Below are 56,786 nucleotides of genomic sequence, written 5' to 3' on the forward strand. Positions count from 1 at the left end.
ATGGTGCATCCGGGAGGATTCGAACCTCCGACCGCTCGGTTCGTAGCCGAGTACTCTATCCAGCTGAGCTACGGATGCATCGGGAATGATGTTTACTACAAGACTTGATGTCGCGTTTACTGCCACACTAAGTAAGATGGTGCATCCGGGAGGATTCGAACCTCCGACCGCTCGGTTCGTAGCCGAGTACTCTATCCAGCTGAGCTACGGATGCATCGGGAAACTTACTTTACTGCAGATTTTGATACCGCTGTGAAAGCCGTATCAAGTAAGAGATGGTGCATCCGGGAGGATTCGAACCTCCGACCGCTCGGTTCGTAGCCGAGTACTCTATCCAGCTGAGCTACGGATGCAAATGGCGGTGAGGCGGGGATTCGAACCCCGGATGCAGCTTTTGACCGCATACTCCCTTAGCAGGGGAGCGCCTTCAGCCTCTCGGCCACCTCACCACACGCCTCTTACGAGTGCTTCGAAGAACTTGTTTCTGCTCATCGTCGCTGCGTGGCGCACATATTACTTTCTGGGACTTATAAGTCAAACAATTTTTCCAGAGCTTTTATCGTTTGCACACTTCACGCTCAATTAGCCTGTAAAAAAGCCAAAAAGAGTGTTTTATCAACAGATAATTTGATGACACGCTGGCCGCCAAAGCGCAACATATCAGCAGTGAGGTTGAAAAAAGTAATGAAGGAACAACATGGGCGAACAAGAAGAGAGGCCGCGTCTCACCCGAAAAGTGAGACGCGAAAACCTTAGTAACTGGACTGCTGGGATTTTTCAGCCTGGATACGCTGGTAGATCTCTTCACGATGGACAGAAACTTCTTTCGGGGCGTTCACGCCAATACGCACCTGGTTGCCCTTCACCCCTAAAACTGTCACGGTGACCTCATCGCCAATCATGAGGGTCTCACCAACTCGACGAGTCAGAATCAGCATTCTTTGCTCCTTGAAAGATTAAAAGAGTCGGGTCTCTCTGTATCCCGGCATTATCCATCATATAACGCCAAAAAGTAAGCGATGACAAACACCTTAGGTGTAAGCAGTCATGGCATTACATTCTGTTAAACCTAAGTTTAGCCGATATACAAAACTTCAACCTGACTTTATCGTTGTCGATAGCGTCGACGTAAACGCCGCAGCACGGGCTGCGGCGCCAACGAACGCTTATAATTATTGCAATTTTGCGCTGACCCAGCCTTGTACACTGGCTAACGCTGCAGGCAGAGCTGCCGCATCCGTACCACCGGCTTGCGCCATGTCCGGACGACCGCCCCCCTTACCGCCCACCTGCTGAGCGACCATACCAATCAGCTCCCCTGCTTTTACCCGGTCAGTCACATCCTTCGACACGCCCGCAATCAGAGAAACCTTACCTTCAACAACCGTTGCCAGTACGATAACGGTAGACCCCAGTTGATTTTTCAGATCATCAACCATGGTTCGCAGCATTTTCGGCTCAACGCCAGCAAGCTCGCTGACCAGGAGCTTCACGCCGTTGAGATCGACCGCTTTACTGGAAAGATTCGCGCTCTCCTGCGCTGCGGCCTGGTCCTTCAACTGCTGCAACTCTTTTTCCAACTGACGCGTACGTTCCAGCACGGCCCGCACTTTGTCACCCAGATTCTGGCTGTCGCCCTTCAGCAGATGTGCAATATCGTTTAAGCGATCGCTTTGCGCGTGAACGGTGGCCATGGCGCCTTCACCGGTTACCGCCTCAATACGACGAACGCCTGCTGCGGTGCCGGACTCAGAGATAATACGGAATAGACCGATATCACCGGTACGACTGGCGTGAGTACCGCCACATAGTTCGGTAGAGAAATCTCCCATGCTCAGAACGCGTACACGTTCGTCATATTTCTCGCCAAACAGCGCCATTGCGCCTTTCGCCTTCGCGGCTTCGAGATCCATAATATGCGTTTCGATCGGCAAATTGCGACGGATTTGCGCATTCACCAAATCTTCAACCTCACGGATCTCCGACGGCTTCATCGCTTCATTGTGCGAGAAGTCGAAGCGCAGCACTTTATCGCTAACCAGCGAACCTTTCTGCGCAACGTGTGCCCCAAGCACCTGGCGCAACGCCGCGTGCATCAGGTGTGTGGCGGAGTGGTTCAGACGGATACGTGCGCGGCGCGCTTCATCTACGTCAGCCTGTACCGCATCGCCCACTTTCAGAGCGCCCGCAGACAATTTGCCGAGGTGACCAATCGCCTGACCATATTTTTGCGTGTCGTCCACAGCGAAAGTAAAGCCAGCGCCTTTCAGCTCGCCTTTATCGCCAACCTGACCGCCTGATTCCGCATAGAATGGAGTCTGATCCAGCACGACAACAGCTTCCTGTCCCGCGTTAATCGCTTCAACCGCTTTACCATCGACAAACAGCGCAGTGACGTTGCCGTTCAGTTCCAGATGGTCATAACCTTTAAATTCAGAAGCGCTATCAACGCGGATCATTGCGTTGTAGTCCGCGCCAAAACCGCTGGCTTCGCGCGCGCGACGGCGTTGCTCTTCCATGGCGGCTTCAAAACCGGCTTCGTCAACGTTGATATTGCGCTCACGGCAGACGTCCGCCGTCAGATCGACCGGGAAACCATAAGTGTCATACAGACGGAAAGCGGTTTCGCCGTCCAGGGTGTCGCCCTGCAATTTCGCCAGTTCTTCATCCAGCAGCGCCAGACCGCGCTCCAGCGTACGGGCAAACTGCTCTTCTTCCGTTTTCAGAACCTGTTCGACCTGCGCCTGCTGACGTTTCAACTCTTCGCCTGCGGAGCCCATCACCTCAATCAGCGGCCCAACCAGCTTGTAGAAGAAGGTCTCTTTCGCGCCCAGCATGTTGCCGTGACGAACCGCGCGACGAATAATGCGACGTAGCACATAACCACGATTTTCATTCGACGGCAGCACGCCATCGGCAACCAGGAATGCGCAGGAACGGATGTGGTCGGCGATAACGCGCAGCGATTTATTGCCCAGATCGGTGGCGCCAGTGACTTTCGCTACCGCATCAATCAACGTGCGGAACAGGTCGATTTCATAGTTAGAGTTAACGTGTTGCAGTACCGCGGCAATACGCTCCAGCCCCATACCGGTATCTACAGACGGTTTCGGTAATGGTTCCATAGTCCCGTCAGCCTGACGGTTGAACTGCATAAAGACGATGTTCCAGATCTCAATATAGCGATCGCCGTCTTCTTCCGGGCTTCCCGGAGGGCCGCCCCAGATATGGTCGCCATGATCGTAGAAGATTTCGGTGCACGGACCACAGGGACCGGTGTCGCCCATCTGCCAGAAGTTATCCGATGCGTATGGCGCGCCTTTATTGTCGCCGATACGGATGATACGCTCGCGCGGGATGCCGACCTCTTTTTCCCAGATCTCATAGGCTTCGTCGTCGGTTTCATAGACGGTGACCCATAAACGCTCTTTTGGCAGAGCAAACCAGTTTTCACCGGTCAGTAATTCCCATGCGAACTGAATGGCGTCGTGTTTGAAGTAATCGCCGAAGCTGAAGTTACCCAGCATTTCGAAGAAAGTATGGTGACGTGCAGTGTATCCGACGTTTTCCAGATCGTTATGTTTACCCCCCGCGCGTACGCAACGCTGGGAAGTGGTAGCACGGGAATAATTACGCTTATCGAGCCCAAGGAAAACATCCTTGAACTGGTTCATCCCGGCGTTGGTAAACAACAGAGTGGGGTCATTGTTGGGCACCAGGGAACTGCTGGCAACTACCTGATGTCCTTTACTATGGAAAAAGTCGAGAAACGCCTGACGGATCTCAGCGGTGCTCTTGCTCATAATTATCCTGAAATCAAGCTACACTTCATCCTTCAAGCCGCCTCTGCGTTGGCTGCGAGTTCCCCGGTCACTCGTTCCCGAGGCTCACTTGCCGCTTTGATGCGGCTTGAATGATTTTGTGTATTTAAGGAATATTCGTCGCAGACGCTGTTCGCCATTAAGCAACCCGCGTCCAGACGGAAAAAGTGGGAATAAGATAAGTTTTCTTTACCGGGAAGTAAAATCCCGTATGCGCTCAATCTGCAAAATTTCGCCATATTTGCTGGATATCGTCCATCAGATACCCGCGATAGAGTAAAAAGCGCTGTACTTTAACCTTTTCTGAAAAGGTTGAAGGGAGCGGCTCGCCATATTTGCGAACGGCCTGTTCACGCGCCATTTCACTCCAGTCAATTTCACATTCGCGCATCGCTTTTTCTGTCGATTCGCGGGTGATGCCTTTCTGATTCAACTCCTGACGAATACGCGCCGGGCCGTAGCCTTTACGGCTACGACAGGCGATAAAGCGCATCACGAAGCGCTCGTCATCAAGATAGTGATGTTCGTGGCACCAGGCGATCACGCGCTCATAATCGTCTGCCGTCGCATCAATCTCTTCCGGCCCATTTTTGCCCATCACCGGCGCGGAGAGTTTACGCCGTAATTCCTGCTCGCTGTGATCGCGAACAGCAAGGATACGTACCGCACGATCAAGGAGACGAGCATAAGCGGGACGGCGCGATGTGGGTTCACTCATAAAAAACCTTAACAAGGGTAAATGCAAAAAGGGCCGCATAAATGCAGCCCTTGATGGTAATTTAACGTTTTGCTGAATGGCGGCTTCGTTTTGACCGACCAACCATCACCTGACGATTAAAAATCTTCGTTGGTTTCTGCAACGCCTTCGCTATCGTCAACGGAGAAATCGGGCGTGGCATTCTGATTACTCAACAGTAATTCACGCACTTTTTTCTCGATCTCTTTCGCTGTCGCCGGGTTCTCTTTCAGCCAGGTAGTCGCGTTCGCTTTACCCTGGCCAATCTTCTCGCCGTTGTAGCTGTACCATGCGCCCGCTTTCTCGATCAGCTTCTCTTTCACGCCCAGGTCAACCAGTTCGCCATAGAAGTTGATGCCTTCGCCGTAGAGGATCTGGAACTCGGCCTGCTTAAACGGCGCGGCGATTTTGTTTTTCACCACTTTCACACGCGTTTCGCTACCCACGACGTTATCGCCCTCTTTCACCGCGCCAATACGACGGATATCAAGACGAACAGAGGCGTAGAATTTCAGCGCGTTACCGCCAGTCGTCGTTTCCGGGTTGCCGAACATCACGCCAATCTTCATACGGATCTGGTTGATGAAAATCAACAGCGTGTTGGACTGTTTCAGGTTTCCCGCCAGCTTACGCATCGCCTGGCTCATCATACGCGCCGCGAGGCCCATGTGAGAGTCGCCGATTTCGCCTTCGATTTCCGCTTTCGGCGTTAGCGCCGCTACGGAGTCGACCACAATGACGTCCACCGCGCCTGAGCGCGCCAGCGCGTCACAGATTTCCAGCGCCTGCTCGCCGGTATCCGGCTGGGAACAGAGCAGATTATCGATATCAACGCCCAGCTTGCGGGCGTAAACGGGGTCAAGCGCGTGTTCCGCATCGATAAACGCACAGGTTTTACCTTCACGCTGCGCTGCGGCAATCACCTGCAGCGTCAGGGTCGTTTTACCGGAAGATTCCGGCCCGTAAATTTCGACGATACGGCCCATCGGCAGACCGCCCGCGCCGAGTGCGATGTCCAGTGAAAGCGAACCGGTGGAGATAGTTTCCACATCCATAGAGCGGTCTTCACCCAGACGCATGATGGAGCCTTTACCAAATTGCTTTTCAATTTGGCCCAGTGCTGCCGCCAACGCTTTCTGTTTGTTTTCGTCGATAGCCATTATTACTCCTGTCATGCAACTTGGTATTGAACCGGATAGTGAATTTGTACTGTTGAAGTAATTATACTGTATGCTCATACAGTATCAAGTATTTTGTAGAAATTGTTGCCGCAGGGTTTGTAGCGCGTATGTCGTCGCCTGTCGACGCACCGATTCACGGTCGCCGCTGAAGCATTCCCGACGCGTAATCCCTTCTCCGCTGACGCTGGCGAAAGCAAACCACACCGTCCCAACCGGCTTTTCTTCACTGCCGCCATCCGGCCCGGCAATCCCGCTAATAGCGACAGCAAAATCGGCGCGAGCGGCCTTCAGCGCCCCAATCGCCATTTCTACCACTACGGGTTCGCTGACCGCGCCATGCTGCGCCAGGGTCTCTTCACGCACGCCAATCATCTGCGCTTTGGCTTCATTACTATAGGTGACAAAGCCGCGTTCAAACCAGGCGGAGCTTCCGGCGATGTCGGTAATGGTTTTCGCCAGCCAACCGCCGGTACAGGACTCCGCTGTCGTTACGGTCGCCCTGCGCGCTTTTAACGCCAGCCCGACCTGTTCGCTAAGCCGCATCAGTTCACTGTCCGTCATTATGACCTCTGTCAGTTAGAAATCCTGCCGGACAAGATAGCACTTTCCAACCAGAGATGGGGACGGGCGGTCGATTTTACGAGGAGGGTTCCGAAAAATTCGTTGGTCGGCGGAAAACATTGCCGGATGACGATGCCCAGGCATCTTATCCGGCCTGTGGGGAGGGCCGGATAAGCGCAGAGCAAATTAGCGCACCCGCGCTAGCGCTACCGCCTGCCCCAGTTGCCAAACCGCCATCGCATAATGCGTGCTGTGGTTATAACGGGTAATAGTGTAGAAGTTCGGCAGGCCGTACCAGTACTGATAGCCCGTACCGATATCCAGACGAAGCAGGCTGGCTTCCTGATAATTGCCCAACGATTGCTGCGGCGTTAAGCCTGCGTCGGCAAGCTGAGAGATGCTGTATTTTGTTTTGAAACCATTCGCCAGTCCCGGCGCCTGACCATTAGCGGGTATCGCGACCGCATCGCCTTTCACCCAGCCATGCGCCTTGAAATAATTCGCCACGCTGCCGATGGCATCAACCGGGTCCCATAGATTGATGTGATTGTCGCCATTAAAATCAACCGCGAATTCTTTATAGGAAGACGGCATAAACTGTCCATAGCCCATCGCGCCCGCAAAAGAACCTTTCAGATTGAGCGGATCGTCTTGTTCATCGCGCGCCATGAGCAGAAAGGTTTCCAGCTCGCCGGAGAAATATTCCGCCCGGCGCGGATAGTTAAATGACAGCGTCGCTAACGCGTCCAGAATCCGTGTTTTCCCCATGATACGTCCCCAGCGGGTTTCCACGCCGATGATGCCCACGATGATTTCCGGCGGTACGCCGTATACCTGCCAGGCGCGGTTCAGGGCGTCTTCATACTGATTCCAGAACACGACACCGTTTTGCACGTTATCCGGCGTAATAAATTGTTTGCGGTAGCGCAGCCAGGCACCATTTGGTCCGGCGGGCGGCTGAGTGGTCGGCGCTTGTCTGTCCATCAGACGCAGAACGTAATCCAGTCTTTTAGACTGCGAGAGGATCTCCTGCAGTTGCTGACGGTCGAAACCGTGTTTACTGACCATTTTATCAATGAACTGCTGCGCATTAGGGTTGTTGGCGAAGTCGCCGCCCATTTGCATGACGTTATGCTGCGGCTCAAGCAGGAAGCCACCGGAAGGCGTGCCCGTCGTCGTTTGAGTGTCGGAAGATTTTGGTGTGCTGCTACAGGCAGCAAGCAATACGCAAAGTGGAAGTAACGCTACATAACGACGCTTGAACATGAGACATCCATTAAACAAATTCAGCCAGGGAGAAGTATGGTAAAACATCCCCCGTCGCACAAGGAAGCGGCGTAAGAGAATAAATCCCCCTTCATCCCTTTTCTGGTTGTACCTGTTCCCACCCCACAAATCTTTCAACTTAAAATATTTTACTTTTATTTTGCGATCAAAATAACACTTTTAAATCTTTCAATATGATTAAAATGAACGAGAGCTTAGCAAAAAAACTAAAAACCCTACAGGAGAGAACAATGATCGAAACCATTACACATGGTGCGGAGTGGTTCATCGGGTTATTCCAGAAAGGCGGAGAGGTGTTTACCGGTATGGTGACAGGCATTCTTCCGCTACTGATAAGCCTGCTGGTTATCATGAATGCGCTCATCAATTTTATCGGCCAGCAGCGTATTGAGCGTTTTGCCCAACGCTGCGCCGGAAATCCGCTATCCCGCTACCTGCTTTTACCGTGCATCGGGACGTTTGTTTTTTGTAATCCGATGACTCTGAGTCTGGGACGCTTTATGCCGGAGAGGTACAAGCCGAGCTATTACGCGGCGGCCTCCTATAGCTGTCACTCCATGAACGGTCTGTTTCCGCATATCAATCCCGGCGAACTGTTTGTTTATCTGGGGATCGCCAGCGGACTCACCACGTTAGGGCTTCCTCTCGGTCCGCTCGCGGTGAGCTATCTGCTGGTAGGTCTGGTGACGAACTTCTTCCGCGGTTGGGTCACCGATCTCACCACCGCTATTTTTGAGAAAAAAATGGGGATTCAACTTGATCAGAAAGTTCATCTGACAGGAGCGGCATCATGACTCGGGTTCGTATTGAGAAAGGCGCCGGCGGCTGGGGCGGCCCGCTTGAACTGGACGTTACGCCAGGCAAAAAGATCGTCTATATCACAGCCGGTACGCGCCCGGCGATCGTCGACAAACTGGCGCAACTGACAGGCTGGCAAGCGGTGGACGGCTTTAAAGAAGGCGAACCGCCGGAAGCGGAGATCGGCGCGGCCATTATCGATTGCGGCGGTACGCTGCGCTGCGGTATCTACCCGAAACGCCGGATTCCAACCATTAATATTCACTCGACGGGTAAGTCCGGCCCGCTGGCGCAGTATATTGTTGAGGATATTTATGTCTCCGGCGTAAAAGAAGAAAACATTACTCTTGTCGGCGAAACGTCTGCCAGCCCGCAGCCTGTCGCAGCGACAGCAGGACGTGACTACGACACCAGCAAAAAAATCACCGAGCAGAGCGACGGGCTGCTGGCAAAAGTCGGCATGGGAATGGGCTCCGCCGTGGCGGTACTGTTCCAGTCAGGTCGCGACACCATTGATACGGTCCTGAAAACAATCCTGCCGTTTATGGCGTTCGTTGCGGCGCTGATCGGCATCATTATGGCCTCAGGTCTTGGCGACTGGATCGCCCACGGCCTGGCGCCATTAGCCAGTCATCCACTGGGGTTGGTGACGCTGGCATTGATCTGCTCGTTCCCGCTACTATCGCCGTTTCTCGGCCCTGGCGCGGTTATCGCTCAGGTCATTGGCGTCCTGATCGGCGTTCAGATAGGGCTGGGCAATATCCCCCCGCATCTGGCGCTTCCCGCCCTGTTCGCGATTAACGCGCAGGCGGCCTGCGACTTTATCCCGGTCGGTCTATCGCTGGCGGAAGCGAAACAAGACACCGTTCGCGTCGGCGTACCTTCCGTGCTGGTCGGACGCTTCCTGACTGGCGCGCCCACGGTGCTTATCGCCTGGTTTGTTTCCGGCTTTATCTATCAATAAGAGGTTCAGATATGAGCGTGATTTATCAAACCACCATCACCCGTATCGGCCAGAGCGCGACGGAGGCGCTCAGCGAACAGATGCTGATTACGTTTCGGGAAGGCGCGCCGGCGGATATCGAAGAATTTTGCTTCATCCATTGTCATGGCGAACTGACCGGCGCGCTACAGCCTGGCGCGCGGTGTGAACTGGGCCAGCATTGCTATCCGGTCACGGCGGTCGGCAGCGTAGCCGAGCAAAACCTGCGTGAACTGGGGCATATCACTCTGCGTTTCGACGGTCTGCGCAAAGCGGAATTTCCCGGCACCGTACACGTTGCGGGGCCAGTACCGGACGATATCGCACCGGGCTGTATTTTGACGTTTGTCGCTTAAGGAGAAAAACATGAATCAAGTTGCCGTTGTCATTGGCGGAGGCCAGACCCTGGGGGCATTCCTTTGCCGTGGGCTTGCAGAAGAAGGATACCGCGTGGCGGTCGTTGATATTCAAAGCGATAAAGCCGCGAATGTCGCCCAGGAAATTAACGCCGATTTTGGCGAAAGGATGGCGTACAGTTTTGGCGCCGACGCCACCAGCGAGCAGAGCGTGCTGGCGCTTTCCCGCGGCGTAGATGAGATTTTCGGGCGCGTCGATCTACTGGTCTACAGCGCGGGTATCGCCAAAGCGGCGTTTATCAGCGATTTCCAGCTCGGCGATTTTGACCGCTCGTTACAGGTGAATCTGGTGGGCTATTTCCTCTGCGCCCGTGAGTTTTCCCGCCTGATGATCCGCGACGGCATTCAGGGGCGTATCATTCAGATTAACTCTAAATCAGGCAAAGTGGGCAGTAAACACAACTCCGGCTACAGCGCGGCGAAATTCGGCGGCGTGGGGTTAACCCAGTCTCTGGCGCTGGACCTGGCGGAATACGGCATTACCGTACATTCGCTGATGCTCGGCAACCTGTTGAAATCGCCGATGTTTCAGTCGTTACTGCCGCAATACGCCACTAAACTGGGCATTAAGCCCGACGAGGTGGAACAGTATTACATTGATAAGGTGCCGCTCAAACGAGGGTGTGATTATCAGGATGTGCTGAACATGCTGCTATTTTATGCCAGCCCGAAAGCGTCTTATTGCACCGGGCAGTCGATCAACGTAACCGGCGGTCAGGTGATGTTTTGACCGTGAATTGCCGGATAGCGGCGTAAACGCCTTATCCGGCCTACGGCGCCATCAGGTAAAACAACAGGAGCACACTATGGTTTCCACTCTGATTACCGTCGCCGTTATCGCCTGGTGCGCACAACTGGCGCTGGGCGGCTGGCAGATCTCCCGCTTTAATCGGGCTTTCGATAAACTTAGCCAGCAGGGGCGGGTCGGCGTCGGGCGCTCCGGCGGGCGTTTTAAGCCTCGGGTGGTGGTTGCCGTGGCGCTGGACGAACAGCAACGGGTAACGGACACTTTATTGATGAAAGGCCTCACGGTATTCGCCAGACCGGTTAAAATTGCCGCAATGCAAGGAAAACATTTGCATGAATTACAGCCTGATGTGATCTTTCCCCATGATTCGCTCGCGCAGAATGCACTATCATTGGCGCTTAAACTGAAACATGGGTAATTTCGTTGTGAATGCGAATAGCTTGCGAAATTATCATTTTGCAACCAATACCCTAAATAATTCGAGTTGCAGGAAGGCGGCGACGCAGCGAATCCCCAGGTGCGTACATCAGTACGTGACCGGGGTGAGCGAGGACAAATTGGCAAGGCCGATTTGAACGCCGCTTGCGGTGGCCCTTTAGGGCGAGGCCCGGAGGACCGAGTCATGCCAACGCACATGCAACTTGAAGTATGACGGGTAAATAGATAAGTCAGGGTAATCACGCCTATGAAACCTCGTCAGCGTCAGGCCGCGATTCTGGAGCACCTGCAAAAACAGGGAAAATGCTCGGTTGAAGAACTGGCCCAGTACTTTGACACAACAGGCACCACTATCCGCAAAGATCTGGTCATTCTGGAAAATGCCGGAACCGTCATCCGTACCTATGGCGGCGTGGTGTTGAATAAAGAAGAGTCCGATCCGCCTATTGATCACAAAACGCTTATCAATACCCACAAAAAAGCGCTGATAGCCGCAACCGCCGTGAAATATATCCATGACGGCGACTCCATTATTCTGGATGCAGGAAGCACAGTGTTACAGATGGTGCCGTTGCTTTCGCGTTTTAGCAACATCACGGTTATGACCAACAGCCTGCATATTGTCAACGCGCTATCGGAACTGGACAACGAACAAACTATCCTGATGCCCGGCGGCACCTTCCGTAAAAAGTCGGCGTCGTTTCACGGTCAGCTAGCGGAAAACGCCTTTGAACAGTTCACCTTTGATAAACTTTTCATGGGGACTGACGGTATTGACCTGAACGCCGGCGTGACCACGTTTAACGAGGTTTACACCGTCAGTAAGGCAATGTGCAATGCCGCACGCGAGGTGATTCTGATGGCGGACTCCTCAAAATTTGGTCGTAAAAGCCCCAATGTGGTGTGCAGTCTGGAAAGCGTCGACAAACTGATCACGGACGCCGGTATCGATCCGGTATTTCGTCAGGCGCTGGAAGAGAAAGGGATTACCGTTATCATAACCGGAGAAACCAATGAGTGATGCACTACTAAATGCGGGCCGTCAGACCTTAATGCTGGAGTTACAGGAAGCCAGCCGTCTGCCGGAGCGCCTGGGCGATGATTTTGTCCGCGCCGCCAATATCATTATTCACTGTGAAGGCAAAGTGATCGTTTCCGGTATTGGCAAGTCAGGCCATATTGGTAAAAAAATCGCCGCGACGCTTGCCAGTACCGGTACTCCCGCTTTTTTTGTTCATCCTGCGGAAGCGCTACATGGCGATCTGGGGATGATTGAAAGCCGTGACGTGATGTTATTTATTTCCTATTCCGGCGGCGCAAAAGAACTCGACCTCATCATCCCTCGTCTGGAAGATAAATCCGTCGCGCTGCTGGCGATGACCGGTAAACCTCACTCTCCGCTGGGGCGAGCGGCAAAAGCCGTTCTGGATATTTCCGTCGAGCGTGAAGCCTGCCCGATGCATCTGGCGCCGACGTCCAGTACCGTCAACACGCTGATGATGGGCGATGCGCTGGCGATGGCAGTAATGCAGGCGCGCGGTTTTAACGAAGAAGATTTCGCCCGTTCGCATCCGGCTGGCGCACTGGGCGCGCGTTTACTTAATAATGTGCATCACCTGATGCGCCAGGGCAATGCAATACCGCAGGTAATGCTCACCACCAGCGTGATGGATGCAATGCTGGAACTTAGTCGTACCGGGCTGGGGCTGGTGGCGGTTTGCGATGAGCAACATATTGTGAAAGGCGTCTTTACCGACGGCGACCTGCGTCGCTGGCTGGTGAGCGGCGGTGCGCTCAGCACGCCGGTAAGCGAAGCCATGACGCCCAACGGAATTACGCTCCAGGCGCAAAGCCGCGCCATTGACGCCAAAGAGATCCTGATGAAGCGCAAAATCACCGCCGCGCCGGTGGTCGATGAAAACGGTAAACTCACCGGCGCCATTAACCTGCAGGATTTTTACCAGGCAGGCATTCTCTAATCCTTCAGTCCCAGACGCTTCGCCAGCCGGTGCAGGTTGGCGACGTCGGTTTCCAGCGCCCGCGCGCTGGCCGCCCAATTGTGATTATTTTGCGCCAGCGCCTGGCGAATCATCTCTCGCTGGAAGTTCTCCGTCGATTCACGCAAATTGCGGCAGGTCGGCAGCGCCAGATCGCTTTCCGCAGGCGGCGTGGGTAAAACGTCATCTGACAAGGCAAAATGCTGCGCCTCCAGTACCACCTCCCCCCCTGCCAGGGTCGCTCTCGCCAGCACGACCGCACGGTGAATGGCATGTTCCAGCTCCCGAACGTTGCCTGGCCAGCCATAGTTGAGCAAATGACGGCGCGCGCCGGGACTCAGCACCACACGGGACAGCCCCAGCCGCAGTCGGCACTGCTCGCAAAAATAGCCCGCCAGTAACACCACATCATCGCCGCGCTCGCGCAGCGGCGGCACAAAGAGCGGGAAAACGCTCAGGCGATGGAACAGGTCAGCGCGAAAACGCCCCGCCAGCACCTCCTCTCGCAGGTCTCGGTTGGTCGCCGCCAACACCCGCACATCCACGCGCAGGCTGCGATCGTCGCCGACGCGTTGAATATCGCCATACTGCAATACGCGCAGTAGCTTGGCCTGTAGCGCCAGCGACAGTTCGCCAATCTCATCCAGAAACAGCGTACCCCTGTTGGCCATTTCGAACTTTCCGCTACGGTGGCTGATGGCGCCGGTAAATGCGCCTTTTACATGGCCAAACAGCTCGCTTTCCGCCACACTTTCCGGCAGCGCGGCGCAGTTGAGATAGATCAGCGGATTGACCGCTCTGGGGGAGCCCTGATGAATAGCTTTCGCCACCAGCTCTTTACCGGTCCCCGTTTCCCCCCCGATCAACACGTTAAGATCGGAGCTCGCCACAATCTCGATCTCTTTTTTCAACTGCATCATCGCAGGCGACAGGCCGATCATGTGCGTCTCTTTTCTCGGTTCGAACGCGTCAGACGCCCCCGGCAGTATGTTCTGGCTTTCCAGTTGTTCAATCAATAGCGCATTACTCAATGCCCCGGCGGTCAGCGCGGCGATAAGCCGCAGCTCTTCATCGCTGAATACCTCGAACTGCTCCGGCGTCATGGCATCAAGGGTCAGCGCGCCGATGAGGTTCTGTCCGGCAAACAACGGCAGACCAACACAGGCGTGGACTTTCAGGCTTTCCTGTCCGGGAATCAACCCGTCATACGGATCGGGCAAATCGCTATCGGCCGGAAAACGCACCACGTCCCCCGCACGGGCGATGGCCTCCAGGCGTGGATGCCCTTCCAGGGTAAAACGTCTGCCGAGAACGTCCTGCGCCAGGCCGTCAATCGCCAGTGGAATAAATTGTCGTGATTCATAACGCAACAGCGCCGAGGCGTCGCACGCCAGCACCTGACGCAGCGTAGTAATCAGCCGCTGAAAACGATCCTGATGCCCAATGCCGCGTTGTAACTCAATGGCGATGCCCGCCAATACCTCCACGGAAAAACTCATGGCTACCTCATTGTCATTTTGACAATACATAGTGTCATATTGACAGTACTATTTATAGTCTTTTTGACTACATCAAAAATATAAAATCATTATAATTTCATATAAATCAATTAGATGAAAAGTTGGCACACTACCTGCAATAAGCAAAACACTTTTTGCAAACGTTGAATGAATTGAGGTGGTTATGTCTATTCTGGTTAAAAATAATATTCATTGGGTTGGCCAGCGCGACTGGGAAGTCCGTGATTTTCACGGAACCGAATACAAAACGCTGCGCGGCAGCAGCTATAACAGCTATCTCATTCGTGAAGAAAAGAATGTGCTGATCGATACCGTCGATCATAAGTTTAGCCGTGAGTTTGTGCAAAATCTGCGCAGTGAAATCGACCTCGCGGACATCGACTACATCATCATTAACCATGCCGAAGAAGACCATGCGGGCGCACTGACCGAACTGATGGCGCAGATCCCGGACGCGCCTATCTACTGTACCGCCAACGCCATTGATTCTATCAACGGCCATCACCATCACCCGGAATGGAATTTTAAGGTGGTGAAAACCGGCGATACGCTGGATATCGGCAACGGCAAGCAGTTAATCTTCGTAGAAACGCCGATGCTGCACTGGCCGGACAGCATGATGACCTATATGACTGGCGACGCGGTGCTGTTCAGTAACGACGCCTTCGGCCAGCACTACTGCGACGAACGCCTGTTCAACGACGAAGTTGACCAGACCGAACTGTTTGAACAATGCCAGCGCTACTATGCCAATATCCTGACGCCGTTCAGCCGTCTGGTAACGCCAAAAATTACCGAAATCCTCGGCTTCAACCTGCCGGTGGACATGATTGCGACCTCACACGGCGTGGTATGGCGCGACAACCCAATGCAAATCGTGGAGCTGTATCTGAAATGGGCGGCAGATTATCAGGAAGATCGTATCACTATTTTCTACGACACCATGTCGAACAATACTCGCATGATGGCGGATGCCATCGCGCAGGGTATCAACGAAGTGGACCCGAACGTGGCGGTCAAAATCTTTAACGTCGCCCGCAGCGATAAAAATGAAATTCTGACCAACGTGTTCCGTTCGAAAGGCGTGCTGGTCGGCACTTCTACCATGAACAACGTGATGATGCCGAAAATCGCTGGTCTGGTGGAAGAGATGACTGGTCTGCGCTTTCGCAACAAACGCGCCAGCGCCTTCGGTTCTCATGGCTGGAGCGGCGGCGCGGTGGATCGACTGTCCACGCGCTTACAGGATGCCGGTTTTGAAATGTCCCTGAGTCTGAAAACGAAATGGCGTCCGGATCTGGATGCGCTGGAGTTGTGCCGTCAGCACGGTCGCGACATCGCGCGTCAGTGGGCGCTTGCTCCGCTGCCGGAAACCACGCAGAAAACCACGCCAGCCGAAGAAATCACAGCCTGCGCCGCCGCAGACCTCGGCCCTAAAATGCAATGCAGCGTATGCCAGTGGATTTACGACCCTGCGCTGGGTGAACCATTGCAGGATGTCGCGCCGGGTACGCCGTGGAGCGACGTGCCGGATAACTTCCTGTGCCCGGAATGTTCATTAGGTAAAGACGTATTCGACGTACTGGCGACGGAGGCAAAATGAGTCGGGGGATCATAATTATTGGCTCGGGCTTCGCCGCCCGCCAGCTCGTCAAAAATATCCGTAAACAAGATGCGAATGTGCCGTTAACCCTGATTGCGGCGGACAGCATGGATGAGTACAACAAGCCCGATCTCAGCCACGTTATCAGCCAGTCGCAGCGCGCCGATGATCTCACCCGCCAGTTAGCGGGGGAATTCGCTGAACAGTTTAATCTGCGCCTGTTCCCGCATACCTGGGTTGCTGACATTGATGCCGATGCCCATGTGGTGAAAAGTCAGGATAAGCAGTGGCAGTACGACAAGCTGGTACTGGCGATCGGGGCGGCGGCCTTTGTGCCGCTGATTGCAGGACGTGAGTTAATGCTTACTCTGAATAGCCAGCAGGAGTACCGCGCCTGTGAGACACAACTGCGCGACGCGCAGCGGGTGCTGATTGTCGGCGGCGGCCTCATTGGCAGTGAATTAGCGATGGATTTCTGCCGCGCCGGGAAAACGGTAACGCTGATGGATAACGCCGCCAGCCTTCTCGCCTCACTGATGCCACCGGAAGTGAGCAGCCGCTTACAACATCGCCTGACCGATATGGGGGTGCACCTGCTGCTGAAATCGCAGTTGCAAAAACTGGAGAAAACCGAAGCCGGTATCCGCGCTACGCTGGCAAGCCAGCGTAGCATCGAGGTCGATTCGGTGATTGCCGCCACCGGCCTACGCCCGGAAACCGCTCTGGCGCGCCGCGCCGGGGTAGTCATCAACCGCGGCGTCTGCGTGGATAGCTATCTACAGACCAGTCACCCGGATATTTATGCGATCGGCGACTGCGCGGAGATCAACGGTCAGGTGCTGCCCTTCCTGCAACCGATCCAGTTAAGCGCGATGTACCTGGCGAAAAATCTGCTTGGCGGCAACGCGCCGCTGAAGCTACCGGCGATGCTGGTCAAAGTCAAAACGCCGGAACTGCCGCTGCATCTGGCGGGAGAAACTCAGCGCCGCGATTTGAGCTGGCATATTACCGCAGAATCTGACGGTATGATTGCCAAAGGCATGAGCGGAGAAGGCCAACTACGCGCCTTTGTGGTGAGTGAAGACCGCATGAAAGAGGCGTTCACTCTGCTGAAATCATTACCGGTGTAAATGTCTGATGCCGGATGGTGAAGGCGGGTAAAACACAATGCGCCACCGGTACGCAACCGCAGGCCGGATAAAACGCTATGCGTCGCCATCCGGCCTGTTTCATCAGGCCAACCTGCGCGCCGCCGCAATGACCCCTTGCCCCAACGATAATCCGCCATCGCCCGCCGGTAACCGCTGCGGAAATAACAAATTAAAATCAGAAAGGTAAAAGGCAAGACGCGCGCGCAGTAAGCGGTTGTGTATCACCCCGCCACTGAAGACCAGAGTGGTTATCCCCCGCGCCGTAGCCTGTTGGCGCATTAGCGTGGCAAACCCGCACGCCAGCGCATCATGAAAAGCCCAGGCGCGTTGCGCGGGCGCGGCCTGCCAGTTCAACCATTGCCGCCAGAAAACGGCTACGTCCAGTTGAGCGCCGTTAAGCGGCATCGTTACCGAATGCTCAACGTTAGCGCATTGAGAGGCCAGCGCCTCCAGCGCGCAGGCGGCCTCGCCCTCATAGCTAAGCGATGCTGGCGCGCAGCGAAGCGCGGCGGCCACCGCGTCAAACAACCGCCCGCAGGAAGAGGCCAACGGGGCATTGACGCCGCGCTCAATGGCACGCGCCAGGACATTCCAGTTTTGCTGTTGCAGCCCCGCTGTCTCCGGGTAATCCTGCCAGTCCGGCACAAAGCGCAGGCACTGCGCTAACAGATTACGCCACGGCTGTTTGGCAGCCAGATCGCCTCCCGGCAGCGCCACGGCGGGTAACCCCCCTAAATGTTCGCATTCGCGATAATTGACCCGCAGACATTCTCCACCCCATAGCGCGCCATTCTCGCCCATCCCGATACCGTCTACCGTCAGGGCAATCACCTCTCCGCCGTCCAGCGGCCAACCATGCTCGGCCAGGCAAGCCGCCGCATGGGCATGATGGTGTAACACAGTCTCAGTCGGCAGACACATCTCACTGGCCCACTGACTGGAAACATAACCCGGATGCGCATCACAGACGATACGCTCTGGCGTAAAATCGTAGATTGACTGGATCAGGCGCAATGCCTCGCGCCACTGCGCCTGGATACCATCATCGCTGAGATCGCCCAAATGTTGGCTGACAACCGCCTGTTCGCCGCGTACCAGACAAAACGTGTTTTTCAGATCCGCGCCCAGACAAAGTATCGGCGGCACATCGTGAAATCCGGGCGGCAACGCAATCGCGTCCGGCACGTATCCCCGCGAACGACGCAGCATTTCACCGCTGTCGCGCACGACAGAGTCGTCCATGCGCTGTACAATGTCGCGATTGTGCAACAAAAAACCATCGGCAATTTCGTGTAAATCGTCCAGCGCCTGTTCGTTGGTGATGGCGGGTGGTCTGCCGCTCAGGTTGCCGGATGTCATCACCAGCGGGTCATTGAGCTCCTGCAACAAAAGATGTTGCAATGGGTTGGCTGGCAACATCACGCCCACCTCAGTAAGCCCCGGCGCGATGCCCTCACACAGCAAAGGCACATATTGCTTATCCACCAGCACAATCGGGGCTGCGGGAGTAGCGAGCAAACGGCGCGCCGCCTCCGGCAACGCCTCTGCGTCCGGCAGCATAACGGCCAACGGTTTAGCCGGGCGGCGTTTGCGCGCCCGCAATTTCGCCACCGTCTCGTCATTACGCGCATTGCAAGCGAGATGAAAGCCGCCAATTCCCTTCACCGCCACGATACCACCAGCCTTAAGTATTGCTACCGCCGCCTGTAATGCCGCCTCTTTTTCCGCTCGTTCATGTTGGCTCCGCCACTCAAGCTGCGGCCCGCAGGCCGGACAGGCGACGGGCTGAGCATGGAAACGGCGATCATACGGATCGCGGTATTCGCTGTCGCATTCCGGACACAGGGGAAACGTCGCCATCACCGTAAATGGCCGGTCATAGGGCATAGCGCAAATAATGGTGAAGCGTGGTCCGCAGTGGGTGCAATTGATGAAGGGATAACGGTAGCGCCGCTCGCCAGGGGTATTCATCTCGGCAAGACATGCCGGGCAGGTCGCCGCATCCGGCACGATTTGCGTGTTCATCGAACCGCCTGCGCTCTGACGAATGGCGAAATCCGTTGGTGTGCGCTCCCATATCAACGAGGCGTGTTCAACGCTGTCAATGCGCGCCAGCGGCGGACAATCCTGATAGAGCGCGGCAATAAATTGCGACGGCTCCTCCAGCAGCCGAACGACGACGCCGTCGCCGTCATTACACACGTCGCCGTGTAATCGCAACTGCTGCGCTAGCTGCCAGACAAAAGGACGAAAACCGACGCCCTGTACTTTGCCCCGAATGCGTAGCTGTACGCCGGAAGGCGTGTCTGTCACCATCTCATTTTCCCGCCATCATCGAACCCGGATGCCTGATGGTGCCGCGCTTATCAGGCCTACAATCGCACGAACCGTAGGCCGGATAAGGCATTGATGCCGCCATCCGGCAATGCTTTGTGGCGTATTCTACGCGCAATCGCAGAAATCAGAAAAGCAGAGATGCCGTTGAATCCAGCGCCGCACGACGGCGTTTTTCCGCGCTAAGCTGTTCAAGCTTATTACGGTCGACACAGATTAGGGCGTGCGTTGGACAGGCGTCCATACAGGCTGGACCGGCTTCACGATGGTGACACAGATCGCACTTGTTGGCTTCGGCTTTTTCGGCACGCACGTTCAGCCCCGCGCCGCTATTGCGAACCACCGGGCGCACCACCACTTCCATGGCGCCGTAAGGACATGCCACCACGCAGGTTTTACAACCAATGCAGCGTTCCTGCATCACATGAACAAAGCCTTTGTCGCGGCTGATGGCGCCATTCGGGCAGACGTTGGCGCACGGCGCATCTTCACACTGGCGACACAGCGTTGCCGTAGAGACGTTCACGCCTTTGATGACATGGATACGAGGTAAAAAGGTTTCAGGGGTCAGCGATGCGCAATCCTGATTATCCTGATGGGATACGACGCAGGCCACTTCACAGGTACGGCAACCAATGCACTTACTCGCGTCAGCAATGATGAAACGGTTCATCAAATTCTCCAGCAATAACAGATGATGTGCCGATGTATACACAAATCGTGCCAACATTTAACCATATGTTATATAATGGTATTTTATTTTAACCGGAGGGAAAAAGCATGTCATCGACACAAGTGACGATGACGGATGACAACCGTTCAGGGGATGAAAGAAATGCCGAATACCTCATTCGGCATCAAAAAGTTACGCCTCCGGCGCTTCCAGTCGCGCAAATCCGCCGTTTCCCTGCCACCCTTCCAGGCGCTGATAGATGGTGTTTACCGCGTCCTTAATCGGCTGGGTCATCGGATAATAAAACCCGACGATATCCGGCTGGATACCGAGAAAAATCACCTCGCCGACATCCTCTTTGAGCTGATCGACCAGATAGTTCAGCGGCATATTGTGGGTGGTCATCATAAACATTTCAGCGATATCATCCGGATCGATAATGCAGATCTCGCCCGGATTAAGTCCCATATCGGTGGCGTCGACAATCAACAGGCGGTCGGGGGATAGTTCGCGAATCGCCACAATGTCGTTTTCCGGCGCGCTGCCGCCATCAATCACCACCCAATTACCCTTCGGCTGCGCCGAGCACATTTCAGCCAGTAACGGGCCTGCGCCGTCGTCGCCCATCATGCTATTGCCGACACAGAGTAAAACGTCAGTCACGAAGCCTCCTCACCATCAGGTAGATGGCGCTTTCCTGATGAATGTCATGCAGCATACTGAGCATCAGTTTACTCCATTCTTGCTGCTGCGGGGTCTGCGCGGCGCGCGCGTTATCAAACGCGCGCGCCAGCATCGACACATGGTTAAAATCGATAACGATCTCGCCATACTTCGGCACGCCTTCCATTTTACGCCGGGCATCGCTTCCCTCTTCAAGGGTGGCGATCCACGCCAGATAGTCGTTCCACGGGCAGGTGAGCGCAGCCTCCAGGCAATCGATGACCCCCAGGTGGTGGCCAATCGCCAGGCTGTAATAGACAACCTGCTGCGCCTCGGCGGGCGTCGCATCGTTCTCATCAATAAACTTACGGCTCAGTTGACTGAACACCACCTGTTCGCTCATCGGATACGTGCCTCTTCAACAACATGATTGAGATGTGTGACAATTTCGGTTAAACGCGGATCGTTTTCCGCTTCCAGCCAACGCGCCACCTGCTGCTCACCTTGTCCCAACTGTGTCAGGTAATCATCGGCGATTTGACGACCGTAGCGATAACCCGCCAGCCGACGCGCCGCGCGATCTACCTTCACGCGCAGCGGCTGCACCATATCCGGATGCAGAATTTCCGCCGCCTGGTCGTCCAGTTCCCCTGGCGTGCGCGCGTGGATTTTCTGCTCCAGCAGGCCAAGCGCCATCGCAAAGCCATACAGCGTCGCCGCAGGCGTTGGCGGGCAGCCTGGAATATACACATCCACCGGGACGATTTTATCCGTACCGCCCCAGACGCAGTACAGGTCATGGAAAATGCCGCCGCTGTTGCCGCAGGCGCCGTAAGAGATACAAATTTTCGGGTCCGGCGCCGACTGCCAGGCACGCAGCGCCGGAGAGCGCATGGCGCGGGTTACCGCGCCGGTAAACAGCAGAATATCGGCATGGCGCGGCGACGGTACCACTTTGATGCCGAAACGCTCGGCATCAAACAGCGGCGAAAGCGTCGCAAAGATTTCGATTTCACAGCCGTTACAGCCACCGCAGTCCACGCGGTAAACGTATGCCGAACGCTTAATATTTTTCAGTAGAGACGCCTTCATGCTGGCGATGGATTCATCCACCGTCATCGGTACCGGAATGCCGTTGGCGTCACGCGGGCCTAATAAATTGCTCATTAGCTGACCTCTTTCATATGGCGAGTCAGTTCAATACGGTCGGACGGCACCAGGCATTTCTGACGCTTACAGTCCGGGCAAGTCTCAAAGCTTTCGCGGTGATGTTCCGCGCGGCTGTCGCCGTTGTGTTTGAGCAGCGCAATGGCGTAATCAATCTCTTTTTGCACGGCAAAAGGACGGTGACAAACGCGGCAGTGACACAGTGCAAAGCGGGACTGTTGCAGAAAATCCTCTTTCTTCCACACCGCCAGTTCATATTCCTGTGACAGTTTAATCGCCGCCGTCGGGCATACTTCCTCGCAGCGGGCGCAGAAAATACAACGCCCAAGGTTGAACTGCCAGGCCAGCTCATTGGTCGCAAGATCGGTTTCTACCGTCAGCGCGTTCGACGGGCAGGCATTAACGCAGGCGGCGCAGCCGATGCACTGCTGCGGGTTATGTTCCGGCTTGCCGCGGAAGTTTTTATCAACCGCAATCGGCTCCAGCGGATAAGACGAGGTCGCCGTGCCGGTTTTGATAACTTTTTTGATAAAGGTAAACATGGCGATTCCTTATTTCAGCGGCGAGTTTTTACGCTCAATGCTGTAGCGCTCAAGTTCTTTGTACGGCACGACTTTGCTCTTCTTCTTACGCACATCGACCACAGTCATACGGTCGGTACAGGAGTAGCACGGGTCAAGGCTGCCGATAATCAGCGGCGCGTCGGAGACAGTGTTGCCGCGCAGCATATAGCGCAAAGTCGGCCAGTTGGCGTAGGTCGCCGCACGGCAGCGCCAGCGGTACAACTTCTGGTTGTCGCCGGTCATGCTCCAGTGGATATCATCGCCGCGCGGCGCTTCAGCGAAGCCGAGCGCAAAACGGTGCGGAATATAGGTGAAGCCTTCCACCATTAGCGGGCCACCCGGCAGATTATCCAGACCGAAGTCGATCATATTCAGCGAGGTGTAGACTTCGTTGATACGGACTTTCAGACGGGAAATCACATCGCAACCCTGCTCGCTATGTACTTCCATCGGCAGCAGACCGTAGCCGACAAACGGGTGGTCGGCGCGGGTGTCGCGGGCGTGACCGCTGGCGCGCACCATCGGGCCGACGTTACTAAAGTCACGGGCAATTTCCGGTTCCAGACGGCCAATACCGACGGTACGCTGCTCCATATTTGGCGTACTGAGCAGCATATCCACCAGCTCCTGCACGTCGCGACGCATCTGCTGCGCCAGTTGACGGGTCTGGATCATATCCTCTTTCAGCAGATCGCGGCGAATCCCGCCGATCAGGTTCAGGCCGTAAGTTTTGCGCGCCCCGGTAAGGATTTCTGCCATCTTCATGGAGGTTTCGCGCACGCGGAAGAACTGCATAAAGCCGGAGTCAAAGCCGGTAAAGTGGCAGGCCAGGCCGAGGTTTAACAGATGCGAGTGCAGACGCTCCACTTCCAGCAAAATAGCGCGGATCATTTGCGCGCGTTCCGGCACCTGAATGCCCATCGCGTTTTCCACGGAGGTGGTGTAGGCGGTGCTGTGTGCGAAGCCGCAGATACCACACACGCGATCCGAAAGGAAGGTGACTTCGTTATAACCCATGCGGGTTTCCGCCAGTTTTTCCATGCCGCGGTGGACGTAGAACAGGCGGTAGTCAGCGTCGATAATGTTTTCACCATCGACGAACAGACGGAAGTGGCCCGGTTCATCGGAAGTGACATGCAGCGGGCCAATCGGCACCACGTTATTTTTCTTGTCACCCAGCTCGTTAATGAACTCGTAGGTTTCCGCATCGGTGGTCGGCGCCGGGCGCTGACGATAATCCATGCTGTCTTTACGCAGCGGATAGAGCTCATCCGGCCAGTCGTCCGGCAGTACCAGACGGCGCTCGTCCGGTAGGCCGACCGGGATTAAACCGTACATGTCGCGCACTTCGCGCTCCCCCCACACGGCAGCCGGCACGCGCGGCGTGACGGAGGGATATTCCGGCTTATTTGGATCAACCTCAACGCGCACCGTTACCCAGCACTTCGTGCCCAGCTCCATCGACATCACGTAATAAACAGCATAGTGGCCGCACAACTGGCGTTCGTCATTACCGAACAGCACCGACAGCCATCCACCCTGCTGGTAGTAAAGAAACTCCACCACTTCCGGCAGATAGTTCACTTTCACCGTAATAGTCAGCTGATCTTTGGTCTGCCAGGCTTCGTCCAGCACTACGCCCGGAAACGCCTGGTGCAGCGCCGCAAGGTATTGTTGACCTAATTTTTCTTCAGACATGCTCAAACTCTCTTAAATCACGCCGCCAGCAAGGAGACGAAGGCTAAAAACGCAAACCCAAAACCGGCCCAGGTCACGCGTGAAGTGGCGCAAAAACGCAGTCGCGCCATGCTGTTTTCAAACAGGGCGATCACCAGTACGCCGACAATCAGCTTGACGACGGCAATCACCAGCGCCAGCAACAGTCCGCCTGCGCTGAAGGTTTCCATCTGTCCCCACGGCAGGAACACGCCGACGAACATTTGCAGCACCACCAGTTGCTTAAGGCTAATGCCCCATTTCAGCACCGCAAAGCCGCTACCGCTGTATTCGGTCAACGGCCCTTCCTGCAACTCCTGCTCCGCTTCCGCCAGGTCGAACGGCAGCTTGCCCATTTCGATAAAGGTAGCGAAAGCGCAGGCGCACAGCGCCAGAATCAGCGGAATACTGCGCGCGACAGGCCAGTGATAAATGGTATCGGTGATATTGCTAATATGGGTAGAGCCCGCGACCTGCGCGGCGACCCACAGGCCCAGCAGCAAAATCGGCTCCACCAGCACGCCAAGCATCGCTTCACGGCTCGCGCCAATAGCAGTAAACGGGCTACCGGTATCCAGACCCGCGATAGAGAAAAAGAAACGGGCGATGGCGAACAGGTAAATTAAGGTGATCAGATCGCCCAATTGCGGCAACGGCGAGCCAACGGTCACCACCGGCAGCGCGGTGGCGATAGTCAGCATCACGCCGACCATCACAAACGGCGTCAGGCGAAAAACCCAGCCGGAATCCGCAGGCGCAATACTCTGACGACCGAGCAGTTTGATAATGTCGCGGTACTCCTGCAACACGCCCGGCCCACGACGATTGTGCAGACGGGCGCGCGCCACGCGAGTAATACCAGACAGCAATGGCGCAACGGCAAATAGCACCAGCGCCTGAATTAACGGATAAAACACACTCATTTTCAGGCTCCTCGTGAAACCACAATCACCACCAGCACCGCCAGTTCAATCAGCGCCAGACGACGGAACAGCACCGCTGCCGTCGCGTTCTGCCAGCCCGGCACCAGCGATACCGGGTTAAGCCATTTACGCAATTTAAGTACCGGGGCAAAGGCCTCTTTTACCGGCATGGCGAAACCATGTGCGGTGATCACCATCGACTGCTCGTGGTCGTAGCCGCACACCCAGGCCGCGCCGCGGGAGCGCGATGGCAGACGGTTGCCTTTGAACATCGCCATAATGATGAACGGCAGTAGCGGACAGGCGACCAACAGCAGCGTGATCATCGGCTGCGATACGGTGGTGTGCGCGGTTTCCAGCGGCAACGGTACCGCAGTGGAAATCATCGGCAACAGCCACGGCGCGGCAACCCCGCCCAGTACGCAGCAAATCGCCAATGCCACCACGCTGACGCCCATCAGGATTGGCGCGCAACTGGCGTTTTCCGCCTCTTTCGTGCGCGGCGCGCCGAGGAACGTCACGCCGTAAACTTTCGCCATACACATCACCGCCAGCGCGCCGGTAATCGCCAGGCCAACCGCCAGCAGCGGCCCTAACAGACGACCAACAAACGCACCGCTATTGCCCAGTTTGAAGAAGGACTGGTAAATCACCCACTCGCCGGCAAAGCCGTTCAGCGGCGGCAGCGCGGCCATCGCCATCAGACCGACCAGCATGGCGATAGAAATAACCGGCATCCGTTTGCCAATACCGCCCAGTTTTTCGATATCGCGATGACCGGTACGGAACCAGATGCTGCCCGCGCCCAAAAACAGTACGCTTTTGAACAGACTATGGTTCAGCAGATGATAGAGTCCGCCGGTCAGACCCAGCGCGATCAGTACCGGCTGATTGAGAGCAATCCCGGTAACGCCTGCGCCCAGACCGAGCAGAATGATGCCGATATTTTCCAGCGTGTGATAGGCCAGCAAACGCTGAATGTTATGCTCCATCAGCGCATACAGGCCACCGACAAAGGCGGTGATCATCCCAAGCACCAGCAGCGCCACGCCCCACCACAGCGGCGCATTACCGCCAATCAGCGACAGCGACAGAATGCCCAGCAGCCCGATTTTCATCACCACGGTCGAGAACAGCGCGGCGGCGGGAGCGCTGGCGTTAGCGTGCGCCTGCGGCACCCAGCCGTGTAGCGGGATAATCCCGGCCAGCAGACCAAAACCGATAACGCCGAGCAGCCAGATATCGGAGCCCAGCGGCAGTTGCTGAGCGCGTTGATCCAGCAGCCCCAGATCCAGCGTGCCGTAGCGCTGCCACACCAGCCAGCAGGCGATTGCCAGTAGCAGCGTACCGAGACGACCCAGCACAAACCACAGTTTGCCCTCTTTGCTACCGCCGGTAAGGAACACGGCGCAGAGCGCCATGATTTCCGCCATCACCACCATCGTCCCCAGATTACTGGCGACCACGGCGCAGACGGCTGCCGCCATCAGCAGGTTGACCAACAGTCCGTTGGCTTTTACCTGTGGATGGCGATGCCAGTCGATATTGAACAGGCTGACGAACAGACCGCACAGCCCCAGAGTAATCAGCCAGATAGCATTCAGCGGCGTAATTTGCAGCATGTGGCCGGTAAACGGCATCACGCCGCTAACCGTAACGGCGCTGTTCAGTACGGTGAACCCCGCGCCTGCCGTACACAGGCTGCCGACCGCGCCGCCGATACCGGCAATCCAGCCGCTCAGCGCTTTATGAAACGAAAACAGAAACGCCAGAACGGCGGCGGCGGCAAACCACGCTACGCCGCTAGTAATCAGTGAAAGTGAACTCATTATGCATCCCCACTCTGAGCCTGCTGAAACAAGGTGAGATCGCCAAAATCGGTATTAAACGTCAGCTCACGTTTACGTTTGCTGGCGCGGGCGATATCCGTGTTATCCACCAGGTGTAGCGCTTTAGTCGGGCACATCCGCACGCAGGCCGGGCCTTGCTCGTCAAAGCTGCACAGGTCGCATTTCACCGCGATAGCGCGTACGCCCGGCACCCAGTCGAGCAACGTACTGACACGCGCAGGCGCAGGCGGCGCGGGCGGCGCTTTCGGCGTATTGGCGTTCGCCGGAATATGCAGCGGACGGCTGCCGGAAAACTCAATAGCGCCAAACGGACAGGCAATACCACACAGTTTGCAGCTCACGCACAGGCTTTCATTAAGCTGGACAGCGCCGTCAACGCGATTAATCGCGTTAACCGGGCATACCGTGGCGCATGGCGCATCTTCACAGTGGTGACAGAGCTGCGGCGCAGATTCTTTTTCATTCAGCATCACTTTCAGGCGCGGCATTGATTGCAGGCCATGCTGGCGATGCGTCTCTGAACAGGCGGCCTCACAGGTGTGACAGCCGATACAGAGAGTGGAGTCAGCAATTACAAAACGATTCACCAGGCATTCCTCAGGTGATTGTCATTTTTGACGAAAACATGCCGTTGAAATGTCATTTTCGACACTTATCGACACGCCCATCCCCAAAACATTCATGACGTGGCACAGCGCCACATCGCGAATCAAAGCGGGCAACGCCTCAGGCTTATACAGCCGGGCTGTGTCCCTTTACCAGTTGGCGCAAATTGACCGGCGAGTTGGTTTCCACCGCGGCATAGAGGCTGTCGTAAACGCTGGCGATTTTTTCCAGATAGTGCTCCAGCACCTGCTCGCGATCGCGGTTGTTAACCCGTTCATCAACCTTGCCGTCGATATCGAGTTGTGCCTGTGCAATCAATTGCTTATCTTCGCCATCTTTGGTTTCAACGTAGTATTCAATGGTGTGGCTGTTAAAACCATCCGCCAACGCAACGTAAATACGAAAGTGCTCAAACAGGACAAAGCAAAGATCCCTTTCCGGCGCGCAGCTCATTGCGTGATGCAGGCGCGCTTTCGAGAGGGTGATCCCCTGAACCAGCGAGTTGCAGTAAATATGCCACTGGTCCTGTAGGCGACGATGCCGTTGCGCGATGTAATCGGCTTTTTCGCTTATTTCCCAAATAGTCATGTCAGGTTACCCGTTTAACAGAGATGCCTGCGTTAAGCATTTTTCATGCCAATTATTAACCTATTGTTTTAATAGCATATTGACGTAATTATTGCCGTTTCGACGCGGTGACGACATGTCATTTCGTCATTGTCGACATGACCTACCAGGGGATGCAAACATTGGCATAAATATTGCTTTACAGGGGGCAACCACTACGGGAGGCGATATGCACGAAATCACCCTCTGCCAACGGGCACTGGAATTGATTGAACAACAGGCTTCAGCATACGGTGCAAAACATGTGACAGCCGTCTGGATCAAAATTGGCGCATTTTCTTGCGTAGAAACCAGCGCTCTTTCCTTTTGTTTTGATCTGGTATGCCGCGGCACGATAGCAGAAGGTTGTAAACTGCACCTCGAAGAACAAGAAGCCGAATGCTGGTGTGAGCATTGTCAACAATATGTCACGTTGTTGACACATCGTGTACGGCGTTGTCCACAATGTCATAGCGATACGCTGCGAATTGTGGCCGATGATGGCTTACAAATTCGGCGCATAGAGATTGATGGAACAGAAGATTAATGCCAGATGGCGGCTTCGCCTTACCCGGCCTACAACGACGATGACAACCTGTGGGCCGGATAAGACGCTCGCGTCGCCATTCGGCAGAAAGCCTGTAACAAGAAAAGATCAGGAGTAAGCGATGTGTACGACTTGCGGTTGCGCTGAAGGCAACCTTTATATAGAAGGCGATGAGCATAATCCACACTCTGCGTTTCGTAGCGCGCCCTTTGCCCCAGCGGCTCGCCCGGCGCTGAATATTACAGGCATTAAAACGCCTGAATTTACCCCAAGTCAGACCGCAGAAGGCGATCTGCATTACGGTCATGGCGAAGCTGGAACCCATGCGCCAGGTATGAGCCAGCGGCGGATGCTGGAGGTCGAAATCGACGTGCTGGACAAAAATAATCGTCTGGCAGAGCGCAACCGCGCCCGTTTCGCCGCCCGCCAGCATCTGGTGCTCAACCTGGTGTCCAGCCCCGGGTCCGGTAAAACCACCTTGCTGACCGAAACGCTGATGAAATTGAAAGACCGTGTACCGTGCGCGGTGATTGAAGGCGACCAGCAGACAGTGAACGACGCCGCCCGCATCCGCGCCACCGGCACGCCCGCCATTCAGGTAAACACGGGCAAAGGCTGCCATCTTGATGCGCAGATGATCGCCGACGCCGCGCCGCGCCTGCCGCTGGATGACCGCGGTATTCTGTTTATCGAAAACGTCGGTAATCTCGTCTGCCCGGCCAGCTTCGATCTGGGCGAAAAGCATAAAGTCGCAGTGCTTTCCGTGACCGAAGGCGAAGATAAGCCGCTGAAGTATCCCCATATGTTTGCCGCCGCGTCGCTAATGCTGCTCAATAAAGTCGATCTGCTGCCCTACCTCAATTTTGACGTTGAGAAGTGCATCGCCAGCGCGCGTGAAGTGAACCCGGAGATTGAAATTATCCTGATTTCCGCCACCAGCGGCGAAGGCATGGATCAGTGGCTGGCCTGGCTGGAGGCGCAGCGATGTGCATAGGCGTTCCGGGTCAAATCCGCGCCATTGACGGCAATCAGGCAAAAGTTGACGTCTGCGGCATTCAGCGCGACGTCGATCTCACATTAGTCGGCAGTTGTGATGAAAACGGTCAGCCGCGTCTGGGTCAGTGGGTGCTGGTTCATGTCGGATTCGCCATGAGCGTCATTAACGAAGCGGAAGCGCGCGACACGCTCGACGCGCTACAAAATATGTTTGATGTTGAGCCGGACGTCGGCGCACTGCTGTATGGTGAGGAGAGATAATGCGTTTTGTTGACGAGTACCGTGCGCCGGAACAGGTAATGCAGCTCATTGAACACCTGCGTGAACGCGCCGCCCTTCTTCCTTACACTGCTGAACGTCCGTTGCGCATTATGGAAGTCTGCGGGGGTCATACCCACGCGATTTTTAAATTTGGTCTCGATCAGTTACTGCCCGAAAACGTGGAGTTTATTCACGGCCCCGGTTGCCCGGTCTGCGTGCTGCCGATGGGACGTATCGACAGCTGCGTGGAAATCGCCAGCCATCCAGAGGTGATTTTCTGCACCTTTGGCGATGCCATGCGCGTGCCGGGGAAACAGGGTTCTCTGTTGCAGGCTAAAGCGCGCGGCGCGGATGTCCGTATTGTTTATTCACCGATGGACGCGCTGAAGCTGGCGCAGGATAACCCGACCCGTAAAGTGGTATTCTTCGGACTGGGCTTTGAAACCACCATGCCGACCACCGCTATCACGCTGCAGCAGGCAAAACAGCGCGACGTGCGAAACTTCTACTTTTTCTGCCAGCACATTACGTTGATCCCGACGCTGCGTAGCCTACTGGAACAGCCGGACAACGGCATTGACGCATTCCTTGCGCCAGGCCACGTCAGCATGGTCATCGGCACCGAGGCGTACCAGTTTATCGCCGCCGGTTTTAATCGCCCGCTGGTGGTGGCAGGATTCGAACCGCTTGATCTACTGCAAGGCGTGGTCATGCTGGTTGAGCAGAAAATAGCGGCCCTAAGCCAGGTTGAAAACCAATACCGCCGCGTGGTGCCGGATGCCGGAAACATGCTGGCGCAGCAAGCCATCGCCGATGTGTTCTGCGTTAATGGCGACAGCGAGTGGCGCGGTCTGGGCGTGATTGAATCTTCCGGCGTCCATCTGACGCCAGAGTATCAGCGCTTTGACGCCGAAACGCATTTCCGCCCAGCGCCGCAGCAAGTCTACGACGATCCGCGTGCCCGCTGCGGCGAAGTGCTGACCGGCAGATGCAAGCCGCATCAGTGCCCGCTATTTGGTAAAACATGTAATCCAGAGACCGCGTTCGGCGCGCTAATGGTCTCTTCCGAAGGCGCATGCGCCGCCTGGTATCAGTATCGTCAGCAGGAGTGTGAAGTTTGAACAATATACAACTCGCCCACGGCAGCGGCGGCCAGGCTATGCAACAGTTGATTAATAGCCTGTTTATGGAGGCCTTTGCCAACCCGTGGCTGGCGGAACAAGAAGATCAGGCGCGTCTGGAGCTGGCGCAACTGACGGCGGAAGGCGACCGTCTGGCGTTTTCTACCGATAGCTATGTGATCGATCCGCTCTTTTTCCCCGGCGGCAATATCGGCAAACTGGCGATTTGCGGTACGGCGAACGACGTTGCGGTGAGCGGCGCGATCCCCCGCTATCTCTCCTGCGGCTTTATCCTTGAAGAAGGGCTGCCGATGGAGATGTTAAAAAGCGTGGTCAATAGCATGGCGGCGACCGCGCGGGAAGCGGGTATCGCCATTGTAACCGGTGACACCAAAGTTGTGCAGCGCGGCGCGGCGGATAAATTGTTTATCAACACCGCCGGCATGGGGGCGATTCCCGCCGATATTCACTGGGGCGCGCAAACGCTGAGCGTTGGCGATGTGCTGTTAGTCAGCGGTACGCTTGGCGATCACGGGGCCACTATCCTCAACTTGCGTGAGCAACTGGGGCTGGATGGCGAGCTGGCGAGCGACTGCGCAGTATTAACGCCACTTATTCAGACGCTGCGGCATATTGACGGAGTGAAGGCATTGCGTGACGCCACGCGCGGCGGCGTGAATGCGGTCGCCCATGAGTTTGCGGCGTCCTGCGGTTACGGTATTGAATTGTCCGAATCCGCACTTCCGCTCAAACCTGCCGTGCGCGGCGTTTGCGAGCTGTTGGGGCTGGATGCTCTGAACTTTGCCAACGAAGGAAAACTGGTGATTGCCGTTGAACGGCAGGCCGCAGATCGGGCGTTGGCGGCGTTACGCGCGCATCCGCTGGGACGTGATGCGGCGCTGATTGGCGAAGTCGTCGAACGCAAAGGCGTTCGCTTAGCCGGACTCTATGGCGTGAAGCGAACCCTTGATTTGCCACACGCCGAACCGCTGCCTCGTATATGCTGATACACAGCCCGGTAGCGCTACGCTTACCGGGCCTGACTCGTAGCTACCGGATAAGCGTCAGCGCCATCCGGCAAAAATGTAAAACGAATACCTATAATTCATAGACCTTTTCGCACCGCGCCGCGGTATTTTCCTGGAAAAGCAACATGTCGTATACACCCATGAGCGATCTTGGACAGCAAGGCTTGTTCGATATCACTCGTACCTTATTGCAGCAGCCCGATTTGGCGTCGCTCAGTGAAGCGCTTTCGCAACTGGTAAAGCGTTCAGCGCTCGCCGACAGCGCCGGCATTGTGCTATGGCAGGCGCAGTCGCAACGCGCACAATATTATGCGACGCGAGAAAATGGCCGTCCTGTTGAATATGAAGATGAAACCGTACTGGCGCACGGCCCGGTACGTCGCATCCTTTCTCGCCCCGATGCGTTGCACTGTAATTTCCATGAGTTTACCGAAACCTGGCCGCAGCTTGCCGCGAGCGGTCTCTACTCGGAATTTGGTCATTACTGCCTGCTTCCTTTAGCCGCGGAAGGCCGTATTTTCGGCGGCTGCGAGTTTATCCGTCAAGAAGATCGCCCCTGGAGTGAAAAGGAGTATGACCGTCTGCATACGTTTACCCAAATTGTCGGCGTGGTCGCCGAGCAAATTCAGAACCGGGTAAACAATAATGTCGATTATGATCTGTTGTGTCGCGAACGCGATAACTTCCGTATTCTGGTTGCGATCACCAACGCCGTCCTGTCGCGCCTGGATATTGATGAGCTGGTAAGCGAAGTCGCTAAAGAGATCCACCACTATTTCAATATCGATGCGATCAGCATCGTGTTGCGCAGCCATCGCAAAAATAAGCTGAATATCTACTCCACCCACTATCTTGATGAGCATCATCCGGCGCACGAACAGAGCGAAGTCGACGAAGCCGGCACGCTCACGGAGCGCGTCTTTAAAAGCAAAGAGATGCTGCTTATCAACCTCAACGAACGCGATCCGCTTGCCCCCTACGAACGAATGCTGTTCGATACCTGGGGCAATCAGATCCAGACGCTTTGCCTGCTGCCGTTGATGTCCGGCAAGACGATGCTTGGCGTACTCAAACTGGCGCAGTGCGAAGAAAAAGTGTTTACCACCGCTAACCTCAAGCTGCTGCGTCAGATTGCCGAACGGGTGGCAATTGCAGTGGATAATGCGCTGGCCTATCAGGAAATCCACCGTCTGAAGGAACGCCTGGTCGACGAAAATCTGGCGCTCACGGAACAGCTTAATAACGTTGACAGCGAGTTTGGCGAGATCATCGGGCGCAGCGAAGCAATGTACAACGTGCTAAAGCAGGTTGAGATGGTGGCGCAGAGCGACAGTACCGTGCTGATTCTGGGCGAAACGGGAACCGGTAAGGAGTTGATTGCCCGCGCCATTCACAACCTGAGCGGACGTAGCGGGCGCAGGATGGTAAAGATGAACTGCGCCGCGATGCCGGCGGGGCTGCTGGAAAGCGATCTGTTTGGTCACGAGCGCGGCGCGTTTACCGGCGCCAGCGCGCAGCGGATTGGTCGTTTCGAGCTGGCAGATAAAAGCTCGCTGTTTCTGGATGAAGTGGGCGACATGCCGCTGGAGCTACAGCCTAAGCTGTTGCGCGTCCTTCAGGAACAAGAGTTTGAACGTCTCGGCAGCAATAAACTGATCCAGACCGACGTGCGACTGATCGCCGCGACTAACCGCGATCTAAAAAAAATGGTCGCCGATCGCGAATTCCGTAACGATCTCTACTATCGGCTGAATGTTTTTCCGATCCAACTTCCTCCGTTACGCGAACGTCCGGAAGATATTCCGCTACTGGTCAAAGCGTTCACCTTCAAAATCGCCCGCCGAATGGGTCGTAATATCGACAGTATTCCTGCTGAAACGCTGCGCACGCTCAGCAGCATGGAATGGCCAGGGAACGTTCGCGAACTGGAGAATGTCGTCGAGCGCGCCGTGCTGCTGACGCGCGGCAATGTGCTACAACTGTCGCTGCCGGATATTATCGCCGTAACGCCCGATACCTCGGCTGTTGCGACGGAAAGCGCCAAAGAAGGCGAAGATGAATATCAGCTTATTATACGCGTGTTGAAAGAGACCAATGGCGTAGTGGCTGGACCAAAAGGCGCGGCACAACGTCTGGGGCTTAAACGAACCACCCTGCTGTCGCGTATGAAGCGATTAGGTATTGATAAAGACGCATTAGCGTAACGGGTTGCCGGATCTTATCCGGCCCGGAGATGATGCGCGCCGTAGACCTGGCGCTTCCCCTTCACTTCTTACGCTGATATTTTTCCGGCAATTCCGGAACGGGGCGCTTATCGTCGATAAGATGCCGCACGGTCAGGACAGGATGCCGCCAAAGCATTCGCGGACCTGCCCAACGCATAATCTGCTTCATCTCCTCGCGTTTAGCCGGCTGATAGCAGTGCACCGGGCACTGCTTACAGGCGGGTTTTTCCTCGCCAAATACGCACTTATCAAGACGTTTTTGCGCGTAGGAAAACAGCGCATCATAATGCGCCTTATCATTTGAAGCTTGCGGACACCGGTTCGCGTAGAGCGCGATCATTTTTTTGATCGTCAGTTTTTCACGAGCGATACGTTTACCAGACATCGTGTCCTCTCCAAACATTAAGGTGCATTTATTTTACACCTTATCTCTCTTTAGCACTATCACTGCGTATCGTCATGCTTTCGCAAATAAGAATTATTTTCATTTATTCATGCCTTGTGCTATATAACATAGCAAAGGCTATATTCGATGATTAATTAACCACATTGTTGCGAGGGATACTATGACGAATCTGCGCCGTCTGAAAACACTCCTGATTGCCGGTATTGTAGCGATACTCGCGCTATCGCCGGCCTATGCAAAAGAGAAATTTAAAGTAATTACCACATTTACCGTTATTGCCGACATGGCGAAAAACGTGGCGGGCGACGCAGCGGAAGTCAGCTCGATTACCAAGCCCGGCGCTGAAATCCATGAGTATCAGCCAACGCCCGGCGATATAAAACGAGCGCAGGGGGCCCAGCTTATCCTCGCGAATGGTCTGAACCTGGAGCGGTGGTTCACCCGCTTTTATCAGCACCTTTCCGGCGTACCGGAAGTCGTCGTCTCCACCGGCGTCAAACCGATGGGCATTACCGAAGGCCCGTATAACGGTAAACCGAACCCGCACGCCTGGATGTCGGCAGAAAACGCGCTGATTTATGTCGATAACATTCGCGATGCTCTGGTGAAGTACGATCCGGATAATGCGGAGATCTATAAGCAAAACGCCGAACGCTATAAAGCGAAAATTCGCCAAATGGCCGATCCGCTGCGCGCCGAACTGGAAAAAATTCCCGCCGATCAGCGCTGGCTGGTCACCAGCGAAGGCGCGTTCTCTTACCTGGCGCGCGATAACAACATGAAAGAGCTCTATCTCTGGCCAATTAACGCCGATCAACAGGGTACGCCAAAACAGGTGCGTAAAGTGATTGATACCATTAAAAAGCACCATATTCCCGCCATCTTTAGCGAGAGTACGGTTTCCGATAAACCAGCCCGCCAGGTCGCGCGTGAATCCGGCGCGCATTATGGCGGCGTGCTGTATGTCGATTCTCTGAGCGCCGCCGATGGTCCTGTACCAACCTATCTGGATCTGTTGCGTGTCACTACCGAAACCATCGTCAACGGCATTAACGACGGACTGAGGAGTCAACAATGAGTCAATCTGCGATTACCGTTGATCAAGTCACGGTGACGTATCGCAACGGCCATACCGCCCTACGGGATGCTACTTTTCAGGTGCCTGGCGGTACAATCGCCGCTCTGGTAGGTGTAAATGGTTCCGGTAAATCTACGTTATTTAAAGCGTTAATGGGCTTTGTGCATCTTGCGCAGGGCGATATCACTATACTGCAACAGTCGGTCAATACAGCGCTGAAAAAAAACCTCATTGCTTATGTTCCGCAATCGGAAGAAGTGGACTGGTCATTTCCGGTACTGGTGGAAGATGTGGTGATGATGGGACGCTACGGCCATATGGGCTGGCTACGCCGTCCTACTGCGCATGATCACGCCTGTGTTGACGCCGCGCTGGCGCGGGTGGATATGCAGGAATATCGTCACAGGCAGATTGGTGAGCTGTCCGGTGGGCAGAAAAAACGCGTATTTCTTGCCAGGGCCATTGCTCAGGATGGACAAGTGATCCTGCTGGATGAACCTTTTACCGGCGTAGATGTAAAAACCGAAGCCCGAATCATCGATCTACTGCGGGAGCTGCGCGATGAAGGCCGCACGATGCTGGTATCAACGCATAATCTCGGCTCCGTCACCGAGTTTTGCGACTATACGGTAATGATTAAAGGGACCGTACTGGCCAGCGGTCCTACAGAAACCACGTTTACCGCCGCGAATCTGGAGCAGGCGTTTAGCGGCGTTCTACGTCATATCGCGCTAAGCGGCGGCGAAGAGCACATCATCACCGATGACGAGCGCCCCTTTATTTCCCGGCGCGTGGCCAGTGGAGGAAAATCGTCATGAACTGGCTTGTTGAGCCGTTTGGCTACCAGTATATGCTCAACGCGATGTGGGTCTCCGCGATGGTGGGCGGCCTGTGCGCGTTTCTCTCCTGCTATTTGATGCTCAAAGGCTGGTCGCTCATTGGCGATGCGCTATCTCACTCCATTGTGCCTGGCGTCGCTGGCGCCTGGATGTTAGGGCTGCCCTTCTCGCTCGGCGCGTTTCTTTCCGGCGGACTGGCTGCTGGCTGTATGCTCTTTCTTAACCAACGCTCACGCCTGAAAGAAGACGCGATTATCGGACTTATCTTCTCCTCTTTTTTTGGCGTCGGTCTTTTTATGGTGTCGCTCAATCCAATGTCGGTGAATATCCAGACGATAATTCTCGGCAACGTGCTGGCGATCGCGCCAGCGGATATTGCGCAACTGGCGATTATCGGCGCAGTCTCGCTGACGATTTTGCTGTTAAAGTGGAAAGATTTGATGGTCGTCTTTTTCGATGAAACCCATGCGCGTTCTATCGGGCTTAATCCGGGTCGGCTAAAGCTGCTGTTTTTCACCCTATTATCCGTCTCCACCGTGGCGGCCCTGCAAACCGTCGGGGCGTTCCTGGTCATCTGTCTCGTCGTCACGCCGGGCGCGACGGCCTGGTTACTCACCGACCGTTTTCCACGTCTGCTCATGATTGCCGTAGTAATTGGCAGCCTGACCAGTTTTCTGGGCGCCTGGCTTAGCTACTGGCTGGATGGCGCCACTGGCGGAATTATTGTCGTCATGCAAACCTTACTGTTCATCACGGCCTTTATTTTCGCCCCGAAACACGGTCTGCTAGCCAACCGTCGACGCGCCCGCCTGCAGAAGGAGCCGACATGTTATTAACAACGTTGCTGGAGCCATTTCAGTTTGATTTTATGGTGAATGCCCTTATGGTTTCGGTCATTGTGGCGATTCCCTGCGCCTTGCTGTCCGTATTTTTAGTGTTAAAAGGCTGGGCGTTAATGGGCGACGCAATGAGTCATGCGGTATTCCCCGGGGTCGTGCTGGCATATATTGTGGGTATTCCCCTGGCGATTGGCGCTTTCATTGCCGGATTATTTTGCGCTATCGCGACCGGTTATCTGGACGATAATAGCCGCATCAAACGTGATACGGTGATGGGAATCGTCTTTTCCGGGATGTTTGGCGCAGGTCTGGTGCTCTATGTCTCTATTCAATCGGAAGTGCATCTGGATCACATCCTGTTTGGCGATATGCTGGGCGTATCGCTGGGGGATATCGTACAAACGTCGGTCATTGCGCTGGGTATTGCGTTAATCATTGGACTGAAATGGAAAGATCTCCTGCTACACGCCTTTGACCCGCACCAGGCGAAAGCCAGCGGGTTAAATACCACGCTACTGCATTATGGCCTGCTATGTATGATTGCGCTGACTATCGTCGCCACGCTGAAATCAGTGGGAATTATTCTGTCGATCTCACTGCTTATCGCCCCCGGCGCAATTGCCATTTTGCTAACGCGACGCTTTGCGCGCGCGCTGGGATTAGCGGTCAGTCTGTCAGTTATAACCGCTTTTGCGGGCGTCTATCTGTCATTTTATCTTGATAGCGCGCCAGCGCCGACCATCGTAGTATTGTTTGCCATCATATTTATTGCGGCATTTATTTACTCAACATGGCGCGACAGGCGTAATGAAATCGTACCAGAGGCGCAAGGTTAACACTTTTTTGCCTGCTATTCAGGAAACATGCGGTCATAATATAGAGTAGTCTTATGGCGCTATAAAGATTTCATCTGGCAGGCAACTTTATGATTTCATTACGATTTAAGTAAAGATTTATATTCAGCTATCCTTTTTTTATGAGAAGATATAGAGAGTTTTTTATCGTTTAGCATAACGGCATTGTTATCGAATCGCTCATAAAGCGTTTCATTCTTTTTGTTTACTATACTGCTTTCCGCCGCCGGATTGGCCTCCACATATTCATTTAATCGTTGTACGCCTTGAGTATGTTTGTAAAAACTCACCGGCAAATATCGGTCTGCTTTATCAGACGGGAGAAAAGGTTCTTCTCCACACAGACGTTCACAAATATTATCTTCATGAATTTTTAATAAATTCATAAATTCAAGATGAAGTTTTTTGGCGAGCACCAGGCTAAAAATACCGCATTCAGAAGAGCTTCGTTGAATGTCCAGCTCGACCATAGCAAAATAACAATCAGGCAGTTGTTCACGTTCAATAACTGCTTTGGTCCTCAACGCCAGTAAAGCAGGTCCAAAAGCGCTACACGCTGCTGGCTCGAACAAAATCACCGATGTCTTTCCGTCCATAACTCTAAAATCGACGACTGAAATGTGGATACCTAAACTTCCCATATTTACGATAAATCGGGCAGATTCAACGCCTTCCATTCTGGTCTCCTTTATAGAGGAAACAAGCTCATGGACTGACATAACAAATTTAAGATTTAACTCTGGATACTTCTTATTGGCCTGTGCAACAAGAAAAGGCATCATTTCGAGATCGGTCTCCTCGTAACTGATATTAATCCAGCTCCCATCTATAATTTCACTTTCCAGACGCTCAATAATACAGGTCAATGCTTCGGTGTTTAGCCCCCCGCTTACTTCTGGCTGAGGCGATAGATTCCCCCCCATATTACGAGTTGTAGGACTTAGCATACTTTCCCCTCCACATGATCTCTCCTGCACTGAAAATATCATCTTTAACTTTTCAGATTCAATATATTGTCCGCAAAAATATGCATCAATGATTGAGCCAGGCTACCAACCACCTCCAAATGATTAGATATAATAATTACTACTCAAAAAATATTTTTTTATAATAAAAACTCAACATATGGTCATAAATAATAAAAATATTTTAATTCATTCCTACCGCAATCGGTAACGAGCAATTATCGTCCGGTACGCTATGGTTATGTGCAAAAGCAGTGCGCTGTAAATGCGCGTCTAATTTCAGCCCCCGGAAAAGAGATAGCGGTGAAGAGTCCATCCCCAAACGATACATCACCTTCTTACGATAAATACTGACGGTTTTTGTTCCCAGACCAAATTTTTTCGCCAGTTCAATTGCCGGATGTCCGGAGGATAATAATATCAGCAGCGCATATTTCGCCTGGGTGACGCCGGGCGGTAGATTCCACCAGGCGTATTGATTGATATTAAACAGTATCTCTTCCGGCGTCTCTCCGGCATTAAAAGCATACGTAGCAGCCACAGTTTTCCTCTGTGGCCTGTGGCAGAAACGCAGCCAGGCCTCCGGAAAACGAGACTTCTCTCGATCCGAGCGGATAATGCAGCATAGCTCGTCTTTTAGAACATAATCCATAACGCCAAAATATTGCAGCACACAGCGATCGATATAATACAAGCGATCTGCCACTACCAGAACTTTACGACTCTGCAACCGCGCCTGCAACGCATGAAAAAGATAAACATGCTCATGAGGGTTCAAAGATAAAATCAGCCCGGCATCCGGCATATCGGATATAGAATGCAAGAGTGCGGTTAACGAGTTACATGTTTTGACGCGTTTTTCCGGGTATTTTTGCTTAAAGATGGACTGAAGGGCATAACAATTAGTCCAGTTGATACCGTATATAATTACATTTTTCATTTGCTTATCCTTTTCTGAAAACTGACCACAGCTTCGGTAATGATTTTTCTTCCTGGGCAGCTACTGCGCAAGTGGATAACGCCCTCTTGCAACAAACGTAATAATGCTTGATACGTTATTACATGCGCAATGCTGTTACCGAAATGAATTCCTTTTACGAATCTGATAATGATTAAATTTTCTTTTTTACTTTACGGTAATCTCTTGCAGTGCAACGATTGCCGGATTCCTTGTGACCTGGTATGTCTGACAATGAATGCTTTCGACTCTCTTTTATTAACTGCGTATCACTGGTGTAGTGATACTGGACTATATACTGCTATTAAGAGAAATATTTTCGCATCTGTACGCAAACAGATAGTAACGTTTAAAACAATTTCAAAAATTAATGATTTATTGTACGCATAAAGCTAAGTGGTGTAATTTTAAAATGCCGTTTAAAAATAGCGATAAAATAGGATGGCGTATCATAGCCACACATCGTCGCGACTTGTGAAATATTTCCAGCGCCCATACGTAGTAATTTTATAGCCTGATTCATACGAGCATCCAGGTATATTTTACTAAAGCTCACATCTTCAGCGGCCAGTTTGCGCTTCAGACTTGATACGCTCATGAACAGTTTTCCAGCCACCTCAGCTTGAGACCATTTACGGGTGATATCACTAATAATAATGTTATAAACTTTCTCTTTTGTCGTAATCTTTACCGCTCGCTCAAGGAAATCAAACCCACCGGGTTTGCGTACAAATGCCGATATAAGATACATTAATGAGTAATATGAATAATCATGATCATCAATACTCACATTACTACAAACCCGTGGACACGCCACGCCATTCAAAATAGAGTCAAAAGTATCACTCATTCCGGGCAACAGCTCGGCATGGAAAAAATGCTTTGGCTTCGTTTTTAATGATAACTCTCTGTCATTATAATTTCTTGTGCTGTAAAAGACTTTGTAGAATTTTTGCATTAAGTCATAGGAAACTTCCAATGAGGAAAAATCTATATGACCTTCAATTTCGCTCATACTAAACGTTATCGTTTGATCTTTTTCCAATAAAAATAAACACGGTGCAGGTTGCTCAATGAACTCCCCAAACTCATTTTCAATCCGCAAACTGCCTTTATTAAGTTTGATTAATACGCAATTTGCGACATAATAGTCTCTTACATCAGCTAATCCGTTTATTAATGAAGCTCTACTCGGCTGTTGAAGGTGATTATTGCTAATAGCCTCAACTGATTTATTCATTGAAGGCAATACCATATTTTATCCTGTGTGCTATAAGGAACTTAAAATCGTTATATTCTTATAAAGAAATAATTAAAACTCACAAAGATGATTTAAATCTGATTGTTTTATTATTGTAGCCAATAATTACATTCTAAAGTGCGTTGTTTTTTTCATACAAAGATACTTTTATAAACTTTATGCACAATCTTGTAATGAAAACTTACAATATTAATATGGATTTTCCAGGATAAAACGCCTTACAGATACTGCAATAAGTACTATTTATCAGTAACATAGCTGAGTTAGCATGGTGTACTATCAACACTATTCACTGACGTATACACCATACCTTATCACAAACTGCCAGCAATGGGAGACTTACCAGTCAACTGCCTCTTTGTTTTCCCCGCCTGATAAAATAATCTCCTGCATCCAGGAAGTCATTTGTGACTGTGCGTTCATCGTGCCAACTAATAACCCATTTAAGGCCTCATATAAACGGGTATCCGACTCAACTTTTCCCATCATATTTTGTAGCATAGCCGTTTGCTGCTCAAAGGAGACAAATGCAGGATCGCCACTGTTAGGGTCTTTGAAGGCATTCATTTCTTGATAAATGGCATCTTTAAGCGTTTCAGAAGAGGCTGACTCAGGAAGCGACAAAAGCCTCTGGTAGAACGCGTCATAGAGCTCAACATCAGTGCCATTGCTTAAACGTGCGCTATCCACATTATTCAACGTAGCCGCCCTGGCGCTTAACGAAACAACACTGCTACCCGTCGCTTCAGTATTCGCTGTCGGGACCAAATAAGAAGTTGAAACTGTGCCTGGTATCATCTTTTAGCCTCCATTTTATGATGCTTGCGTTTTTGTCTTCCACTCATCAATAAGTGCATTAATGGCACTATCAGAAATCGTCCGGCAGTCTTGTGGAAGTTCATCAAGATGATGCTTAATAACACCTACCGCCGTTTCAATAAATTGTTCAGGTGAAAATTCTGCGATCTGATCGCCGCAACTCATGATAAAGCGCTGTTCCTGATGATATTTAAGATTAAAAGTACCTGGCCAGTTCTCCATAAGCAACACCATCAGTTTTTGGTGATCTTTTTTCGCATTAACTGGCAGTGTTAAAAAAAGTTGTCCCTCCGGCTTATCAAAATCCCTCAGCCACTCATCCAGTACGGTTAAAAGCGTTTCTGGATGATCGACTGCTGCTGAAAATAACTCTCGGGCATAAGTCTGTATTTTTTCCATCCATTTCCAGGCCATTGTCTGACTATCGGTAAGATAAGCTGCGACCTGCTGTAACGCGTCTATCATTCCCTGTTCGTAACCTTCCTGGTAGGCATACATCCGCAAGGTCTTTGCCTCTTCTTCCGCCTCTCGCAAAATACGCTTAGCCCGTTGATGCGCCTGCTGTTCTAATCTCTCAATAGAGAAATAACGTTCCAGCGTTTTACGCTTTATCAGTATCCCCTCAACAGGCGAAAGCGGGGACGGAATTGGGATATTTTTGAGCATATTGTAAGGCCAGTAGCAAAATTGACATTTCTACAGCATCCTGCTTCGATGCCTCCTCAATAAATGGAGGAAAAAGCAAAGGAAAACGCTGTGCTAAAGATTCAGGTAAAAATTCACTCAGGGCATCTAACTGTGCATACCCGACGCTGAGTAAAAACCGGTGATTCGGCGCCTTATCGCAGACAGATAAACTTGTTCCCTGATGCATTGCCAAAAATGCTTGCGCCCAATCCGGCAGGCCAAGCAAGGCTCCCTGCCTTGCCAGATCGGCTCTCAGTTTATGGCAACCGAGTAAGTACGCTATTTGCGGTAGTCGGTGCCACTGACGCAGCCACAGCTGCGTCAGTGAGTTTTGAATACTCTCCTTTTCTCCGGTCTTAAGCTGCCAGGCCGCCAGTATTAACTCATTCGCCGCCGCCCTGGCGGCAGGTCTGACAATCATTTCCGAGGCTATCTGCAACCGCTGAGGATGAATATACGACAACGGATCAAAAATGACTTTTTGCCAGATAATGGGTAATGGCTGCCTATTCATTTGACGATTTCGCCTTATCATCAGCCGTTATGCCTTTCTTATTCCGGGCATAATGGTTTTTGTAATACCAGACGCCAAATCCTGCTGACATCACGGATAACAAAATAATCAATACAATCCAACTAGTTGCAAAAGAATTACGTTTTACTGGCGTGCCGGGAGCCTGTAATTGGGCATCTGAACGTTCTGACAACACAACAGAAATATTGTCATAATCCACGTCGGAAAAACTATTCTTTAAGAAACGCTTGATATCGCTGATCTGATGCGCAAGCGGCGAACCTCGTTCATATACGGCTAATGCCGACAGATGAACAGGTTTTGGCGGGCGGCCATTTTCACCAGCATCAATATCATAACTGATATGGACCCTGGCGGAGAGCACGCCTTCCATCGTCTGTAATGACTGCTCCAGTCGCTGTTCAATAGCCGAATATAACCTGGCCTTTTCAGCTCGCGGAGACGATACCAGCGAATCCGCCGGAAACATCTGCGCAATTTCCACCCGTGGCCGGGGAGGAAGCTGATAGGTTTTAATCCAGTACACCGCAGCGGTAAAATCAGGCTCAGCAACGGTAATGCCATAGCCCAATTTTCCGCTATCAATTTTATTCGCCTCTATATTATGCATTTGCAGAACGGCAATGACCTCATTAGCCTGTTCCTGGTCCAGTCCTTTTAAAAGATCCTTATCCTTACAGCCAGCAAGGGTCACTACCAGCAGAAAGGTATATAGATATCGACGAATCATGAGCGTAATAGCGTTTCAACTGCCCCGACTCCTTTACGAGTAAGGGTACTGACCATAGAAACATACAGGTTATAATCTGATATCATCTCTTGCGAAATGGCCAGTTCTTTAGGGTCCGTCACCAGATTAGGGTCCTCAATCCGGTTGGTAATCGTCTGTTTATCCACAGCCGTGGCAATCGCCGAACCAGAAAAAGCCTGTAGTAGACGGTCATCCAGCGAGACAATGTCTGTTTCCATAGGTCTGATATTGACCGCCTGCCCTATGACGGCATTTTCAGGGACAATAGTTGCAATCGACATAATCCACCTTATAACTGATTAACGGAAGTTCTGAATAATGGCAGCATCAATATCCTTAAAGACTTTTACCGTGTTCGATTGCGCGTTACGGTACAAGTTATATTCCGAGAGCTTACTCTGATACTGCGCCAGTAGCGCCGGATCGGAGGGCTTTGCTGCTAAATCCGTAAGTGCTTTCGTCACCTGCGCTTGCAAATCGTCAACACCTTTATCAAAAGTCGCGGAGACTCCATCCAGATAACCTGACCAGTTAGGCATACTTATTCCTTATTTACGTTAAGTTAAAGTGGGCTTGGGAAATACCAATGGCCTGGGCTCATTTTGATATAACCTTCCGCCCCGTACTGAAATGAGCGCCCCTTGAGCCAATCATCTTTTAATTCGATAGCAAACTGCACATAGCGTCCTCCCCATGTTCGGTAATAGCTATCGACAAATTGACGAGCTCTGAGTATTTCTACATCATCGAGCGCTCCCTGAATAACAAATGTTACGCCGCCTTGATGATTCCTACGGGAATAAGGAAGCGCCTGCTGTTTTAGCCCCGCTTCCGCCTGGCCTGCTGCGGCAACATCATCCATCAACGTGATGTCAACCGAATCTGCGTATGGCATTAGCGCTCTCAGCTTTTGACTTAAAACCTCGATCTCTTTTTTGCTCATATTGTTTCGCTGGCGGCTTAACCAGAAAACGGGTTTACGCGGTTCATCGAAATGAAGGCGATAATAAGCCAACTGCGGATAATAAGTATCCAGCCAGGTAGAGATACGCTTATTCTCTTCGTTTTCGTTAATCACTCGCGCATTTTTATCATAATCGCCTCTGGCTAAAACCTGACGAGCCCACAGCGTATCCCTTTCATTTTGCGCAGAGACATAGAGCATTTTGTCTCGTCCTGGCAACACCTGAAAGCGCTCTTTCTCCTGGCCCAACAACGAATCAAGCTCTGCGGCCTGCCGCTGCGGCGAGTTAAGTATCCATAACGTACCTACCGTCCCAATCCCCAATATAAAGAAACCAGCCAGTGCCGCCACAATTCCGTTTTTAAAACGCGGCTCGATCTTCTTTTCAGACGTCTCCAACGTCTCAGGTTGCTCAGGCGTCCACGGCTCGCTTTCCGGGCGAATCAGGATAAGCAATTCACCGACCTGTATTGGCGTATTTAATTGCACCGGACGAGATTCAGAATTTCCTTCTTTCAGCTCATGGAGTATAATTTCGGTCGCATCCGTATCCACCTGGATTTCAAAATTTATTCCGCCATGGTCCAGCGGGATAAAAAAGCTATCGGCAGGTATATCAGGGAGCTGGCCAGAAGCAGTGAGCGCATCACTCTGGCCTACCACAAACAGTGTTCGGCCTGCCAGCAATGGAAACTCACAGCCGTTCAGTGAGCTGTTAAGTAATCGAACTATGTATGGCCCAGGGCTTGTTATCGTCTTCTCTTTTGATGTTTCCATATATACTGTTAGCGATGTCTGTCGTTCTCGATAGCAGCAGATTACAGCGTGGGACACAGGGATTCCTGATGAAAATAGAATGAAAAGTGAGAAATAAAATCAATTTATTCTGTATAATGCGTCTCAACACATATTAAAAGAACTATCGTCCCCGTTGCGGCTTAAACTACTGTAGATAAATTACCCAAATTTGAGTTCTTTTGGTATAACAATCAGACCATTGCCAACACACCCTAATAAAGAGCATTTACAACTCAGATTTTTTCAGTAGGATACAAGTAAGGAACATTAAAATAACATCAACAAAGGGATAATATGGAAAATGTAACCTTTGTAAGTAATAGTCATCAGCGTCCTGCCGCGGATAACTTACAGAAATTAAAATCACTTTTGACGAATACCCAGCAGCAAATTAAAAGTCAGACTCAGCAGATCACCATAAAAAATCTTTATGTAAGTAGTTTCACTTTAGTTTGCTTTCGTAGTGGTAAACTGACGATTAGCAATAATCACGATACGATTTACTGTGAAGAGCCTGGGATGTTGGTACTCAAAAAGGAGCAGGTCGTTAACGTGACGCTGGAAGAGGTCAATGGCCACATGGATTTCGATATACTCGAGATACCGACGCAACGACTTGGCGATCTCTATGCGCTTATCCCAAATGAGCAGCAAACCAAAATGGCGAAACCTGTCGAGAAAGTGCAGAAGATCTTCTATACGCCTGACTTTCCTGCCAGAAGAGAGGTATTTGAACACCTGAAAACAGCGTTCTCCTGTACTATGGATACAAGCAAAAGTTGCAATAGCTGTAACAACCAAAGTTGTATTGAAAATGAGGAATTAATCCCTTATTTTCTGCTGTTCCTGCTTACCGCTTTCCTCCGGCTTCCGGAGAGTTATGAGATCATCCTTAGCTCAGCTCAGATAACGTTAAAGGAGCGCGTCTACAACATTATTTCCTCCTCACCGAGTAAGCAGTGGAAACTTACGGATGTTGCCGACCATATATTTATGAGCACATCAACGCTCAAAAGGAAACTAGCAGAAGAAGGTACCAGCTTTAGTGATATCTACTTATCTGCGAGAATGAATCAGGCGGCAAAACTTTTACGCATAGGTAACCATAATGTCAATTCTGTAGCATTAAAATGCGGTTATGATAGTACGTCCTATTTCATTCAATGTTTTAAAAAATATTTTAAAACTACACCATCGACATTCATTAGAATGGCGAACCACTAGCGTTTTTTGTATCTTTTACTCAAGAAAAAATTTTTATTGAAATTTTAATAATTTAAAATTCTAATCGTTTCATAACACACCATAGTAGGATTGGAGGTTATTCAATATCATTATTCTGTCCAGAAGACACTCTGTACTGATATATCTGGAAATTTAAAATAAGGCTGATTATACAACGCGACTTTTGTGAACTTGTCATCGCTATGATGACTGGTAGACCGATATTACCTTATTCACAGCGTAAGAATCTGTCCAGATGAAACTATCTCCTTCCGGCTTTAGCCCTGTGGACTAAAGCTGGCATTTTATTCATGTTTATATACCATTCGCTCCCTGTAGCAAGCGCCTGCCTGGATAGTATAAATAGAAACAGTCACGCTTGTCAGTATCGTTGACGTCTTCTTACCTATCATACCTCCTCTCTTCATCCTGATATCCATATCTTGTCAAGGCTAGTTTAAGGATGATACCGCTCACAAATTCACTGCCCTTTTGACGCGATACCGCTGGGAAATAAAGAAAAGGAGATATCATTATTCTGCAAAAAAACATAAAAATAAGCGCAATACTCAAAATAGTCTGTCATTTATATTTTCACGCTTAAGCTAAATTACATCTTTAAACTTTCAACGAATAGTCATTTCTTAAGAATCCACGGTAGAATTGGTTCTGATGGTATAATTATCAGACCATTAGATATGAAGGTATAATAAGCAGCATTTACACCCCAGAAAAATACAGTAAGATAGCTATAAATCCAATCTCAATTGCAATGAGGTCGAGTTAAATATGTAAATATTTAGATACCCGGCGCTGATTATCTCTGCAATAACACATACGACAGCGCCCACTCAATAATTACAGTCAGTTATAAAAATTGTTATTATCAACATGTCAGTTTTTTAAATCACAAACATAAGCTAAATCATCAAATGTAAAATACAGAGCAAAACATATAAGACCGAGCCCATAGGATATGACATTAAGCTCAAGATAAAAGCTCAGCCTGACCGTTACTAATAACAGCAAAATTACTGGCACAGTAAATTCCGTACTAACGGCGGGTATTAACCATTATAATTTTCACCCTGTAAGAGAATATACAACTATCATGCCACATTTTAATCCTGTTCCTGTATCTAATAAAAAATTCGTCTTTGATGATTTCATACTCAACATGGATGGCTCCCTGCTACGAGCAGAAAAGAAAGTGAATATTCCGCCAAAAGAATATGCCGTTCTGGTCATCCTGCTCGAAGCCGCCGGCGAGATTGTTAGTAAAAACACCTTACTGGACCAGGTATGGGGCGACGCCGAGGTTAACGAAGAATCTCTTACCCGCTGTATTTATGCTTTACGACGTATCCTGTCGGAAGATAAAGAACATCGTTACATCGAAACGTTATATGGGCAAGGCTATCGTTTTAATCGTCCGGTCGTGGTAGTGTCTCCGCCAGCGCCGCAACCCACTACTCATACGTTGGCGATTCTTCCTTTTCAGATGCAGGATCAAATTCAATCTGAGAGCCTGCATTACTCTATCGTGAAGGGACTATCTCAGTATGCGCCCTTTGGCCTGAGCGTGCTGCCGGTGACCATTACTAAGAATTGTCGCAGTGTTAAGGACATTCTGGAGCTCATGGATCAACTGCGCCCCGATTATTACATCTCCGGACAGATGATCCCCGATGGCAACGATAATGTTGTGCAGATCGAGATCGTTCGGGTTAAAGGCTATAACCTATTGCATCAGGAAAGCATTAAGTTGGTGGAAAACCAGCCCGCCTCTCTCTTGCAAAACAAAATTGCGAATCTTTTGCTCAGATGTATCCCGGGGCTTCGCTGGGACACAAAGCAGGTTAGCGAGCTAAATTCGATTGACAGTACCATGGTCTATTTACGCGGTAAGCATGAATTAAACCAATATACCCCCTATAGCTTACAGCAAGCGCTTAAGTTGTTAACTCAATGCGTTAATATGTCGCCAAATAGCATTGCGCCTTATTGTGCGCTGGCAGAATGCTATCTCAGCATGGCGCAAATGGGAATTTTTGACAAACAAAACGCTATGATCAAAGCCAAAGAACATGCCATTAAGGCGACAGAGCTGGACCATAATAATCCGCAAGCTTTAGGATTACTGGGGTTAATTAATACGATTCATTCAGAATACATCGTTGGGAGTTTACTATTCAAACAAGCTAATTTAATTTCGCCCGTCTCTGCGGATATTAAATATTATTATGGCTGGAACCTCTTCATGGCTGGTCAGTTGGAGGAGGCCTTACAAACGATTAACGAGTGTTTAAAATTGGACCCAACGCGCGCAGCAGCAGGGATCACTAAACTATGGATTACCTACTATCATACTGGCCTTGATGATGCTATACGTTTAGGAGATGAATTACGTTCGCAACATTTGCAGGATAATCCAATATTATTAAGTATGCAGGTTATGTTTCTTTCGCTTAAAGGTAAACATGAACTGGCACGAAAATTAACTAAAGAAATATCCACACATGAAATAACAGGGCTTATTGCTGTTAATCTTCTTTATGCTGAATACTGTCAGAATAGTGAGCGTGCCTTACCGGCGATAAGAGAATTTCTGGAAACTGAACAGAGTATTGATAATAATCCAGGGCTATTACCGTTAGTACTGATTGCCCATGGAGAAGTTATTGCCGAGAAAATGTGGAGTAAATTTAAAAACGAAGACAACATTTGGTTCAAAAGATGGAAACAGGATCCCCGCTTGGTTAAATTACGGTAAAATCTGAGAGAGGAGATATGCATTATTTTTTTATCATCGTAATCTGGTTGCTTAGTATGAGTACGGCACGGGCTGATTGCTGGCTTCAGGCTGAAAAAATGTTCAATATTGAATCAGAACTACTTTATGCTATCGCTCAACAGGAATCGGCGATGAAACCAGGCGCCATTGGTTATAACCGAGATGGTTCTACCGATATTGGCCTGATGCAAATTAATAGCTTCCATATGAAAAGATTGAAAAAAATGGGGATCAGTGAAAAACAGTTATTACATGATCCCTGCATTTCTGTCATTGTTGGCGCATCCATTTTATCAGATATGATGAAAATCTACGGTTATAGCTGGGAGGCCGTTGGTGCTTATAATGCCGGGACGTCGCCGAAAAGAGCTGATATAAGGAAAAGTTATGCTAAAAAAATTTGGGAGAATTACAAAAAATTAAAAGAGATGCCAGCAGAAGAGAAGAACAAAAGACTTTCTATCGCGTTAAACAAATAATCATATAACAATAGCTTACTTTCAGATCACATCCAAAAGTAAGCTATTTTTTAATCAGATTGCCGTGTTCGTAAGCAATTGGGCTTGCATTGCTTTTAGCTGTACAAACTGCGATGCATCTTCCAGCATTCTATTATTCCGTGAATCCCGAAAATCTGAACGTACCTGCTCCAGATTGCTATGAGGATTATCCTTAAGCACAAGGGCCGCAGCCATCGTTCCGGTTCTTCCCACTCCGCCCAGACAATGAATCATCGGTAAATGATTATCCGATGTACTACGCCCCGGCGCGCCATTTTGGTTGGCAATATTTTTCACGCTATCTGCCAGATATTCTAACTGAGCAGCGGACGGTAACGGCTGGTGATCTGACCAATTTTTCACATGTAGTACCGGGAGCGTATACTGCTTTTCTCCCCAGGACAGTTGCATATTGTATCGGTCTATCGTGCCTTCCTGATTCCCTGAGTTCACTTTTTGGCTGCTGGTATGTACCTCGCCAAAGGTATGAATCCCCCTGAAATAGGCGGGTAATTGACTTGCCTGTATCTGCTCTTCCGGCGTTAACACCACCAGGCATGAGCACTCTTTTTCAAGAAGCGTTTTCATGTGCGCTTCCAGCGCGGCTGGCGTAGATTTTGGATACGAACTGGCTAATGCCACTGGCTTACCGGCAAAAGTTAGCGTATTCACTGGCACAGGCGTTCCGTCGTTCAATTTCACCTGAGTTTGCTGATTAATCGGGATGCTGCTGGCTGCGAACCGTGCCAGACCCAGTGTAGGTCCGCTCAACATCTGTGGCATTGGCGCACCAGCTTTTATGTTCTCAAGTTCAGTTGTAACATTTTTCAGTTCGTTAGTAATAGCCTGAATCTTTTTTGCAGCCTGCGTTAATTCTTGACTGGAGGCTTTACCAATCCACTTCTCGACCTCTCCTCCACTGGTTCCCCATTGTGAGAACCGGGCTACACCTACCTGAATATTTGTTAACGTTACAGCATAATCATTAAGTTGTTTAGCCTCTGGAATTTTATTTAAATTCCGTAAATTCGTCATTAATGAACGTAGCGTACCGCTACCCGAAGCCATCTCCTGGAAGTTTTCTCGCAGCTTATTTCCGTCCATTTGTTCCAGTTGAGGTATTGCACTCTTAAGTCCGTTTAGCGCAATATCGAGTAAATGCTGTTTCATCTCTGCACCAACATCGCCATTTTGCTCTGTCACTTTTGTCTCGCCGCCTTTTATTACTAAAGCGGAATTCATGATACCAACATTATCCTTGTTCTTAATAAGATTTATAAACCCTTCGTCAGCAGCTTTTACACACTCCGTGATCTGCTCTGCTAAACGTTGGGTAAGGGGTTTGTTCATATTTATTCTGGACATTAATAGTGCGTCATTTACCGCTGTTTCCCCATATTTTTCCGTTAATGCCTGGATAAATACCTGTAAAGTTTTTTGATCCTGTATTCTGGTATTTTCCGTGTGTTTTTGCACCACTTCAGTATTTTTAAATAACGGCATTTTTCCAAGCCAGGTTAATACTTTTGACGAAAATTTTTCAGGCGCAACATATGCCTTATTAGTATTTTCCTTAGCAATATATAGTCGGGCATCACTCGGCACGCCAGATTTTGAAAATGAAGACAATGTTAAATTATTCAACTTCCTCTCCTCATACTTTAGCGTATTCTTGCAGCCTGTTTTTGAGCGCTTCCTGCTGATTCACGAATGACTCAAGCTGCGATATAATATGATATATATTTGTCAGATCGGTAATTACATCTATAAACAATAATGTCTCTGCGCTATCAATATACGCTAACGTGCCTTCATTCTTCGCTGCCAGTTCACCATTAATCACCATAATCTGTCGCCAGATAGAATCGCCACAAACAGGCGATAGTGGTATAATCATACCGTTCAATAACCAGATATCATCTTTAGCTTCAATAGACATAAAAATATCGGTATCGAGCAGTAATAAACACTGATTATTGTCATCAAAAGTGAGTGGCAAACCTAATTTTTCACCAATATCAGCGATAATATCCTGGTGTGCTTGCAAATTATCTTCCTCTTTAATTATTTATTTTATAAGTTTAATTTTTCGGTTTTACCAGAGAAATGTCATGTTTGATATTCTTATGCGCCCGTCGCCGGGCGCAATGTTTATCTCCTTTAATCCAGTAAAATAACCACTCACTACGTGTCGGGACACATATCAGCAACTCTTTCGGATCGTTTTCAACATGGCGTAACTTTCCTTTACTAAAGAAAAGCGAACTGTCAGCAATATCATCATATATTTCAGCCATATCTGAACCGGGTACTACATGTGTGATGATTTTCATAACAATTAACCATATTCAATTGTTGTCGAGCGAGAGAATAATACTATACTCTCGACTCAAGACTTTTTTCAACAACACGGCATATATCCGCAAAGGTCGTCATATCCGGAAGATCGTTTTCATTACAACTAATGTCAAACTCCTCACTAAGACCAAATACAATATCAATTAAATCCAATGAGTCAGCGTAAAGATCCTCAACCAGATGGGTCTGACCATTGATGCAATCAATATCAACGGCAATACAGGAGGTGATCACTTTTTTGACTCTTGCTTCAATATCCATATTCATCGCATCTTTTCCAGTTAATTAACGCTGCATGTGCAAGCCATCAACGGTAGTAATGACCCGTTCCACGCCGGGTTTATTCAGGTATGACTCGTAAGCCGGGCCATCTCGCCAGCTACCGTCCCCGATAAGGCCGTCCAGCACACTACTTAACACATAGTCAGTTTCCCCTTTTTGTCTGGTCAAACCCGCCTCTCTGGCAAACTGCAGCGCAACCTCGGCCAGTTTTTCTTTTTGTGGATGATGAGTAATGACCTCTTTAAGCATATCCATTTTCGCTTTCAATTCTGGATGCTTTTCAATATCGCTACATTGCGCTTTCAACGCTGCACTCTTTATAGAGTCACTGGGCAATATTTCCGCACGCAACCCGTCAAACGCTCTGCGTACTGGAAACGGTGTGGAGGTATCCGGCTCCAGGGCTTTACGTACCACCCCCAAAAACATATCACGGGTATTGAAATGCATTGAACGCATATTCGTAACACTCGGAATTGCTGAAAGGAAACTATTTTGCTTAAACTTCAGACCAGAAAATTGGCCAGCCTTATCTGCCTGGTTATTATCATTATCAGTCGTACCCGCTTTAGTACCTGTAATTACCGAGGTTTCTGGCTGCAAGGTATCAATTTTATTATTCTCGACGCCAGCAAGTTGGCTGGCAAGCGGCTTCACATCCACAATCTCTGCCGTCTGGCTTTGCTCTTTATTATCATCAACGCCATGCACCGTGGCCTGCACCGGCTTGCCGATAATGACCTTGCTGGTTACGCTATCGACTTCATCAAAAGAGGCTGTTTCACCCGTGGTTCCCTTTTCAGACGTTATCACCTTACCATCTGTGCTTTCGGATGAAGCGTTGGTCACAGCCTCTGCAGTGGCATGAGCCGTGACATCAATTTTACCCGCGATATCCTGCGTGCTGGCACCGCGTACCGTCTCCGCTTGATGCGTATTTGAGTCTACACGCGAATGATTATGACTTACGCTACTGCTGTTACTCGAATGGTGTGACTCGTAATGGCGTTGGCTGTTATCAATAAGTGTTCGGCTATTATCAATAGTCTTCCGGCTATTATCATGGTTGCTATTATCAATATGGCGCTGGCTATTATCGACATGGCTTCGGCTATTGTTAATATGCTTACTGTTATCCACATTATGATTACTGCTATCAATATTGATATTGATATTAATACCTGCAGGTTCAGGCTTTTTACCACCATCAGGCATCGGTCCAGCCGCTGGTTCCGGAATTTTAGGCTCAGGCTGTTTGTCTGCCGGAATTTGTGCAAAAACATTACGTAGCAACAGAGGTATCAACGCTTTCATTTCAAGGTGTCGTGCTTCCATTCCTACGCTGGTACCCTGCTCTTGCGTTAATTTTTGGTGACACATATCAAGTGCGTCAACCGCCTTCTCCGCCGCTTTATCAACAAGCTGTGCAATATTGCTACGGGTTAGCGGATCTAACGTACAACCAAATTGATGTTCAATACAATCGGTAATATAGGGCATCACTTCATGCATGACATACTGCGTAGATAAGTTTCTTAAATCACCGCCGGTATGATTTTTGATGATATCCAGCAGCTTATTATGAAGCGTTTCAAGCTTCGCTTCCGCCTTCTTCGTTTCTGGCGTCCATGGTCCAAAAGCCGATTTTTCTTTCAGACCATCTTTCATCATTTGCGCGGTATACTCTGCCCCCACCTTCATCAGTAGCTCCTTCGCCGCAGGCGAGTCGCTGGTGGCTTTTTGCGCTGAATGAAAGAGTCCCGCAAATTCCGTTACCGCCTTCCTGGCGCCGGTATTACTTGAGCTGGTAAAAATTTCTTTTAACGCCTCGGCATCTTTTCCACATTTGAACAACGCCTCCAGACTCGACTGTTTGGTCAGCGCGGGAAAATCTTCCAGTCGTGGGCCGTTAATTTCCCCTGACAACGTCGATGTGGCATTTCCGCTGACTGCGGAGATATTTGCTGCAAGATTTGTGGCCTGCGTTTTGATCTCGGTTTGCATACCAGTTATCACGACGGGAGGCGGAGTTCTTACACTTGCTACCATTATTAATATCCTCTTCTGTTATCCCTGCAGGAAGCTTTTAGCGGTTTCCAGGCTGCTACTTATCGTACTACTCAGCACTTTTACCAGGTTGTCGTACAATGAATTGGAATTGCTATATTTTTGCGTCAGCGTCTGTAATGTTGTTTTTAAATTTTCTTCCTGAGCTTTAAAACCTGCTTGCCAGGCCTGGTATTTCGCGTTATCCATTTCAAGTTTGGAATCATCTCCCGGCTTACCTAATCCACTAATATCCTGAACCATTTTTCGTAACGGCGTCAGATCGACGGTAACGACATAACCTGATCCCGTTGATTTCAGGCAGCTATCGGGTAAATTCAACTCACTGAGCCACTGCCTCGCTTCAGCTTCCGTTGCCCCCTTAACACCACTGCCTGATTGCGCTGGAAATAAGATGGTATTTTTATTGGTTTGATTATATTTATTGATTAAATTGTTTAAATCATTTTTGAGTGAAGTAACATCCAGCTTAACGGTATTCCCATCCTTACCAGGTAATAACCAGCCTCCCATTTTGGAAAGGATGTCACTGAATGCCTGATAAAAATCGGTATAAACTGCCACAACGTTCTCATAAACGCCCAGATAGTTGTCGCCAATCGCCGATATATTTTGGGAAACCATATCCCAAATCTCTGCATCGGAAATGGTTGTTCTCGGCTGCACCATAGGCGCAGTGCTAAATAATGCCAACGCAGGTGCAGAAAACGCGCTCCGCAGCCCTTTATTTTGTTCTGCCGATAATGAAACACCTGATTTTGCCAGCGCATTCAGACTACTGGTCAATTGTTGGCGAGCCAGAGTACGCTCGTCATTATTCTCTTCGGAGATCGGCAACGTTGCTCGTAACGTCTGCTGTGCCTGTTGGGCTTTCGTGGCCGCCTGAGATAATGAGATAATATCCGCGCCGCGATGTTCTGCTGTGGACGGCGCAGCGGTAATCTCTACGTGATCGCTCGCCGCGGTTGCCTGTGGCCGTTCGGCAGCAAGTCCCGGACGAGGAGAAGCGGAATAATTTTGAATATTAAGCATAATATCCCCAGTTCACCATCAGGAGCGTTATTTAATAAATCTCCTGATGGCGTATAGATGACCTATCAAATTAAGCGCGAATATTTCCCGCAATAGCGGCGAATGCGGAGGCCTTCGACTGGTTAATGCTCTCCATTGCTTTCAGCATTTCCTGAATCAGGCTGGTCGACTTACGTGAACTTTCACGCGCTTCATCTGATGCGGTGCTGGCAACCCGGTTATTCACCTGGCTAATTTGCTGTTCGGAACGTTCCTGG

General features: G+C 51.1%; 58 protein-coding genes and 4 tRNA genes (1 of these 62 running past the window's edge). 22 read left to right on the top strand and 40 right to left on the bottom strand.

Translation table 11 applies throughout. The features are described 5' to 3' along the window. Position 1: 1 nt before the first annotated feature. The 10 genes from AC3G3F_RS06235 to mltB form a co-directional block, all read right to left on the bottom strand. A tRNA-Arg gene (locus AC3G3F_RS06235) sits at positions 2–78 on the bottom strand. Positions 79–137: 59 nt separating this feature from the next. Next, positions 138–214: transfer RNA gene (locus tag AC3G3F_RS06240), tRNA-Arg, on the bottom strand. A gap of 62 nt (positions 215–276) precedes the next feature. Beyond that, positions 277–353 (bottom strand) — tRNA-Arg (locus tag AC3G3F_RS06245). A gap of 3 nt (positions 354–356) precedes the next feature. Continuing rightward, positions 357–449: transfer RNA gene (locus AC3G3F_RS06250), tRNA-Ser, on the bottom strand. 303 nt (positions 450–752) lie between these two features. Beyond that, the gene (gene csrA / locus AC3G3F_RS06255; RefSeq protein ID WP_000906486.1) at positions 753–938 is read right to left on the bottom strand and encodes a carbon storage regulator CsrA; all 186 of its coding nucleotides are present in this window, start codon (positions 936–938) and stop codon (positions 753–755) included. 234 nt (positions 939–1,172) lie between these two features. After that, positions 1,173–3,803, bottom strand: coding sequence for an alanine--tRNA ligase (alaS, locus tag AC3G3F_RS06260; protein WP_063390729.1), 2,631 nt, complete (start codon positions 3,801–3,803; stop codon positions 1,173–1,175). A gap of 235 nt (positions 3,804–4,038) precedes the next feature. Further along, positions 4,039–4,539: a recombination regulator RecX gene (gene recX / locus AC3G3F_RS06265; protein WP_053509030.1), complete on the bottom strand. Its 501-nt coding sequence runs from the start codon at positions 4,537–4,539 to the stop codon at positions 4,039–4,041. Positions 4,540–4,655: 116 nt separating this feature from the next. Continuing rightward, a complete protein-coding gene (recA, locus tag AC3G3F_RS06270) occupies positions 4,656–5,717 on the bottom strand; it encodes a recombinase RecA (RefSeq protein ID WP_000963148.1) in 1,062 nt (353 codons plus the stop codon). Between the two features lie 84 nt (positions 5,718–5,801). Continuing rightward, positions 5,802–6,299: a nicotinamide-nucleotide amidase gene (gene pncC / locus AC3G3F_RS06275; RefSeq protein WP_053509032.1), complete on the bottom strand. Its 498-nt coding sequence runs from the start codon at positions 6,297–6,299 to the stop codon at positions 5,802–5,804. 186 nt (positions 6,300–6,485) lie between these two features. Further along, positions 6,486–7,565 (bottom strand): lytic murein transglycosylase B, encoded by a 1,080-nt coding sequence (mltB, locus tag AC3G3F_RS06280; RefSeq protein WP_070788936.1) that lies wholly within the window; start codon positions 7,563–7,565, stop codon positions 6,486–6,488. Positions 7,566–7,816: 251 nt separating this feature from the next. Here mltB and srlA point away from each other — a divergent pair, with 251 nt between their 5' ends. The 7 genes from srlA to gutQ all read left to right on the top strand — a co-directional run bounded on the left by srlA (position 7,817) and on the right by gutQ (position 12,947). After that, positions 7,817–8,380: a PTS glucitol/sorbitol transporter subunit IIC gene (srlA, locus tag AC3G3F_RS06285; protein ID WP_063390731.1), complete on the top strand. Its 564-nt coding sequence runs from the start codon at positions 7,817–7,819 to the stop codon at positions 8,378–8,380. Then, complete coding sequence (gene srlE, locus AC3G3F_RS06290) at positions 8,377–9,348, top strand: PTS glucitol/sorbitol transporter subunit IIB (protein WP_079810196.1); 972 nt, start codon at positions 8,377–8,379, stop codon at positions 9,346–9,348. Before srlA ends, srlE begins: the two co-directional genes overlap by 4 nt. A gap of 11 nt (positions 9,349–9,359) precedes the next feature. Next, complete coding sequence (gene srlB / locus AC3G3F_RS06295) at positions 9,360–9,722, top strand: PTS glucitol/sorbitol transporter subunit IIA (RefSeq protein ID WP_488394671.1); 363 nt, start codon at positions 9,360–9,362, stop codon at positions 9,720–9,722. 10 nt (positions 9,723–9,732) lie between these two features. Then, a complete protein-coding gene (srlD, locus tag AC3G3F_RS06300; RefSeq protein WP_053509041.1) occupies positions 9,733–10,512 on the top strand; it encodes a sorbitol-6-phosphate dehydrogenase in 780 nt (259 codons plus the stop codon). A gap of 76 nt (positions 10,513–10,588) precedes the next feature. Beyond that, a complete protein-coding gene (gutM, locus tag AC3G3F_RS06305; protein WP_000255198.1) occupies positions 10,589–10,948 on the top strand; it encodes a transcriptional regulator GutM in 360 nt (119 codons plus the stop codon). Positions 10,949–11,215: 267 nt separating this feature from the next. Continuing rightward, entirely contained in the window at positions 11,216–11,989 is a 774-nt protein-coding gene (srlR, locus tag AC3G3F_RS06310; RefSeq protein WP_053509043.1) for a glucitol operon DNA-binding transcriptional repressor SrlR, read from the top strand. Further along, entirely contained in the window at positions 11,982–12,947 is a 966-nt protein-coding gene (gene gutQ / locus AC3G3F_RS06315) for an arabinose-5-phosphate isomerase GutQ (protein WP_079796140.1), read from the top strand. The genes srlR and gutQ overlap by 8 nt, the downstream gene beginning before the upstream one ends. On the opposite strand, the gene norR is transcribed toward gutQ, so the two are convergent. Further along, positions 12,944–14,464, bottom strand: coding sequence for a nitric oxide reductase transcriptional regulator NorR (gene norR, locus AC3G3F_RS06320; RefSeq protein ID WP_079813754.1), 1,521 nt, complete (start codon positions 14,462–14,464; stop codon positions 12,944–12,946). The two genes, gutQ and norR, sit on opposite strands and share 4 nt — an antisense overlap. Before the next feature lie 184 nt (positions 14,465–14,648). On the opposite strand from norR, the gene norV reads away from it, so the two are divergent. Both norV and norW read left to right on the top strand, forming a co-directional pair. Continuing rightward, the gene (gene norV / locus AC3G3F_RS06325; RefSeq protein WP_053509049.1) at positions 14,649–16,088 is read left to right on the top strand and encodes an anaerobic nitric oxide reductase flavorubredoxin; all 1,440 of its coding nucleotides are present in this window, start codon (positions 14,649–14,651) and stop codon (positions 16,086–16,088) included. After that, complete coding sequence (gene norW / locus AC3G3F_RS06330; RefSeq protein WP_488394674.1) at positions 16,085–17,218, top strand: NADH:flavorubredoxin reductase NorW; 1,134 nt, start codon at positions 16,085–16,087, stop codon at positions 17,216–17,218. The genes norV and norW overlap by 4 nt, the downstream gene beginning before the upstream one ends. 102 nt (positions 17,219–17,320) lie before the next feature. On the opposite strand, the gene hypF is transcribed toward norW, so the two are convergent. The 11 genes from hypF to hycA form a co-directional block, all read right to left on the bottom strand. Beyond that, on the bottom strand, positions 17,321–19,555 hold the full coding sequence (hypF, locus tag AC3G3F_RS06335) for a carbamoyltransferase HypF (RefSeq protein ID WP_053509053.1): 2,235 nt from the start codon (positions 19,553–19,555) through the stop codon (positions 17,321–17,323). 145 nt (positions 19,556–19,700) lie between these two features. After that, a complete protein-coding gene (gene hydN, locus AC3G3F_RS06340; RefSeq protein ID WP_023249373.1) occupies positions 19,701–20,246 on the bottom strand; it encodes an electron transport protein HydN in 546 nt (181 codons plus the stop codon). Between the two features lie 192 nt (positions 20,247–20,438). Next, the gene (gene hycI / locus AC3G3F_RS06345; protein ID WP_023249372.1) at positions 20,439–20,909 is read right to left on the bottom strand and encodes a hydrogenase maturation peptidase HycI; all 471 of its coding nucleotides are present in this window, start codon (positions 20,907–20,909) and stop codon (positions 20,439–20,441) included. After that, positions 20,902–21,312, bottom strand: coding sequence for a formate hydrogenlyase maturation HycH family protein (locus tag AC3G3F_RS06350; RefSeq protein ID WP_023249371.1), 411 nt, complete (start codon positions 21,310–21,312; stop codon positions 20,902–20,904). The genes hycI and AC3G3F_RS06350 overlap by 8 nt, the downstream gene beginning before the upstream one ends. Next, complete coding sequence (gene hycG, locus AC3G3F_RS06355; protein WP_053529359.1) at positions 21,309–22,076, bottom strand: formate hydrogenlyase subunit HycG; 768 nt, start codon at positions 22,074–22,076, stop codon at positions 21,309–21,311. Before hycG ends, AC3G3F_RS06350 begins: the two co-directional genes overlap by 4 nt. Beyond that, positions 22,076–22,618 (bottom strand): formate hydrogenlyase subunit HycF, encoded by a 543-nt coding sequence (hycF, locus tag AC3G3F_RS06360; protein ID WP_053529360.1) that lies wholly within the window; start codon positions 22,616–22,618, stop codon positions 22,076–22,078. The genes hycG and hycF overlap by 1 nt, the downstream gene beginning before the upstream one ends. A gap of 9 nt (positions 22,619–22,627) precedes the next feature. Beyond that, positions 22,628–24,337 (bottom strand): formate hydrogenlyase subunit HycE, encoded by a 1,710-nt coding sequence (gene hycE / locus AC3G3F_RS06365; RefSeq protein WP_053529361.1) that lies wholly within the window; start codon positions 24,335–24,337, stop codon positions 22,628–22,630. Positions 24,338–24,354: 17 nt separating this feature from the next. Then, positions 24,355–25,278: a respiratory chain complex I subunit 1 family protein gene (locus tag AC3G3F_RS06370; RefSeq protein ID WP_023249367.1), complete on the bottom strand. Its 924-nt coding sequence runs from the start codon at positions 25,276–25,278 to the stop codon at positions 24,355–24,357. A gap of 2 nt (positions 25,279–25,280) precedes the next feature. Then, the gene (hycC, locus tag AC3G3F_RS06375; protein WP_023249366.1) at positions 25,281–27,107 is read right to left on the bottom strand and encodes a formate hydrogenlyase subunit 3; all 1,827 of its coding nucleotides are present in this window, start codon (positions 27,105–27,107) and stop codon (positions 25,281–25,283) included. Further along, on the bottom strand, positions 27,107–27,715 hold the full coding sequence (hycB, locus tag AC3G3F_RS06380) for a formate hydrogenlyase subunit HycB (protein WP_001079163.1): 609 nt from the start codon (positions 27,713–27,715) through the stop codon (positions 27,107–27,109). The genes hycC and hycB overlap by 1 nt, the downstream gene beginning before the upstream one ends. Before the next feature lie 145 nt (positions 27,716–27,860). Beyond that, on the bottom strand, positions 27,861–28,322 hold the full coding sequence (gene hycA, locus AC3G3F_RS06385) for a formate hydrogenlyase regulator HycA (RefSeq protein WP_053509063.1): 462 nt from the start codon (positions 28,320–28,322) through the stop codon (positions 27,861–27,863). Between the two features lie 208 nt (positions 28,323–28,530). Between hycA and hypA the strand changes: the two genes are divergently transcribed. The 6 genes from hypA to flhA all read left to right on the top strand — a co-directional run bounded on the left by hypA (position 28,531) and on the right by flhA (position 34,497). Continuing rightward, positions 28,531–28,887: a hydrogenase maturation nickel metallochaperone HypA gene (gene hypA / locus AC3G3F_RS06390; protein ID WP_023249364.1), complete on the top strand. Its 357-nt coding sequence runs from the start codon at positions 28,531–28,533 to the stop codon at positions 28,885–28,887. Between the two features lie 121 nt (positions 28,888–29,008). Beyond that, entirely contained in the window at positions 29,009–29,881 is an 873-nt protein-coding gene (hypB, locus tag AC3G3F_RS06395; RefSeq protein WP_023249363.1) for a hydrogenase nickel incorporation protein HypB, read from the top strand. Beyond that, a complete protein-coding gene (gene hypC, locus AC3G3F_RS06400) occupies positions 29,872–30,144 on the top strand; it encodes a hydrogenase 3 maturation protein HypC (RefSeq protein ID WP_000334871.1) in 273 nt (90 codons plus the stop codon). The genes hypB and hypC overlap by 10 nt, the downstream gene beginning before the upstream one ends. Next, a complete protein-coding gene (gene hypD / locus AC3G3F_RS06405; RefSeq protein ID WP_134949855.1) occupies positions 30,144–31,265 on the top strand; it encodes a hydrogenase formation protein HypD in 1,122 nt (373 codons plus the stop codon). The genes hypC and hypD overlap by 1 nt, the downstream gene beginning before the upstream one ends. After that, positions 31,262–32,272, top strand: coding sequence for a hydrogenase expression/formation protein HypE (gene hypE, locus AC3G3F_RS06410; RefSeq protein ID WP_023249360.1), 1,011 nt, complete (start codon positions 31,262–31,264; stop codon positions 32,270–32,272). Before hypD ends, hypE begins: the two co-directional genes overlap by 4 nt. 146 nt (positions 32,273–32,418) lie before the next feature. Beyond that, positions 32,419–34,497, top strand: coding sequence for a formate hydrogenlyase transcriptional activator FlhA (gene flhA, locus AC3G3F_RS06415; protein ID WP_488394680.1), 2,079 nt, complete (start codon positions 32,419–32,421; stop codon positions 34,495–34,497). A gap of 61 nt (positions 34,498–34,558) precedes the next feature. Here flhA and AC3G3F_RS06420 read toward each other — a convergent pair whose 3' ends face one another. Next, positions 34,559–34,903 (bottom strand): nitrous oxide-stimulated promoter family protein, encoded by a 345-nt coding sequence (locus AC3G3F_RS06420; RefSeq protein WP_053529365.1) that lies wholly within the window; start codon positions 34,901–34,903, stop codon positions 34,559–34,561. Between the two features lie 181 nt (positions 34,904–35,084). Between AC3G3F_RS06420 and sitA the strand changes: the two genes are divergently transcribed. The 4 genes from sitA to sitD are packed head-to-tail and all read left to right on the top strand — an operon-like array spanning position 35,085 to position 38,516. Continuing rightward, entirely contained in the window at positions 35,085–36,002 is a 918-nt protein-coding gene (gene sitA, locus AC3G3F_RS06425) for an iron/manganese ABC transporter substrate-binding protein SitA (protein ID WP_053509067.1), read from the top strand. Continuing rightward, positions 35,999–36,820, top strand: a complete 822-nt coding sequence (gene sitB / locus AC3G3F_RS06430; protein ID WP_000083165.1) for an iron/manganese ABC transporter ATP-binding protein SitB — start codon at positions 35,999–36,001, stop codon at positions 36,818–36,820. The genes sitA and sitB overlap by 4 nt, the downstream gene beginning before the upstream one ends. Next, the gene (gene sitC / locus AC3G3F_RS06435) at positions 36,817–37,677 is read left to right on the top strand and encodes an iron/manganese ABC transporter permease subunit SitC (RefSeq protein WP_488394683.1); all 861 of its coding nucleotides are present in this window, start codon (positions 36,817–36,819) and stop codon (positions 37,675–37,677) included. Before sitB ends, sitC begins: the two co-directional genes overlap by 4 nt. Beyond that, a complete protein-coding gene (gene sitD, locus AC3G3F_RS06440) occupies positions 37,668–38,516 on the top strand; it encodes an iron/manganese ABC transporter permease subunit SitD (RefSeq protein WP_023249355.1) in 849 nt (282 codons plus the stop codon). The genes sitC and sitD overlap by 10 nt, the downstream gene beginning before the upstream one ends. 98 nt (positions 38,517–38,614) lie before the next feature. Here the strand turns inward: sitD and avrA are convergent, their stop codons facing one another. The 10 genes from avrA to prgH all read right to left on the bottom strand — a co-directional run bounded on the left by avrA (position 38,615) and on the right by prgH (position 46,251). Next, complete coding sequence (avrA, locus tag AC3G3F_RS06445) at positions 38,615–39,523, bottom strand: type III secretion system YopJ family effector AvrA (RefSeq protein ID WP_488394685.1); 909 nt, start codon at positions 39,521–39,523, stop codon at positions 38,615–38,617. 160 nt (positions 39,524–39,683) lie between these two features. Then, a complete protein-coding gene (locus AC3G3F_RS06450) occupies positions 39,684–40,439 on the bottom strand; it encodes a transcriptional activator SprB (protein ID WP_023249353.1) in 756 nt (251 codons plus the stop codon). 385 nt (positions 40,440–40,824) lie between these two features. Continuing rightward, positions 40,825–41,712 (bottom strand): invasion transcriptional regulator HilC, encoded by an 888-nt coding sequence (gene hilC, locus AC3G3F_RS06455; RefSeq protein ID WP_023249352.1) that lies wholly within the window; start codon positions 41,710–41,712, stop codon positions 40,825–40,827. Positions 41,713–42,057: 345 nt separating this feature from the next. After that, positions 42,058–42,516, bottom strand: a complete 459-nt coding sequence (locus AC3G3F_RS06460) for a type III secretion system effector protein OrgC (RefSeq protein WP_053529369.1) — start codon at positions 42,514–42,516, stop codon at positions 42,058–42,060. A 15-nt stretch (positions 42,517–42,531) separates the two neighbouring features. After that, positions 42,532–43,203 carry a type III secretion system linker protein OrgB gene (gene orgB, locus AC3G3F_RS06465; protein ID WP_070803746.1) on the bottom strand — a complete coding sequence of 224 codons (672 nt, stop codon included), beginning with the start codon at positions 43,201–43,203 and terminating at the stop codon, positions 42,532–42,534. After that, positions 43,160–43,759, bottom strand: coding sequence for an oxygen-regulated invasion protein OrgA (gene orgA, locus AC3G3F_RS06470; RefSeq protein WP_077918499.1), 600 nt, complete (start codon positions 43,757–43,759; stop codon positions 43,160–43,162). Before orgA ends, orgB begins: the two co-directional genes overlap by 44 nt. Next, positions 43,731–44,489: a type III secretion system inner membrane ring lipoprotein PrgK gene (prgK, locus tag AC3G3F_RS06475; RefSeq protein ID WP_023249348.1), complete on the bottom strand. Its 759-nt coding sequence runs from the start codon at positions 44,487–44,489 to the stop codon at positions 43,731–43,733. Before prgK ends, orgA begins: the two co-directional genes overlap by 29 nt. Continuing rightward, on the bottom strand, positions 44,486–44,791 hold the full coding sequence (gene prgJ, locus AC3G3F_RS06480) for a type III secretion system inner rod protein PrgJ (protein WP_000020427.1): 306 nt from the start codon (positions 44,789–44,791) through the stop codon (positions 44,486–44,488). The genes prgK and prgJ overlap by 4 nt, the downstream gene beginning before the upstream one ends. 18 nt (positions 44,792–44,809) lie before the next feature. Beyond that, the gene (locus AC3G3F_RS06485; protein ID WP_023249347.1) at positions 44,810–45,049 is read right to left on the bottom strand and encodes a type III secretion system needle complex protein; all 240 of its coding nucleotides are present in this window, start codon (positions 45,047–45,049) and stop codon (positions 44,810–44,812) included. A gap of 23 nt (positions 45,050–45,072) precedes the next feature. Further along, positions 45,073–46,251 (bottom strand): type III secretion system inner membrane ring protein PrgH, encoded by a 1,179-nt coding sequence (gene prgH, locus AC3G3F_RS06490; RefSeq protein ID WP_023249346.1) that lies wholly within the window; start codon positions 46,249–46,251, stop codon positions 45,073–45,075. 315 nt (positions 46,252–46,566) lie between these two features. Here prgH and hilD point away from each other — a divergent pair, with 315 nt between their 5' ends. The 3 genes from hilD (at position 46,567) to iagB (ending at position 50,769) form a co-directional block, all read left to right on the top strand. Then, positions 46,567–47,496: a transcriptional regulator HilD gene (gene hilD / locus AC3G3F_RS06495; RefSeq protein WP_023249345.1), complete on the top strand. Its 930-nt coding sequence runs from the start codon at positions 46,567–46,569 to the stop codon at positions 47,494–47,496. A gap of 1,111 nt (positions 47,497–48,607) precedes the next feature. Further along, the gene (gene hilA / locus AC3G3F_RS06500; RefSeq protein ID WP_220529908.1) at positions 48,608–50,269 is read left to right on the top strand and encodes a transcriptional regulator HilA; all 1,662 of its coding nucleotides are present in this window, start codon (positions 48,608–48,610) and stop codon (positions 50,267–50,269) included. 17 nt (positions 50,270–50,286) lie between these two features. After that, on the top strand, positions 50,287–50,769 hold the full coding sequence (gene iagB / locus AC3G3F_RS06505) for a type III secretion system invasion protein IagB (RefSeq protein ID WP_023249343.1): 483 nt from the start codon (positions 50,287–50,289) through the stop codon (positions 50,767–50,769). 54 nt (positions 50,770–50,823) lie between these two features. Here the strand turns inward: iagB and AC3G3F_RS06510 are convergent, their stop codons facing one another. The 7 genes from AC3G3F_RS06510 to AC3G3F_RS06540 form a co-directional block, all read right to left on the bottom strand. After that, a complete protein-coding gene (locus AC3G3F_RS06510; RefSeq protein ID WP_072158698.1) occupies positions 50,824–52,494 on the bottom strand; it encodes a type III secretion system effector BopA family protein in 1,671 nt (556 codons plus the stop codon). Continuing rightward, positions 52,445–52,837 carry a chaperone SicP gene (gene sicP / locus AC3G3F_RS06515; RefSeq protein ID WP_023249341.1) on the bottom strand — a complete coding sequence of 131 codons (393 nt, stop codon included), beginning with the start codon at positions 52,835–52,837 and terminating at the stop codon, positions 52,445–52,447. Before sicP ends, AC3G3F_RS06510 begins: the two co-directional genes overlap by 50 nt. Positions 52,838–52,871: 34 nt before the next feature. Continuing rightward, positions 52,872–53,123, bottom strand: a complete 252-nt coding sequence (locus tag AC3G3F_RS06520) for a hypothetical protein (RefSeq protein WP_023249340.1) — start codon at positions 53,121–53,123, stop codon at positions 52,872–52,874. Between the two features lie 43 nt (positions 53,124–53,166). Continuing rightward, positions 53,167–53,415, bottom strand: a complete 249-nt coding sequence (locus tag AC3G3F_RS06525; protein WP_023249339.1) for an acyl carrier protein — start codon at positions 53,413–53,415, stop codon at positions 53,167–53,169. Between the two features lie 18 nt (positions 53,416–53,433). Continuing rightward, complete coding sequence (gene sipA / locus AC3G3F_RS06530) at positions 53,434–55,479, bottom strand: SPI-1 type III secretion system effector SipA (RefSeq protein ID WP_023249338.1); 2,046 nt, start codon at positions 55,477–55,479, stop codon at positions 53,434–53,436. Positions 55,480–55,497: 18 nt separating this feature from the next. Further along, a complete protein-coding gene (gene sipD, locus AC3G3F_RS06535) occupies positions 55,498–56,529 on the bottom strand; it encodes an SPI-1 type III secretion system needle tip complex protein SipD (protein ID WP_079817014.1) in 1,032 nt (343 codons plus the stop codon). A gap of 70 nt (positions 56,530–56,599) precedes the next feature. Next, a protein-coding gene (locus AC3G3F_RS06540; RefSeq protein WP_023249336.1) for an IpaC/SipC family type III secretion system needle tip complex protein crosses the window boundary here: on the bottom strand, positions 56,600–56,786 show its 3' portion. It continues 1,043 nt past the right edge of the window; the window shows 187 of its 1,230 coding nt (coding positions 1,044–1,230); its start codon lies off the right edge, out of view — the gene reads right to left on this strand; its stop codon occupies positions 56,600–56,602.

The organism is Salmonella sp. FC25216 (genome assembly GCF_057751355.1).

Excerpts from the sequence above, each read along its gene's own strand:
- recA (WP_000963148.1), bottom strand. The coding sequence starts at position 5,717 with ATGGCTATCGACGAAAACAAACAGAAAGCGTTGGCGGCAGCACTGGGC.
- norR (WP_079813754.1), bottom strand. The coding sequence starts at position 14,464 with ATGAGTTTTTCCGTGGAGGTATTGGCGGGCATCGCCATTGAGTTACAA.
- srlE (WP_079810196.1), top strand. The coding sequence starts at position 8,377 with ATGACTCGGGTTCGTATTGAGAAAGGCGCCGGCGGCTGGGGCGGCCCG.
- AC3G3F_RS06350 (WP_023249371.1), bottom strand. The coding sequence starts at position 21,312 with ATGAGCGAACAGGTGGTGTTCAGTCAACTGAGCCGTAAGTTTATTGAT.
- hypC (WP_000334871.1), top strand. The coding sequence starts at position 29,872 with ATGTGCATAGGCGTTCCGGGTCAAATCCGCGCCATTGACGGCAATCAG.
- hypF (WP_053509053.1), bottom strand. The coding sequence starts at position 19,555 with ATGGTGACAGACACGCCTTCCGGCGTACAGCTACGCATTCGGGGCAAA.
- sitB (WP_000083165.1), top strand. The coding sequence starts at position 35,999 with ATGAGTCAATCTGCGATTACCGTTGATCAAGTCACGGTGACGTATCGC.
- norV (WP_053509049.1), top strand. The coding sequence starts at position 14,649 with ATGTCTATTCTGGTTAAAAATAATATTCATTGGGTTGGCCAGCGCGAC.
- pncC (WP_053509032.1), bottom strand. The coding sequence starts at position 6,299 with ATGACGGACAGTGAACTGATGCGGCTTAGCGAACAGGTCGGGCTGGCG.
- hycG (WP_053529359.1), bottom strand. The coding sequence starts at position 22,076 with ATGAGCAATTTATTAGGCCCGCGTGACGCCAACGGCATTCCGGTACCG.
- prgJ (WP_000020427.1), bottom strand. The coding sequence starts at position 44,791 with ATGTCGATTGCAACTATTGTCCCTGAAAATGCCGTCATAGGGCAGGCG.
- hycE (WP_053529361.1), bottom strand. The coding sequence starts at position 24,337 with ATGTCTGAAGAAAAATTAGGTCAACAATACCTTGCGGCGCTGCACCAG.
- AC3G3F_RS06525 (WP_023249339.1), bottom strand. The coding sequence starts at position 53,415 with ATGAATATGGATATTGAAGCAAGAGTCAAAAAAGTGATCACCTCCTGT.
- hycA (WP_053509063.1), bottom strand. The coding sequence starts at position 28,322 with ATGACTATTTGGGAAATAAGCGAAAAAGCCGATTACATCGCGCAACGG.
- recX (WP_053509030.1), bottom strand. The coding sequence starts at position 4,539 with ATGAGTGAACCCACATCGCGCCGTCCCGCTTATGCTCGTCTCCTTGAT.
- srlA (WP_063390731.1), top strand. The coding sequence starts at position 7,817 with ATGATCGAAACCATTACACATGGTGCGGAGTGGTTCATCGGGTTATTC.
- orgB (WP_070803746.1), bottom strand. The coding sequence starts at position 43,203 with ATGCTCAAAAATATCCCAATTCCGTCCCCGCTTTCGCCTGTTGAGGGG.
- AC3G3F_RS06420 (WP_053529365.1), bottom strand. The coding sequence starts at position 34,903 with ATGTCTGGTAAACGTATCGCTCGTGAAAAACTGACGATCAAAAAAATG.
- gutQ (WP_079796140.1), top strand. The coding sequence starts at position 11,982 with ATGAGTGATGCACTACTAAATGCGGGCCGTCAGACCTTAATGCTGGAG.
- hydN (WP_023249373.1), bottom strand. The coding sequence starts at position 20,246 with ATGAACCGTTTCATCATTGCTGACGCGAGTAAGTGCATTGGTTGCCGT.
- srlB (WP_488394671.1), top strand. The coding sequence starts at position 9,360 with ATGAGCGTGATTTATCAAACCACCATCACCCGTATCGGCCAGAGCGCG.
- orgA (WP_077918499.1), bottom strand. The coding sequence starts at position 43,759 with ATGATAAGGCGAAATCGTCAAATGAATAGGCAGCCATTACCCATTATC.
- avrA (WP_488394685.1), bottom strand. The coding sequence starts at position 39,523 with ATGATATTTTCAGTGCAGGAGAGATCATGTGGAGGGGAAAGTATGCTA.
- AC3G3F_RS06485 (WP_023249347.1), bottom strand. The coding sequence starts at position 45,049 with ATGCCTAACTGGTCAGGTTATCTGGATGGAGTCTCCGCGACTTTTGAT.
- hilA (WP_220529908.1), top strand. The coding sequence starts at position 48,608 with ATGCCACATTTTAATCCTGTTCCTGTATCTAATAAAAAATTCGTCTTT.
- flhA (WP_488394680.1), top strand. The coding sequence starts at position 32,419 with ATGTCGTATACACCCATGAGCGATCTTGGACAGCAAGGCTTGTTCGAT.
- AC3G3F_RS06460 (WP_053529369.1), bottom strand. The coding sequence starts at position 42,516 with ATGATACCAGGCACAGTTTCAACTTCTTATTTGGTCCCGACAGCGAAT.
- AC3G3F_RS06520 (WP_023249340.1), bottom strand. The coding sequence starts at position 53,123 with ATGAAAATCATCACACATGTAGTACCCGGTTCAGATATGGCTGAAATA.
- hypA (WP_023249364.1), top strand. The coding sequence starts at position 28,531 with ATGCACGAAATCACCCTCTGCCAACGGGCACTGGAATTGATTGAACAA.
- sitC (WP_488394683.1), top strand. The coding sequence starts at position 36,817 with ATGAACTGGCTTGTTGAGCCGTTTGGCTACCAGTATATGCTCAACGCG.
- norW (WP_488394674.1), top strand. The coding sequence starts at position 16,085 with ATGAGTCGGGGGATCATAATTATTGGCTCGGGCTTCGCCGCCCGCCAG.
- AC3G3F_RS06450 (WP_023249353.1), bottom strand. The coding sequence starts at position 40,439 with ATGAAAAATGTAATTATATACGGTATCAACTGGACTAATTGTTATGCC.
- hycC (WP_023249366.1), bottom strand. The coding sequence starts at position 27,107 with ATGAGTTCACTTTCACTGATTACTAGCGGCGTAGCGTGGTTTGCCGCC.
- srlD (WP_053509041.1), top strand. The coding sequence starts at position 9,733 with ATGAATCAAGTTGCCGTTGTCATTGGCGGAGGCCAGACCCTGGGGGCA.
- alaS (WP_063390729.1), bottom strand. The coding sequence starts at position 3,803 with ATGAGCAAGAGCACCGCTGAGATCCGTCAGGCGTTTCTCGACTTTTTC.
- prgK (WP_023249348.1), bottom strand. The coding sequence starts at position 44,489 with ATGATTCGTCGATATCTATATACCTTTCTGCTGGTAGTGACCCTTGCT.
- hypD (WP_134949855.1), top strand. The coding sequence starts at position 30,144 with ATGCGTTTTGTTGACGAGTACCGTGCGCCGGAACAGGTAATGCAGCTC.
- AC3G3F_RS06370 (WP_023249367.1), bottom strand. The coding sequence starts at position 25,278 with ATGAGTGTGTTTTATCCGTTAATTCAGGCGCTGGTGCTATTTGCCGTT.
- hypB (WP_023249363.1), top strand. The coding sequence starts at position 29,009 with ATGTGTACGACTTGCGGTTGCGCTGAAGGCAACCTTTATATAGAAGGC.
- srlR (WP_053509043.1), top strand. The coding sequence starts at position 11,216 with ATGAAACCTCGTCAGCGTCAGGCCGCGATTCTGGAGCACCTGCAAAAA.
- iagB (WP_023249343.1), top strand. The coding sequence starts at position 50,287 with ATGCATTATTTTTTTATCATCGTAATCTGGTTGCTTAGTATGAGTACG.
- sipA (WP_023249338.1), bottom strand. The coding sequence starts at position 55,479 with ATGGTAGCAAGTGTAAGAACTCCGCCTCCCGTCGTGATAACTGGTATG.
- hycF (WP_053529360.1), bottom strand. The coding sequence starts at position 22,618 with ATGTTTACCTTTATCAAAAAAGTTATCAAAACCGGCACGGCGACCTCG.
- csrA (WP_000906486.1), bottom strand. The coding sequence starts at position 938 with ATGCTGATTCTGACTCGTCGAGTTGGTGAGACCCTCATGATTGGCGAT.
- gutM (WP_000255198.1), top strand. The coding sequence starts at position 10,589 with ATGGTTTCCACTCTGATTACCGTCGCCGTTATCGCCTGGTGCGCACAA.
- sipD (WP_079817014.1), bottom strand. The coding sequence starts at position 56,529 with ATGCTTAATATTCAAAATTATTCCGCTTCTCCTCGTCCGGGACTTGCT.
- mltB (WP_070788936.1), bottom strand. The coding sequence starts at position 7,565 with ATGTTCAAGCGTCGTTATGTAGCGTTACTTCCACTTTGCGTATTGCTT.
- sitA (WP_053509067.1), top strand. The coding sequence starts at position 35,085 with ATGACGAATCTGCGCCGTCTGAAAACACTCCTGATTGCCGGTATTGTA.
- hilD (WP_023249345.1), top strand. The coding sequence starts at position 46,567 with ATGGAAAATGTAACCTTTGTAAGTAATAGTCATCAGCGTCCTGCCGCG.
- sitD (WP_023249355.1), top strand. The coding sequence starts at position 37,668 with ATGTTATTAACAACGTTGCTGGAGCCATTTCAGTTTGATTTTATGGTG.
- hilC (WP_023249352.1), bottom strand. The coding sequence starts at position 41,712 with ATGGTATTGCCTTCAATGAATAAATCAGTTGAGGCTATTAGCAATAAT.
- prgH (WP_023249346.1), bottom strand. The coding sequence starts at position 46,251 with ATGGAAACATCAAAAGAGAAGACGATAACAAGCCCTGGGCCATACATA.